We start from the raw sequence: 57,106 nt of genomic DNA, 5'->3' as shown, positions 1-57,106 counted from the left end.
GATGGCCGAAACCCAGCGGCCGCCCGGCGCGGCCGGCGCCCACCGCCATGCCATTGAGCAGTGGCGCCAGCAGCACGGTCAGCACCGCACCGGCGATAAAACCGCCCTGCACGCCACTGCCGTTGTTCATCACGCTGCGCACGGTGTCGCCGAACATCAGCGCATCGAAGTGCTGCGCCCAGGCCTCGGCATGCACGGAGTGATCCAGCAGTTGGCTGAGCGTGCGCAGCAGCGGCAGCGCTGCCACCACGGTGGGCAGCAACAGCAGCAGCGTCCATAGCAGCAACAGCCGCCACTGCAGCGCGGCCACGGGAGCGCCGAACAAGGCGCCCAGGGAAACCCGACGGGAGTTCTTGAAGGCCATCACAGCGTCACCAGGAAGGAGTAAAAAGCCTGCAGCAGCGCTGCCATGTCGGACGTCCAGCGGCGCGAGGCCGCGGCGTTCGCCTTGGTGGTGCGGCTGTCGTTCAATTTGTCGGCGTCGAGCAGGATCTTGTGCTCCGGATCGAGCTCGGCCGAGACCAGCTTCGACGGCTTGTCGAACACGAAGCGCGCCCAGCGGCGGTTGTCGTTCCAGCGCACGTCCTCGTGGCTGCCGTCGGCAAACGTCACCCGCAGCAGCTGCGGCACCGGCGCGCCCTCGCGCACCACCGTCACCGTGCCGCGCCAGGGGAACGGCCCCTCCCACGACTTGGCGTTCTTATGCGCCTTCTCCCAGCTCTCGCGCTGCTTGTCGAGCTGCTTTTCCAGGTCGTCCGCGACGACTTCGTCGCGCTTGCCGTCCTTGTCGAACACGCCGGCCTGCGGCAGCACTTCGTCGTTATCGATCGAGGCGATGCGGTCGTCGATGAACGAGGTGCCGTAGACGTACTGGTCGAAGATCTCGTTGACGTTCTTCGCGTCGCCGGACACATCGATCAGCACGGCACGCAGATCCGCCACCGACGGATGGCGGAAGTGCCAGCGCCGGTAATACTCGCGGAAGGCCTTCTCCATCACCGGCTTGCCCAGGCGCTCTTCCAGGTCGTGCATGGCCGTGGCGGTGCGCGAATAGACCGTGCCGTAGCTGCTGCTGGAGAAGCGGTTCCACGCGTTCTCCGACAGCGGGTCGTACGGCGACTTCAGCCCGGCACCGAGGCGCTCCTGCACGAACACGTCCATCGACGGATGGATGCCGATGCGCGCGGCGAACGAGCTGGGCACCAGGATCGGCTGGTTGCGCTCGCGCAGCATGCGCTCGTCCCAATACTCGTTGAGGCCTTCGTCGAGCATCGGCTCCTCGAATTCGTTCGAGGCGAGCAGGCCGTAGAAATAGCCGTGGCCGAATTCGTGGATGGTGACGAAGTCGATTTCCCACTGGTCCGAGGTCTGCGCGTCGATCTTGGAATAACCTTCCGCGGTGAAGAAGGTCGGGTATTCCATGCCACCCGCTTCGGCGCCGTTGTACGGCGGCACCACCGCGGTGACGGTGCGGTACGGATACGCGCCGAGCGTGCGCGAGAAGAACTCCAGCGAATCGGTGGTCGCCTTCAGCACCGGCTGCGCGCTGGCCTTGTATTCCGGCGGATAGATCACGCGCACGGCAACCTTGGGCACGCCCGGCCCGGTGAAGCTGCCGTCCAGCGTCTGATAGCCTTTGGCGGCGACCCAGGCGAAGTCGTGCACGTCGCCCTGCACGAAGTGATAGGTGCTCTTGCCATTGGCCTGGGTCGGCGCACCCTGCTGTTCGCCAACCGCGCCGACGGTGTAGTCGGAGGGCACGGTGAGGCGCACGTCGTAGCTGCCGAAGTCGGCGTAGAACTCGCTATTGAAATGGAATTCGTGGGCGTTCCAGCGCACTTCCCCGGCGCCGCGCTCGCCCGGCAGTTCCAGCACCGCGATCTTCGGGAACCACTGCGCAACCAGATTGAAATCGCCCCACCAGCCGGTGCGCTCGACCACGCGCGGCAACTGGCTGAGGAAGTCGATATCGAGGGTAAGCGTTTCGCCCGCGCCGACCGGCTGGGCCAGGTCCACGCGCACCACGGTCTGATCGGTCTTCGGGCCGCCGTCCGGCTGCACGAAGCTCCACTTCAGCGCCGCGCTGCCCTGCTGCACGCGCTTGAGATCGATATAGCCCCACTGCCCTTTCTTCAGCGTCGCCGCGCCGCGCGAGCGTCCGTGCGCGGTAAGCACGTGGCGTTCGGTGAAGAAGGTGCTGCCTTCGTTCTTGAAGGCGTTGAGGTACAGATGCAGGTAGACGCTGCGCACCGGACGGTCGCTGCGGTTGCGCCAGGTCATCTGCTCGCTGCCGGTGACGGCGTGCTTGGCGGCATCGAGCTCCGCGTCGATGCGGTAGCCGACCACGCGATCGGACAGCGTCGGCTCATTCCCGCTGCGTTCGCCGCCCCATGCATTCGGCGCGCTGGCCTGGCGCGCACCGGCGGCGTTGGCGCCGGCGAGCGGAATCTCGGCTGGCGCGGCGGGTGCCGGCGCCACTGCCGGCTGCGCTGGCGGGCTGCTGCTCGCCGGCGCCGGTGCGTCCTGTCCGAGCACTGCCCATGCGGCGGCCAGCGCCAGCAGCAGTCCTATGGTCCTGCCCCCTCGTCCCACCATCTTTGTCTCTCCCCAGGTGATACGGCAGGTTGCGCCATGGGCACGGGTCGAGGCATAGGCCAAAGGTCACGCTTAAGACACGCAGGTTGGGGTGAGCCACAGGCGAACCCCAACAGGCCCGCCCTTGGCGCATCGCATGGTTGGGGTTCGCCTGCGGCTCACCCCAACCTGCGCCTTCAGTAGACGTCTCTTCGGTAGCGTCCATCCATGCGCATCTGCTCGAGCCGCTCGTCGCCCAAGACCTCGCGCAGGGCTTCGTCCACGGCCGGCGCCATGCCGGCGAGGCTGCCGCATACGCGGATCGCTGCGCCTTGTTCGACCCAGCTCCGCAATAGCGCGGCGGACTCGCGCACGCGCTGCTGCACATAGGCCGGCGCCGCCGGTTCGCGCGACCAGGCCAGGTCCAGCCGTTCCAGCCAGCCTTCGCGCTGCCAGCGTTCGAGTTCGTCGCGGTGAAAGAAATCGCGATCGGGCTGGCGCTCGCCGAACAGCAGCCAGTGGCGGCGCGCGCCAGCGGCGATGCGCGCCTTCAGCAGTGCGCGCAGGCCGGCCAGGCCGGTGCCGTTGCCGATCAGGATGAGCGGCAACTCCGCGGCCGGTGGGCGGAACGAGGGGTTGGCGCGGATGCGCAGTGCGATGGGCGAAGCCAACTGCGCATGTTGCGTCAGCCAACCGGAGCCCAGGCCCGCGCGCCCGTCGCCGTGTTGCATCCGGCGCACCAGCAGGTGCAGCGCACCGTCGGCGGGAATCGAGGCGATGGAGTATTCGCGATGCGGCAATGCCTGCAGTTGCGCGGCGAGGCTTGCCGCGTCGAGGCCGGCGACGTCCGCGGGTTCGGGGAGATGGCTGCGCGCGAGGCGGTCCAGCAAGGTTTCGTTGCCGGCCACGGTCGTGCCATCGAATCCGGTGGCGGCCAGCCATCGACACACCGTATCCGCGGCATGGCGCGGTTCGATCTCCGCGATGTCGCCGGCTTCCCATGCCAGCGCGCCATCTTCCGGCCGCAAGGCGAGATGGAAGCAAGGGCCACCCAGGCTGCCCGGATTGAGCAACCGGCGCTCGGCCAGCCGCCAACTTCCATACGGCGCCCGTTGCCAATCGGGCATCTCGGTGGCGCCGCTGAGCATGGCCAGATGGTGTTGCCAATGGCGCAGCGCGCCGGCGTCGCCGTTGTCCACTTCCACCGGATCGAACAGCGGCTGCGCGCCGGATTGCGCCAGCCAATGGCGCAGGCGGTGGCCGAAGCCGCAGAAGTCGGCGTAGTCGCTGTCGCCCAGGGCGAGCAGGCCGTAGCGCAGGCCGGCAAGATTGCCGATATGGGAGAGGCAGCCTCGTTCGAAGGCGGCTGCTTCGTCCGGTGCGTCGCCCTCGCCCGTGGTGCTGACGATGAACAACACGCGGCCGGCGCTGCGCAATGCTGCTTCGTCGAGCGTGCCCAGTGGCACCAGACGCACCGGCATGCCGGCAGTGCGCAAGCTTTCCGCGGTCTGGCTCGCCAGCTGCGCGGCGAAGCCGGTCTGGCTGGCGCAGGCGATCAAAAGCGCGTCGGCGCTTGCCGCATCGTTGGCATCCGGCTTGCGGCGATGCCAATGCAGCGCAGCGATCAAAGCCAGCCATGCGAGCACGCTCGCCGATGCTTCCAGCCAGCGCAGCGCTCCGGGATCACGCCACTGCAACGCGCCGGCATGCAACGAAAACAACCACGCCGCCAGCGCGAGCAACGGCAGCAACACCAGCGCATAGCCAAGCGCCTCGCCCCGGCTGGCAGCGACCGGCTTCGTCACGCGCGCAGTGCCGCTTCGAAGGCCGGCGACATGCGCGTCTGCCAGCCGCGTTCGCCATGCAGCACGAACAGCACGGCCAGCTCGCGCTCGCGTGCGAATGCCAGGCCATCGTCCGGCCCCAGCAAGGTCATGGCGGTGCCGAGCGGATCGGCATCGATGGCGCATGCGGCGAGAATGCTCACCGACGCCACCGCGCTCGCCACCGGATAGCCGGTGCGCGGATCGATATGATGCGAGCGCAGCGCGCCGCCCTGCATGTAGCTGCGCCGATAGTTGCCGGATGTGGCGATGGCGCATCCACGCAAGGCAATCACGTGATCGTAGGCGCCGGAACCATCCGGACGCTCGATGCCGACACGCCAAGGCGATCCGTCAGGCTTTGTGCCGCGCGCCTTCATCTCGCCACCGACTTCCACCAGCCACGCCTGTGCGCCGGCCTGGTCGAGCCAGTCGCCGATGCGATCCACGCCATGGCCCTTGGCGATCGACGAGAGATCGATATAGACGCCGCCGGGCTGGAAGATCTGCCGCGCCGCTTCGTCGAGTTGCGGTTTCCACCAGCCGATGCGTTCGCGCGCGGCGGTGATGGCTGCGTCGGATGGCGTCTGCCCGGGCTGCGCGTCCGGACCGAAGCCCCAGAGATTGACCAGCGGTCCAACGGTCGGGTCGTAGGCGCCCCCCGTCGCCTGCGCCAGCCGCAAGGCATGCGCGATCACCGCAAAGCACTCCTCCGGCAAGGTCTGCCAGGTGCCGGCTGGCGCCGCGTTGTAGCGCGACAGCGCGGAGTCCGGCTTGTAGGTGCTCATCTGCGCATCGACGCCATCGAGGCAGCGCTGCACGCCGTCCTGCCACTCGCGCATGGGCAGACCGGCCGGCGCGACGACGCGCGCCGACCAGGTGGTGCCCATGGTGTGGCCGTGCAGCTCGTGCACGGCGTGCGCCGCTGCCGTCATCGCGCGGTTTACTGCGGCAGCACTTCCAGCGTCGCCGTATACGACAGGCGGCGCTGCTTGGCCTGCTTCACGCTGGTCTTGTCGTCCTGCGTGCTGGCGTTGATCCAGTACATGCCGGCCTTGGGCCAGGTCAGGGTGAACTTGCCGTCCTTGCCGGTGGTGGCGTCGAACTCGTCCTGCGCGTTGCGGTAGCGCGTGGCACCCGCGATGGCGGTGACCTTCACGTCGCCGGCCGGCTTGCCGTCCAGCAGCAGCTGGAAAGTGGCGCCTTCGCCCGCGACGAGGTCAGTGACGTGGGTGACCGGCACCAGCTCCAGGCCCTTGCCGCCGGGCTTGAGGGCGGCGTCGCTGGGCTTGCCGTTGGTGACGAAGGTTTCCACGCGGTTGACCGACTCGTTCACTTCCACGTTCTTCGCACCGGCGGGAAGCTCCTTCGCCAGGTTCGCCGCGTCGCCGCGCCAGCGCTTCTTCTCGCCGCCCAGCTCGTAGCTGGCGAACACGCCGGCATTCACCAGGGCCAGCTTGTAGGTGCCCTGCTGGGTCAGATGCACATCGAACACGCTGCGGTACTTGCCGGTGACGCTGTTCTCGGCCTTGGCCATCTGGCCGTCCGGCGCGGTGATGACCAGGCGCGACAGGTCGCCCGGCACGTGGTCGGGAAAGAACAGGTCGTTGGATACGGCGGCATCCACCGTCACCCACGGATCGGCGCCGGAGACATTGGTGGCCGAGGGCAGCATCCACATCTTGTGCGCCTGCGCAGCGAACGGCAGACAGAGAGCCAGGGCGAGCGCGGACAGGGAGAACGAACGAAGCGACATGAGTGACTCCTTGCAATGAAGAGGGAAACGCCGCGCTCAGGGCGCCAGATCGAGCTTGACCGCGCCCAGTTCGGCGCTGCCCCTGGCATCGAGGTGCTGCGGCGCGGCGGCCGGCCAGGTGAACGGCACGCGCACCACTTCGCGGCCACCGACTTCGCGCGCCGCTTCCACCACCAGCTCGTACTTGCCGGGCGCCAGCTCGCCCAGCGGCGCCTTGCCCTGCTTGAACTTCAGCTGCTGCGCGCCGGCCGGACGCGTGGCGCCGGAGACGCCGTCCACCGGCATCTGCAGCTCGCGGCCGCCGCGGCGCCACCACTGGCGCAGTTCTGGCAGCCACTTGGTGCCGGCGCCTTCCTTGCTTTCCTTCTGCGCGTACCACACGGCCAGCTGCGCGGCGACGCTGTGGTCCTCGCGCTCGATCCACACCGCGGTGTAAGGGCGGTGGTACTCGGCGACGTCCAGTTGCGGGATCTGCACGGTGACGTCGAGATCGGCCGCCGCCGCCGGCGCGGCGAGCAGCAGGACGGGCATGGTGTAGAGCAGGCGGCGCATCGGGCGCTCCTTCGGTGTCAGTGAATAAAGATGAGGGCCAGCACCAGCGGCAGCACCAGCCCGAACGCGATCAGCGGCCAGGTGGCGCCGCGCTGGGCGGCATGCATTTTCAGCAGGAGCAGGCCGGTGACGGAGAACACCACGCAGGCCAGCGCGAACAGGTCGATAAACCAGCCCCACACCGGGCCGGCGTTGCGGCCCTTGTGCAGGTCGTTGAGATAGGAGATCCAGCCGCGCGTGGTGCGCTCGTATTCCAGCTTGCCGCTGGCGCGGTCGATGCTGAGCCAGGCGTCGCCGCCGGGGCGCGGCATGGACAGGTAGATCTCGTCGGCGGACCAGTCGGCGGGGCGGCCGGCGACGTCGACATCCACCGCGCCACGGACCCAATCGGCCACGACGACGGGCAGCACGGCGCCCTTGCGTTCGTCCTCGCCGGCCAGCGCGCGCAGCAGCGGCGCGGGCAGTTGCGCCGCGCGATGTTCGGTGCGCGGCTTCGCCTCGATGCGGGCGGCGTGATTGAGGGTGATGCCGGTGACGGCGAACAGCAGCATGCCGACCAGGCACATGGCGGAACTGATCCAGTGCCAGCGATGCAGTTGCTTGAGCCAGAACGAACGTCCCGCCCGATCCTGTGAGACCCGGCTCCGCCCGTCGTGTGCCCCTGTTGCCGCCTGCCTGCCCATGCGTGTGCCCGTAAAGAAGTGCGGGTATCGCTGGCCGGCGATGAACGGCGCCGCGTGCGATCTGTCCCAGTGATCGGTCCGGGCGCTAAGCTGCCGGGCGATCGGGCCGCCGAGATGCGGCCGGGCACGGATACTGTCACAGATGAGAATGACTCGCAATTCACTCAAGCCCCCGCGCCGCCCGGCGCATGCCGACAGGAGCCCCGCATGCGCATCCTGATCGCCGAGGACGACCCTGCCATCGCCGCCGGCGTCTGCGCCTCGCTGCGCCAGAGCGGCCATGCGGTGGACCACGTCAACGACGGCGCGCGCGCCGACAGCGCCTTGCGCGACACCCCCTACGATCTGCTGATCCTGGACCTGGGCCTGCCCAACCTGGATGGCAGCGAAGTGCTGCAGCGCCTGCGCAAGCGCGGCGCCGGCCTGCCGGTGCTGGTGATCACCGCGCGCGAAGGCCTGCGCGAACGCGTGCGCGTGCTGGACCTGGGCGCCGACGATTACCTGGTCAAGCCCTTCGCCCTGGCCGAATTCGAAGCCCGCGTGCGCGCCCTGCTGCGCCGCTACACGGCGCAGGGCGCGCCGGAAATGAGCATCGGCCGGCTGCGCCTGGACCTGCCCGGCCATCGCGCCTGGGTGGACGACGCGCCGCTGGAGCTGACCGCGCGCGAATTCGGCCTGCTCGAAGCGCTGGCCGCGCGTCCGGACCGCGTCACCAGCCGCGCGCAATTGGTGGAAGCGCTGTGCAACTGGGACGAGGAATTGACTGACAACGGCCTGGACATCGCCATCTACCGCCTGCGCCGCAAGCTTTCCGGTTCCGGCACCCAGGTGCGCACCATCCGCGGCCTGGGCTATCTGCTGGAGGAATCGAAGGAAGGCGCCGAGTGAGCGAAGCGCCCGACGCGCAGCCCTGGCTGTACCGCCTGCTGGAGCCGGATGGCCGGCAGAGCCTGCGCCGGCGCCTGCTCGCGTTCCTGCTGGTGCCGCTGATGCTGATGCTGCTGCTGGAAAGCCTGGTCACCTACACCGGCGCCCTGGTCTATTCCAACCACGTGCACGACCGCGACCTGGCCGGCGGCGCCGAAACCGTGGCGCGCATGCTGCAGATGGGCATGGACGGGCCGATCTCGGAGCAGGCCAAGTTCCTGCTGCAGTACGACCCCGAGGGCCACAACAACATCAATTACTTCAGCATCGTCAGCGAGCATCACGGCCTGATCGCGGGTACCTCGACCCTGGTGCCGCCCTCGCGCCTGTCGCTGGCGGTGAACGGCGAGCCGAAGCTGTTCGATGCGGTGGTGGACCGCCGCAAGCTGCGCGCCGCCAGCGTGGTGATCGACAGCACGCACGAAGCCGGCGACACGCTCACCGTCACCCTGGCCGAGACGCTGCGCGATCGCCGCCAGAATGCGCGTGAGATCCTGCTGCTGAGCATTCCCGCGCAGGCGCTGCTGATCGCGTCGGTCTTCGTGCTGGTGTGGTTCGGCGTGCGCATCGGCCTGCGCCAGCTCGACCCGCTGACCGCGCGCCTCGCCGCGCGCGAGCACGATCTGGCGCCGATCGGCGATGCCGACGTGCCGGTGGAGATCCTGCCGCTGACCCGCACCATCGACGGCCTGTTCGCGCGCCTGCGCGCCATGCTCACGTTGCAGGAGCGCTTTATCGCCGACGCCGCGCATCAGCTGCGCACGCCGCTGGCGGGCCTGCGCGTGCATGTGGAACGCGCGCAGGCCGACCCGTCGCGGGAAACGGTGAACGATGCGCTGGACCACATCCTGCGCCTGACCCAGCGCGCCACGCGCACCTCGGGACAGCTGCTGGCACTCACCCGTGCGCAGTCGCCCGATCAGACCGGCGACCCGCACGGCTTGATCGATCTCTGCCGCCTGATGCCGGAACTGCTCGCCCTGCGCGTGCATGAAGCGCTGGCCGCCGGTGTGGACCTGGGCTACGACGGCCCGCAAGGTCCGGTGTGGATCGACGGCGACCGCATCACCCTGCAGGAGCTGCTCGACAACCTGCTCGACAACGCACTGCGCTATGCCGGCCGCGGCAGCATGGTGACGGTGGGCGTGGCCGACGACGAGGACAGCGCCTGCCTCAGCGTGGAGGACAACGGCCCCGGCGTACCGCCGGCCTTCCTCGCGCGGCTTGGCGAGCGTTTCTTCCGTGTGCCGGGCTGCAACGAGGAAGGCACCGGGCTCGGGCTGGCGATCGTGCAGCGCATCGCCCAGCGCCATCGCGCGCAGGTGCGCTACATGGCGGGCAACGAAGGCGGCCTGCGTGTGGAGGTGCGGTTTCCGCATGCACGCACCGCGAGGAAGGACGGCGACGCCTGAGGCCTCGCCGGATCGCTTCCGCGGCCTCGGGATCAACGCTTCAGCGGATTTCTGGAAGAATCGTTGCGCCTTCTTATTGAAGAATTTTCCGGTTTGATAAGCCTGATCGCCGCGCTAACGTTTCCATTCTCAAGAAAATCCCTACACGAATCTGGACGCGTGATCAGCCTGGTCACGACGAGCGTCCGTGCCTGCACTACAAACGGCTCAATCCATTCAGAGGGCCTCCACGTCCATGCGATCGGTCATAAAACAGCTCGTCATTGCCGCCTTGATCGGCGTGACTTCCCTGGCGCCAAAGTTCGCGCACGCAGCAACCTCGGATTGCAGGGGAACCGGCACACCGACGCTCGGATCGAGCGTAAGTCTTTCCAATTTGAACATTCCGCGGGACCTTCCACTGGGTGCGGCCATTCCCGGAGGAAAGCAGTCGATATCACTCTCCGTGAGCTGTCCCTCTACAACCATCACCGGCGGACAGTCGTGGGCCATGGGAGGCTACGAAGCCGTCACGGCCGTTCCAGGGTTGAGCAATGTCTACACCATCTCCGGCGGCCCCTCGGGTATCGGCTTTCGCATCCTGGACGCCTCGGGTAATGCAATGCCCATAGGCACGGTAGGCGGCACGGCGAACGCGGCAAACCTCGGAGCTGCACCGGCGGGGCAAACCAGTTTCAGTTGGCATGGGGCGCTCGAACTCGTCAAAGTAACCGAAAAGCCCGTCGCCGGATCGCAATCCATCAAGCTCTATACGCGCGTCTATAACCAAGCGTGGGCCAATCAGAACGCAGACACCAGCGCTATCACCATTAGCTACACCATCGCACAACCCACTCTCACGACTTGCACCGTGACCAATGCAACCCAAACGGTGACTCTTCCCAATATCTCGATAGCTACTGCAAACGCCAACAGCACCGATGAAAACGGGGGCTATGGCTCAGGGTTCGTGCCGTTCAGTATTTCACTGAGCTGTTCCGCTGGTGCGCAGTTGTTCATGACTTTCACCGATGCGAACAATCCAGCCAACACGGGCGAAATAGTCAGGGCCACAGGTGCACCCAATGCAGGCGATACCTACGGAGTGGGAATCCAGTACAGAAGCTCGGCTGATGAGCAGATACGAATAAAGCTGGGGCCGGATTCTCCAACTGCTGGCACCATCAATCAGATCAAGATCGGAAGTACACCAAATGGCGCAATGAGCCTGAATTTCAGGGCGTTCTATGCCCATAATCCCGGAGCTCAGTTTCCCGTTGGCGCGGTCAATGCCAGGACTACGTTCACCTTCTCTTACCAGTGAAGCAAAACCGCATCGATCGGGGAACGAGACACCATCGGGCAGATCCGATCACAAAATCGGATACTCATAACCTATCAACTATGGATTGAGGCCTTCGCCATGGAAGGCCTCAACGATTCATTGCACTCCGCATGAGACCGGACGCCGAGACGCCCGATCCAAGATAGCAAGCTTGAGGCAGGCCGGGACTACCAAACCATCGCCGCGCCCACCCCCATCCCCACATCACCTTGTGTATTGCCGGTGAGACTACCCTTGAGCACCCAGCGGCCGCCCGGCGTGATCGTCGACAGGCCTACCGCCAGTGCCGACTGTCCCTTGAAGCTGCCGATGCCCGCACCGAGCGCGCTTTGATCGGGCGCGTAGGCCTGCGGCACGTTGGTCGCCGCCAGCGCCGCTGCCGTACCGGCATTGGCCAGCCGGCTCGCCTGCCGGAAGCGGTCGCGCACCCAGTGCTGCACTTCACGCACGGCGTCCTGGACCTGGCCCCAGTTCGCCGCGTCGGTGCGCGCCGTGCCGGCGGCCACGTTGGCGATCTGGCGTTCGTTGCCGGCTGAGCCGACCGAGACGGTGTTGTCGCGGTCGGCCACCGAGTGAGCGCCTACCGCCACGGCACCGTTGCCGCTGGCGGTGCTGTTCGAGCCGAGCGCCGTGCTGTCGGTACCCGTCGCGCTTGCGCCCGTGCCCACCGCGGTGCTGCCGCTTCCGGTAGCGCCAGCGCCGGCACCGACGGCGGTACTGCCAAGTGCCGTGCCCGGCGCGATGGCGGGTTCGTTCCTGCCCCCGGGAACCGGGTCCTTAACCAGCACCGGATGGAGCGCGTCGACTTTCACGTTGAGCGTATCGACGCGGCCATTCAACACGCCGATCTGATCGCCCAACTCCACCCGCAGGTCGTAGAGCTGGCCGCCGTTGACGGCCTCCATGCTGCCCAGCGCCACCGTGCCGGCCGCGAGATTGCGGATCACCGTGCCATGCGTGCCGCCCAGGGTGGCGCTGCCCAGCGCGAGGTCGTCGTACACCAGTGCGGCCAGCGTGTTGCCCTCCGGGCCGACCAGGCCTACCGCCTTCAATTGAGCGATCGTCACCGCATCATGATCAGCTTTGCCGTCGGCGACGCCGCTGAGCACGCGCACGCCGTCGGTGCCGGTGAAGTCGACCGCGCCGCCATCGCTGGCGGCAGCCACGGTGACGGTTCGCGTGGCTGCGTCCTGCAGCACCAGGCCGGCGAGGCCGTTATCGATGCGGTTCTGCAGCAGGCTGATGTCGCTGCGGTTGCCGGCGACGTTCTGATTGGTGGCGTGGAGCTGGGCGCCGGTCACCGCATCCGTGCTGATGCTCGACAGGGCGCCTTCGGACAAGCCGGTCAACTGGCGTGTCTGCGTCCTGCCGCCGCTCTTGCTGGACAGGTCGACCGCGTTGCCGCCCAGCGTCCCGCCCAGGCGGATCGTCCCGCTGAGCGCATCCTGCGCGATCAGGCTCTGCAAGCCGGTGATGTTGTCCTTGTTGTCGGTGATGGCGCCATCGAGCCCGCTCAAGGCACCGCCTACCGTGGTGCGCGTGCCGCCATTGGCCAGCACATAGGCGGGACCGGACACGGCGCCGCTGGAGGTATCGAGCTTCGCTCCGCCGCCGAGCGCATCCACCATCGGCGACAACTGGCCGACATTGGTGGCGTCGGTGGCCAAGGTGCCGGCCTGCAGGGCGTGGATCTGGTTCGACCCCACATCGAACGCGCCGCCGATCGAAAGCCCGCCATTGACGAACGTACCCTTGCTGTTGACGACCATCGCCCCGACCACCACGCCCTGCGCGCGCAGCTCGGCAAGGCTGCCGATATTGCAGACCGCGCTGGCTATCTGGCTGCCGAGGGATTCGTTGAACACGCCGCAGCTGGTGTCGTCGTTGTCATTGATATAGAGCATTTCCCTCGCGCGGCCAGCGGGCGCATGCGCTGCCAGCGCGGCCCCGATGAGCCACAGGCCCGCCCCTGTCAAGGGAAGGCGCCGCCGCTGCCGAAAACCTCTTCGCCGGTCTCCCTGCCCTCGCTGTGCCGGCGCAAGCATGCTCCGTGTATTTCTTGTATATCGAAAAGCGCGATAAAACCCATTCATTCCAGATCTCCCGTTATTAGCGTGCACAACTCCACATCCGGCCTTTTTGATGGACCGGTGCAACCCCGCCGTGGAAACAGATATCGCGCCCCTCCGCGCATCCCGGCGCATGTGGAGACTTGATGCTAGGTGGGAAAGGAACGGGAAAAAATCAGATAACCGCTCACCGAATGCGAATTCGGATAATTAGTAAAAACGCGCCCATGCGATGGACGAATTCACATATCGCTCTCAGCGGGAAAACTCGCCATGGAAAATAAGGCGTCCACTCGCGCACAAAAAAAGGCGGCACCGAAGCGCCGCCTTGCTTGCCAGCTTCCCCTGCATGGGAAATATCGACAAAAAAACTTCTCACCCACCGCCGCGGACGCGCATGGCACATCCGCGGCGGCAAAGCCTTACATCGACTTCTTGGCCTTGGTCAGCAGCTGATCCAGCAGCGCGATGGCCAAGTCGATCTCTTCGTGCGTGATGTCCAGCGAGGGCGCGAAGGTGATCACGTTCTTGTACCAGCCGCCCACGTCGAGCACGAGGCCGATCTTCTTGCCGTTGTGCTCCAGGTCGCCGGCCAGGCCGATGTCGACCATCTTGTCCAGCAGCGCCTTGTTCGGGGTGAAGCCGTCGTCGGTGCAGATTTCCGCGCGCAGCGCCAGGCCAAGACCGTCGACGTCGCCGATTTCCTTGTGGCGCTTCTGCAGGTCCTTCAGCGCGTCCAGGAAGTGCGCGCCCTTCTTCGCCACGTTGGTCTCGTAGTCGAGCTCGTAGCCCATCTTGATGACTTCGAGGCCCAGCGACGTACCGAGCGGGTTGGAGTTGAAGGTGGAGTGGGTGGAGCCCGGCGGGAAGATCTCCGGATTGATCATCTCCTCGCGCGCCCACAGGCCGGACAGCGGATTCAGGCCGTTGGTCAGCGCCTTGCCGAACACGATCACGTCCGGCGTCACGCCGAAGTGCTCGATCGACCACAGCTTGCCGGTGCGCCAGAAACCCATCTGGATCTCGTCGACCACCATCAGGATGCCGTACTTGTCCAGCACCTTCTTCAGGTCCTTGAAGAAGTTCTTCGGCGGAATGACGTAGCCGCCGGTGCCCTGGATCGGTTCCACGTAGAAGGCGGCGTATTCGGCCTGGTTGACCTTGGGGTCCCACACGCCGTTGTACTCCGTCTCGAACAGGCGCTCGAACTGGCGCACGCAGGCGTCGGAGTATTCCTCCGGCGTCATGCCCTTCGGGCGGCGGAACGGATACGGGAACGGGATGAACATTGCGCGCTCGCCGAAGTGGCCGAAGCGGCGGCGGTAGCGGTAGCTGGAGGTGATCGACGACGCGCCGAGCGTGCGGCCGTGGTAGCCGCCCTCGAAGGCGAACATCAGGCTCTTGCCGTTCTTGTAGTTGCGCACCAGCTTGAGCGAATCCTCGACCGCCTGCGCGCCGCCCACGTTGAAGTGCACGCGGCCCTTCAGGCCGAACTTCTGCTGCGCATCGACGGCAATCGTCTTGGCCAGCTCGATGCGGGTCTGGTGCAGGTACTGGCTGGCCACCTGCGGCAGCGTGTCGATCTGCGCCTTCAAGGTGTCGTTGAGGCGCTTGTTGCCGTAGCCGAAGTTGACCGCGGAGTACCACATCTGCAGGTCGAGGAACGGCACGCCGGCGGTGTCGTACATCCAGCTGCCCTGGCCGTGGCGGAAGATCTTCGGCGGGTCCACATAGTGCACGGTGTCGCCGAAGGAGCTGTACTGCGCCTCGTCGGCCAGCAGCTGCGCGTCGGGAATCACACCGGTGGCGGCGTTGGGGTCGTAAGCGTTCATCGAGAAATCCGAAATGGGGAAAGGCAGGGTCTTGCTAAGTCAATGACGGGCGCAACCGCGGGCCACAGCCCGCGGCGACGGCCGGCGCCGGACGGGCATGCTCGGCGAGCAGGCTGCCATCGAGCAGGCGCGGCAGCAGTTCCAGCGCATCTTCGAAACCGGTGATCGGCACGTAGGGGATGCCGGCGGCGCGGCAATGCTCGATCAGGCGGTGCTTGGCGAACACGAAGTCGACGCGGTCGGCCGCGCAGAAGTCGGAGGCGCCGTCGCCGATCAGCAGGGTCTTGGCGCCGCCGCTGCGGGCCTGGGCCACGCAGGCGCACTTGCAGGTGCCGCTGCGGCAACCCTCGGCCTGGAACGGCGAGGTCAGCTGCCACTGGCGCGGCGGCTCGGCCGGGGCCAGGTGGTTGGCGGCCAGCGGCAGGTCGTCCAGGCCGTAGCGGCCGAGAATCTTGTGGATGGCGTAGTCGAGGCCGTCGCTGACCACGCGGATCGGCGTACCCAGCTCGCGCGTCCTGGCGACGAAGGCCGGAAAGGCGTGGTCGATCCACAGGCCTTCCAGGTGCTTGTCCAGCTGCGCGCGGCTCATGTCCAGCAGGTCGACCTGGCCGCTCATGCACTCGCGCGAACCGATGCGGCCCGCACGCCAGTCCTGCTCCAGCGCTTCCCAGCCGGGACGGCCGAAACGGTCCAGCAGCGAGTCGATCACGTCCTCGACGGAGATGGTGCCGTCGAAGTCGCAGAGGATGTTCCAAGCCGTCACGCGGTGACTCCAGGGTTCACGATACCTGAACCTTAGGCGTGCACCCCTTTCGGCCCCCTTTCCGGATTCACCCCGCCGGAAGTCATGTATCCGAAGCCCAACATAAGACACCGGACGTTATGCTCGCCGCTCATGCCATTGCTGTCTGTCACCATAGGCCGATACCCTGCACGGCTTGGCTCGCCGGCCCCACCCGGCCGGGCCGCCAGGCGCGGGTTCCCAGGCGGCCGCGACCAGGCAGCCACCCTCCGCCGATGACCGGGAAAGACGTGTTCTCAACCGCTATTCCACCGTCGAACGCGCGTATCGGACGCCTCGCGCCGGTGCTGCTTTGCGCGCTTCTCGGTACCTTGCTGGCCGGTTGCTCGGTCGCCCCCGTGCCGGCGCTGAAGCCGTCCCTGCCCGAGGCCTGGCGCAACGCCCCCGCCAACGTGGCGCCGCCCGCGGCCGACCTGCGCGGCTGGTGGCAGGCGCTGGGCGATCCGGCGCTGGACGGGCTGATCGACCGCGCGCTGGCCAACAACCTCGACGTGGCCCAGGCCGCCGAACGCCTGCAGGCGGCCCGCCAGCTCAACGGCCACTCGCGCGACGGCTACCTGCCCAATCTCCACGCACGCACCAACGACGTGGTGAATCCGGACACCAGCGCCTCCTATTTCATGGTCGGCTTCGACGCCAGCTGGGAATTCCCGCTGTTCGGCGCCTGGCAGAGCAGCAGGCGCGTCGCCGACGGCCAGCTCAACGGCACCCAGGCCGCGCTGCGCGGCGCCCAGGTCTCGCTGGTGGCCGAAGTCACCCGCCGCTGGGTGGAACTGCGCTCGGCGCAGCGCCAGGAAGCCCTGCTGCTGGGCATCCGCGACGCCCAGCGGGAAAAGGCCCGCCTGCTGCAGACCCGGGTCGACCTGAAGCTGGCGCCGCCCACGGAAGCGGCGCGCGCGTCGGCCGAGCTGGCCCGCGCCGAGGCCGCGCTGTCCGAGCCGCGCCAGGCGATCAACGCCAGCGCGCAGCAGCTGGCCGTGCTGCTGGGCCAGAACGAACCCGACCCGGCCTGGCTCGAAGCCGGCGCGCAGCCGCGCCTGGGCGCCTGGCAGCTCACCGCCGCGCCGGCCGACCTGCTGCGCGCGCGGCCGGAGATCGCCGGCGCCGAGGCCGAGGTACTGCGCGCCGCCGGCGAGCTGGGCCTGGCGCGCAAGGACATTTACCCGCACATCGGTTTCGGCTCGTCGATCCAGTGGTCGATCAACATCGCCACCAACCACCGCGCGCGCAACCACGAGGGCATCTTCTCGGCCGGCCCGGTCATCGACATTCCGCTGTTCGACTGGGGCCAGCGCGTGGCCTTGGCGCACGCCAAGGACCACGAACTCAACGCCGCCCTGCTGGCCTACCGCCAGGCCGTGCTGCAGGGCGTGGCCGAAACCGAAGTGGCGCTGGGCGACCTGGAGCAGCTGCGCGGCCGCGAACAGGCGCTGCAGCAGGCCGCCGACGCCTCGCGCGGCGGCGGCGACGCGGTGCGCAAGCGCGCCGAGCTCGGCCTGGGCAGCAAGCTGGAGGTGCAGGACAGCCTGATCGAAGGCCACCGCGCCGAGCTGGAACTGGCCAGCGCGATCGCCGCGCGCGACCTCGCCTACGTCTCGCTCTACAAGGCCCTGGGCGGCGCGCCGATGCCGCCGCCCCCGCCGCCGCGGAGCGCCAACTGATGGTGGCGCTGGCCCGCAAGACCCTGGTCTACGAATGGCGCCGCTTCCTGCCCGCCATCCTCGCGGTCGGCTTCGCCGGCCTGCTGCAGCTGCTGCAGGCGGCCCTGGTGCTGGGCATCTTCGGCAGCGCCAGCGTGTACATCACCGGCTCCTCCGCCGACCTGTGGGCCGGCTACCCGGGCACGCAGAGCGTGAACCTGGGACGGCCGATCGACGCCGGCGTGGAAATGCGCCTGCGCATGGATCCGGCGGTGACCCAGGTCGAGCCTTTCCACTGGGTCGACGCCGACTGGCGCGGCCCCAGCGACACCGGCGGCGTCTCGGTGTTCGTCTCCGGCATCGACACCCGCGCCGACGGCATGATGTTCGCGCACGCCCTGCCCGCCGCGCTGCGCGCGCGCCTCAACGAGCCCGGCGCGGTGATCGTCGATCGCGCCGACCTCGGCAGCCTCGGCGTGCAGGTGGGCGACAAGGCGGTGATCAACGGCCACCGCGTGCGCGTGGTCGGCGTCAGCAGCGGCCTGCGCGCGCTGGGCGGCGTCAACGTGGTGGCCTCGCTGGCCACCGCCGCCGAACTCGATACCGACCCGGCCAATGCCACCCGCATGACCTACTTCGTGGCCAAGGTGCACGACCCCGACCAGGCCGCCGCGGTGGCCGCGCGCCTGCGCGGCACCACCTCGTTCGGCAGCTACGACGTGTGGACCGCGCGCGATTTCGCCCGCCGCTCGCAGCTCTACTGGATGTTCGACACCGGCGCCGGCGCCGGCGTGCTGTTCCTGGCCGGCATCGTGTTCCTGGTCGGCGCGGTGATCACCAGCCAGACCCTGGTCGCGGCGGTGATCGGCTCGGTGCGCGAATACGCCACGCTCAATGCCTTGGGCGTGGGTGTCGGCGCGCTGCGCAAAGTGGTGATGGAGCAGGCGTTCTGGGTCGGCGCGATCGGCCTGGTCGGCAGCGCACTGCTGGGCGGCATCTTCTTCGCCTTCGCGCGCAGCCGCAGCGTGCCGGTGGCGCTGGACCCGATCACCGTGGCCGCCTGCCTGCTGCTGGGCATGGGCCTGGCCATCGTGTCGGGCCTCGCGGCGATGCGCAGCCTGCGCCGCGCCGATCCGGCGAGCCTGTTGCGATGAACGCGGGCATGCCTTCCTCCACCATCTCGCTGCAGGCGCGCGGCGTGGCCAAGTCGTTCGAGTCCGGCCGCGTGCGCAGCACCGTGCTGCACGACCTCACGCTGGACATGCGCTCCGGCGAACTCACGCTGATTTCCGGCCCCTCCGGCTGCGGCAAGAGCACTTTGCTGGCGATCCTCAGCGGCCTGCAGCGCCCGGATGCCGGCCAGGTCACCGCGCTGGGCCAGGACCTGGGCCAGCTCGACATCCGTGCACTGGAACGCTTCCGCCTGCTGCACACCGGCTTCGTGTTCCAGGGCTTCAATCTGTTTCCGGCTTTGAATGCGGTGGAACAGGTGGAACTGCCGCTGAGCTACCTGGGCCTGGCACCGCGCGAGGCGCGCCGCCGCGCGGTGGCCTCGCTGGAAGAAGTGGGCTTAGGTCCGCGCATGCGCCTGCGCCCGTCGGAACTCTCCGGCGGCGAGAAGCAGCGCGTGGCGATCGCCCGCGCGCTGGCCAAGGAACCGGAGCTGCTGTTCGCCGACGAGCCCACCAGCGCGCTCGACGCCGCCAACGGCCAGACCATCATCGACATCCTGCACCGCATCGCCCGCGCGCACGGCACCACCGTGCTGTGCGTCAGCCACGATCCGCGCCTGGTCGGCCATGCCGACCGCGTCCTCGCCATGGAGGACGGCCGCATCCTCAGCGACCGCAGCCAGCCCTCGCTGCCGGACGCCGTTCCGGGCCTCAAGGAATCCGCATCATGAGTTCGCGCCCGCTCTTTTCGAGCTCCCTCCCCCTGCTCGCCCTCGCCGCCGCGCTCGCGCTGGCCGGCTGCTCGCGCGACGACGTCGACACCGGCAAACCGGCGCCGGCCGTCTCGCCGTATGCCGCGGTGGCGCGCGGCAAGATCGATATCGAAGGCGGCCTGCTCAAGCTGAGCATGCCGCGCGACGGCGTGGTCGCCGAGATCAAGGTGCACGAAGGCGACCGTGTGAAGAAGGGCCAGCTGCTGGCCATGCTCGACACCGAACCGTCGAAGCTCGCCGTCACCTCGGCCGAGGCGGAACAGAAGCAGGCCCAGGCCCAGGCCGACCTGCTCGAATCGCGCATGAAGGCCGCCGACCAGCGCGCCGAGCGCCTGGAAGCCGCCGCCAAGGCCGGCGCCGGTGACGCGCAGAGCGCCGACGATGCGCGCGAGGCTTCGCGGCAATTGCAGGGCGAGCTGACCAATGCGCGCGCCAATGCCGCGCTGGCCGCGCAGAAGCTGGCCGGCGCGCGCTACGAGCTGGCCCAGCGCAGCCTGCTGGCGCCGGTGGACGGCGAGATCGTGCAGCGCCTGATCCAGCCCGGCGCCACCGCTTCGCCGCAGGGCGGTCCGGCCTTCGTGCTGCTGCCGGAGCAGCCGCGCCTGGTGCGCGCCGAGCTCAACGAATCCTTCGTGCGCGCGGTGAGCACCGGCATGCGCGCCGAGGTGGTGGACGACAGCGGCAGCGGCATGCCCAACCTCAGTGCGCACGTGCTGCGCATCGGCACCGTGTTCGGCGCCAGCGCGCTGGAAGACGACCCGCTGGTGCGCGCCAACACGCGCACGGTGGAATGCGTGCTCGCCTTCGACCAGCCGCCGCCGGCCTCGGCGCGCATCGGCCAGCGCGTGCTGGTGCGTTTCAGCGCGGGCGATGCGGGCGCGAAGAACGCGGAGCCGAAACAGCCGTGAGTGCGTTCGCCCGCTGGCTCGCGGCGTCCGCCTGCGCCGCCCTGCTCGGTATCGCCGCGCCCTGCCGCGCGGACGACACCGTCGCCTCGGCCAGCGACGCCGACCTGGTCGGCGCCGGCTTTATCCGCCTGCCGGCCTGGCAGGGTTCGCGCGCGCACCGCGACCAGCTCGCGCCCTACGTGCAGGCCAAGCTCGGCGACCGCATCACGCTGTCCACCGACGACGGCGCTACGCTCGACCTGATCATGGGCGAGCATCTGCACGGCGGCCTGTACGGCAACTACCAGTGGGGCCGCAGCCACGAGGATCTCGGCCGGCTCGGCGGCAAGGTCACCTCGCTGTCGCCGCGGCTCAACGCGGGCGGCTATGTGGAATACGACTTCAGCGAAGCGCAGAACGTGGGCATGAATGCCGCGCACGACACGCTGGGCGCCGGCGCTTATTTCAATCTGTACGCCTTTACCGCGCTGCCGCCGATCGGCCGCTACGAGCACGGCCTGCAGTTGCAATGGCAGTGGATGAACGGCCCGGCGATGCGCCGCTTCTTCGGCCTGTCGGCGGTGGAAGCCGCCGCGCTGGGCGTGGCGCCGTGGCAGCCGGGCGGCGGCAGCCAGCAGGTGGGGCTGGAATACGACGGCCTGATTCCGCTGGGCCGCCATCTGGCCACGGTGTTCTCGCTCTCTTATGCGCGCCTGCTCGGCAACGCGGAAGACAGCCCGCTGGTGCGCGGCTTCGGCACCGCCGACCAGTTCACCGGCTCGATGGCCCTGGTCTACCGCTTCGCGCCGTAGGTTCAGGCCGACGGCTGCCACAGGCGCGTCAGCGCGCCATCGCTTCCCTGCACCGGATCGGACGCGGGAAACGGCAAGGCCGCGATACGGTGCAGCATCACGTCCGTGGCCGCCTCGCGGCAGATATCCCAATCCTGCTGCGGCGGATACGCGCCGACCACCAGGAAATCCTCGCTGCCGGACATCTTGCAGTGCCCGGTGCCGGCGGGCAGCACCGCGACGTCGCCTGCCCCGACATCCACTTCGCGCGCACCCGGGCCGCCCAGCAGCAGCCGCGCGGAACCGCGGGCGAAACCCAGCACTTCGTGCGCGGTGGAGTGGTAGTGATGGAAACCGTATACGCCGTTGCGCCAGCGTGGCGGCCAGCCGTGGCGGCTGAACATCGCCTCGAACGCGGCGGCGGTGGCCTCGCCATCCATCGCTTCCAGCACACTGCGATAAATCAACACCGGCAGGCGCGGATGGTTGGGCACCCAGTCGTGCGGGTCGAGCATGAAGCTGTCGGGTTCGCGCATGGATCGCTGCTCCTGCTGCGGAGTGTCGGCCCATGCTAGGCAGCGCGCGGACAAGAGCGCATGAAAGAAACGCCAGCGCGGCGTGGACGCGCTTATCCGCGGTCGCCGTCCATGTTGTATTCACGCCGTAGGTTGGGGTGAGCGCAGCGAACCCCAACACCATGCCTGGCAGCGCCGCGCAACGTTGGGGTTCGCTGCGCTCACCCCAACCTACGCCAGCTTCGAAGCGTAAACCTCACTCGCGGTCGTCGCGCGTCCAGATCCCGCCGAGGGCTTCGCGTACCGGAAACTTCGCGATCGGCTCATAGGCCGGCGGGCACAATGCCGCGCCGGTACGCAGGTCGAAGCGTGCGCCGTGGCGCGGGCATTCCACTTCGAAGCCATGCACGTCGCCGCCGGCGAGGTCGCCGCCGTCGTGCGTGCACAGGTCCTGCACCGCGTAGAGTTCGCCATCGATGTTGTAGATGGCGATCGGTTCCTGGGTGACTTCGTCGTACACGACCTTGAACTCGCCGGGCAGCAGTTCCGCGCGCGTGCCGACGTAGGTCCAGCCGCTGACGTCCTCGCTCACGCCGTGCCTCCGGCGAGCGTCTTGACCAGCCATTCGAAGCGCAGGTCGTCGCGGCGCGGAATGCCGAAGCGCTCGTCGCCATAGGGGAACGGACGGTATTCGCCGGTGCGCTGGTAGCCGCGGCGCTCGTACCAGGCGATCAGTTCCGCGCGCTGCTCGATCACCGTCATGCGCATGGCCAGGCACTGCCAGCGCTCGCGCGCGTGGCGCTCGGCCTCGGCCAGCAGGGCCTTGCCGATGCCGCCGTTCTGCAGCAGCGGATTGACCGCGAACATGCCGAAATAGCCGGCCTCGCCCTGGCGCTCCACGTGGCAGCAGGCCAGCAGCTCGCCATCGCGCTCGGCCAGCAGCACCACGCTGTCGGCCTGCGCCAGCAGCTCGGCCACGCCTTCGACATTGGTGCGGCGGCCGTCGAGCAGGTCCGATTCGGTGGTCCAGCCGAGCCGGCCCGAATCGCCGCGGTAGGCGGATTCGACGAGGGCGACGATGGCGGGAACGTCGGCCGCGAGGGCCGGGCGGAACACGGGGGGAGAGGTCGTGGGCATGAGCGGAATCATAATGCCGCGGCGCCCTCTCCGGCCATGGCGCCGCGCTCAGTGCGGCGCGGCGACCAGCACCTGAAAACCCTCTACCGGCTTGCCCTTGCCGCTGGCTGCCGCCGCGGCGAGATAGACCTCGTGGGTGGACGGATCCAGCACCATGGTGCGCGCGCTCTTCTGCGTGGGCAGGTTGCCGAGCAGGCGGTAATGATCGGCATCGTCCTGCGCCACCACGCTGAGCACGCCGTCCTCGCCCGCCGAACCCAGCACGGTGTGGCGCGCGGCATCGTAGATCACCGCGTCGGGGCCCTTGCCCATCTCCACCTTCGCCACCTGGTGGCCGTCGTGCGCGTCGGTGACGATCAGCCAGCCGTTGTCGCATACCGAGAACAGACGGCCGTGCGCCGCATCGAGCGCAAGGCCGGTCGGCCCGTCGCACGGCGCCATCGCCCATACCGCGGTGACCTTGCCGGCCTTGAGGTCGACGCGCGCCAGCGCGTTCTTGTCTTCCAGATTCAGATACAGCAGGCCGTTACCGTCGGCCACCGCGAATTCCGGCCGGCCCGGCAGCGCGACGGTGGACAGCTCCTTGCCGGCCTGCGCGTCGATCACGCTGAGGTTGTTGCTGCGGCCGTTCATGGTCAGCAGATGGCCGGAAGCGCCGTCGAACAGGATCGCATCCGGGTTCTTGCCGCTGACCGCGATATGCCGGGTGACTTTGAGCGTCTGCGTATCGAACACGGTGACTTCGTCGCCGCGCCCGCTGCTGACGAAGGCCTCGTGCGTGGACGGCGACAAGGCCACGCCGTGCGCATGCTGCATGCCGGCTACTTCGCCGGCCAGCTTGCCGCTGGCGGTATCCATCACCATCACCCGGTCGTCGCGGGCGATATAGAGGCGATGCGCGGCGGCATCGAGGCTGAGGTAATCCCAGCCGCCCGGTCCGCCCAGCGCATGGCGCGCGGCGACGGCATACGGCGCTTCGGAAGGCGCGGCCAGCGCGGGCAGCACGGTGGCGGCGAGCAGCAGCGGCAGCAGGCGGATGGACGGCTTTTTCATGCGCAAAGTCCCGGCAAGGTGGCGGTCGACGCCTGAGCGTAGCGACCGCACCTTATGGTTCTTTTAGCGTGTGGTTTTCTTGGTGTGTAGTTTTCCCGGCGCGCCGCTCAGGCCAGGTTGTCGGCCGCGAACTCCCAGTGCACCAGCTGCCAGAACGCCTGCAGGTAGTTCGCGCGGGCGTTGCGGTAGTCGATGTAGTAGGCGTGTTCCCACACGTCGGCCACCAGCAGCGGGCGGTCGGCGCCGGTCAGCGGCGTATCGGCGTTGGCGGTGTTGACGATGGCCAGCTGGCCGTCCGGCCGCTGCACCAGCCAGGTCCAGCCCGAGCCGAACTGCGCGGCGCCCGATTTGGCGAACGCTTCCTTGAACGCGTCGAGCGAACCGAAGTCGCGCACGATCAGGTCGGCCAGCAGGCCTTGCGGCGCGCCGCCGCCGCGCGGGCTCATCGAGTTCCAGTAGAAGCTGTGGTTCCAGGCTTGCGCGGCGTTGTTGAAGATCGCGCCGGAGGCGCGGCGCACGATCTCCTCCAGCTCCAGATTTTCGAGTTCGCTGCCGGCGATCAGCATGTTGAGGTTGGTGACGTAGGCGCGGTGGTGCTTGCCGTAGTGGTATTCCAGCGTTTCCGCGGAAATATGCGGCGCCAAGCCGTTGAGCTCGTAAGGCAGCGGCAGCAGTTCGATAGCCATGCGTAGCGTTCCTTGGGGTGCTTTGTTGGGGGAGGAATTCAGGCGCGGGCCGGCGCCGCGCGCCGCGCGACCGGCAGGCCCAGCGCGACCAGCAGCGCGAAGCCGCCGAGCAGCCACAGCGCCGCGGCGCGCGCACCGGGCACGCCGCCCGGCTCGCTGAGGCCGGCGGCATTCGCCACCCAGCCGGCCACCGCCGCGCCGAGCGACATCGCATAGAGCTGCACCGTCGAGATCGACGAAGAAGCCAGCGCGCCCTCTTCCGCCGGTGCCGCTTCCAGCAGGCGCGTGAGCAGATGCGGCCAGGCCATGCCGATGCCGAGCCCGACGCAGGCGAGGAACACACAGAGCGCGCCGAAACCGATGCCTTGCGCCGCGGCGGCCGGCCGCTGCAACTGCCAGGCGAGCAAGGCCAGCGCCACGGCCATCAGCAGCGGCCCGAAGCGGATGCAGCGCGCGCCGAACGCACGGTCGCGGCCGGCGCTGAGCATGGAACCGAAGCTCCAGCCGGCCGCCATCACCGCGGTGAGATAGCCCGCTTCCAGCGGCTCGTGGCCGAGGATGGTCTGCAGGAAATACGGCACGAAGATCTCGACCGTGCTTCCGATCACCAGCAGCGCCATCACCAGATAGAGCGAGCGCAGACGCGAAGGCGCATACGAGCCGGTCGGCAGCAGGCGTACCTGCGCATGTCGATCCGCGCGCACGATCAAGGCCGCCAGCGCGAGGCTGATGCCGATACCCAGGCATTGCAGGGCGCGCGACGCGGCGAGGCTGGCCATCGACACCGCCAGCACCGACAAGGCGAGCAACGCCAGGCGCCCGCCCGGCACCGCCGCGCGCTCGCCGCCCGCCGGCGCGGAGGGCAGCCAGGCCAGCACGATAGCGCCCAGCACCGCCACCGCCGGCAGCAGGCTCCAGAACGCCCAGCGCCATTCGCCCAGCTGCGCGAACACGCCGCCGATCGCCGGCCCCGACAAGGTGGCGATGCCCCACATCGCCGAGACCAGCCCCATCGCACGCGACCACAAGGCCGGCTCGAACACCTGGCGGATCAGCACATAAGCCAGCGACACCAGCACGCCACCGCCCAGCCCCTGCAGGCTGCGGCCCGCCAGCAGCCACGGCATCGACGGTGCGGCTGCGCAGACCAGCGCGCCGACGGAGAACACCGCCAACCCGAGCAAGTACGCGCCCTTTCCGCCCAAGCGCCCCGCCAGCGCCGCCGCCAGCGTGGCGCCGATGATCGAAGCGACCACGAATACCATGGTGTTCCAGGCGTAGTACGCCAGCCCGCCGATATCTCGCACGATCGACGGCATGATCGTGGTCACCACGTAGATATTGACCGCATGCAGCGCCGTGCCACCCGCCAGCGCCACCGAACGGACGCCGTTGCGCCCCGAAAGAAGATCCGCCCAGGAGGCGGAAGCCATCGCCGTTGCCATGCTTTCCTCGACAATGCGCGCCGGGCGCGCCAATATCCAAGTTATGACTTGGGATATTAAACCCGACCACGGGAATTAAACAAGCATGAGCTTGGATAATATCGAAACCAGCGAACGCATCCTGCGCCAGCTCAAGACCTTCGGCCCGCAAGGCAGCACCGCCCTGGCCGAAGCCCTGGGCGTCAGCACCGAGGCGATCCGCCAGCAGGTGCAGAAGCTGCTGGACGAGCAACTGATCGCCGGCGAACAGGAACGCTCCACCGGTGCCGGCCGCCCCCGCCAGCTGTGGTCCCTCACCGCCACCGGCCACGCCCGCTTCCCCGACGCCCATGCACAACTGGCCGTCGACCTGATCGCCTCCGTCCGCGCCCTGTTCGGCGAAGCCGGCGTCGACCAACTGGTCGACGCCCGCCGCGAAGAAAACCGCCGCCAGTACCTGCAGACCACCGCAAGCGCACGCACCCTCGCCGACCGCATCCGCCGCCTCGCCGCCATCCGCGATCGCGAGGGCTACATGGCCCGCGCGGAAAAAGACGGCCGCGACTGGCTATTGATCGAAGACCACTGCCCGATCTGCTCCGCCGCGCGCGCCTGCCAGGGTTTCTGCCGCGCGGAGCTGGAGCTGTTCCAGGAAGTGCTCGGCGAAGAAGCAAGCGTGAAACGCGAACAGCACCTGCTCGCAGGGGCCCGCCGCTGCGTCTACCGCATCAGTCCGCGCAAGCCAGTGCTGACGCCAGTTAAACTCAGCTAATTCATCTGCAGCCGCTTGCCGCGACCTTCAGCGCACCACTCCGCCCCGCCCCTCACCCTGCCCTCTCCCCGGAGGGGAGAGGGGTGATGGCGTGAGGTGTGCAGGAACGAAGAGCAAAAGCTGGCCTAGGTCACTGAAAGTCCTCTCGGCCACGGCACGTTGAAGCAGCCGCTACGTAAACGCACTGATGTTTCGTGTAGACCCAGGTTAATCAAGTTACCGCAGCCGCCCACCGCTCCTTCTAGTCGCGTCGCGAGCCTTTGACTTGAGGCCATTTCTCTTTGGTTACTTTCTCTTTGGGCCAGCAAAGAGAAAGTGACTCGGGCGCCGGCAGGCGTCCGAAATGCCCGCTGCATAAGCGGCCAAGTCGCGACAACCGCACCTAGTCGCTACTGGATCCCGGCCTACACCGGGATGACGAGCAAAACGACCAGCGTGAATGACCTTCGACACTGTCGAACACTTCCCCAGGCTGCCTAGCCTGCGCGGCTAGCCGCGCCCTCCCGCCGCACCCGCCACCCAAGGGGACCCACCATGAAACACATCAAGCTGGCCCTGGCCATCTCCCTGGCGCTGTCCACCGTCGCCATCGCCGGCCCCGCCGGCAACCTCGACATCAAGGAACTGGACAAGAAAATCGCCCCCTGCGCCGACTTCAACGGCTTCGTCAACGCCAAGTGGGTCGCCGCCCACCCCATCCCGCCGGACCGCACCCGCTGGGGCTCCTTCGACGCCCTGCGCGAAGACAGCCTGAGTGCGCAGCGCACCATCGCCGAAGCCGCCGCCAGGCATCCGGCCCAAGCCCAGGCCGGTTCGATCGAACAGAAGATCGGCTACCTCTACGCCTCCGGCATGGACGAAGCGGCCATCGAGAAAGCCGGCTACGACCCGATCAAGCCGCAGCTCGCGCGCATCGATGCGCTGAAGAACGGCGCCGACGTCGCCGCCTATATCCGCGACAGCTACGCGCGCGGCGACGGTGTGGCGTTCCGCTTCTCCGGCAGCCCGGACTTCAAGGACTCCAGCCGCCAGATCGCCTACGCCGGCCAGGGCGGCCTGGGCCTGCCCACCGCCGAGTACTACAGCAAGCCGGACTTCGCCAGGATCCGCGAGGCCTATGTCGCCCACGTCGCGCGCACGCTGCAGCTGGTCGGCGTGAACGCCGCCGATGCGCAGGCGCAGGCCAAGGCGGTGATGGCGTTCGAGACGCGCCTGGCCGCGGCCTCGCTGCCGCCGGTGGAACTGCGCAAGCCGGAAAACCGCTATCACTACGTCAGCTTTGCCGACGCCGGCAAAGTCACGCCGCACTTCGACTGGGCCGCGTTCTTCCAGGCCCAGGGCGCGGACGTGAAGGACGGCTTCTCGCTGTCGCATCCGAAGTTCTTCGCCGAGTTCGACCAGATGCTGGCGCAAACGCCGGTAGCCGACTGGCAGGCCTACCTGCGCTTCCACGCGGTGGACAGCGCCGCGCCCTACCTGTCCACGGCCTTCCAGCAGGAAGACTTCGACTTCAACGCCAGGACGCTCAACGACCAGAAGGAAATGAAGGCGCGCTGGAAGCGCACGCTAGACGCGGTCAACGACAGCATGGGCATGGCGCTGGGCCAGCTCTACGTGGCGCGCTATTTCTCGGCCGAATCCAAGCAGCGCGCGCAGGGCCTGGTGGACAACCTGCGCGCCGCCTACAAGTCGCGCATCGAGAACCTGGAATGGATGAGCGCCGAGACCAAGCGCAAGGCGCTGGAGAAATGGGCCAGCTTCACGCCGAAGATCGGCTATCCGGACCAGTGGCGCGACTGGAGCGGCCTCACGCTGAAGCCCGGCGATTACTTCGGCAATGTGCAGGCGGCGGCCAAGTTCAACTACGACTACATGGTGGGCAAGATCGGCAAGCCGGTGGACCGCAGCGAATGGGGCATGACGCCGCAGACGGTGAACGCCTACTACAACGCGCAGAAGAACGAGATCGTGTTCCCCGCCGCCATCCTGCAGCCGCCGTTCTTCGACGCCAAGGTGGATGACGCGCTGAACTACGGCGGCATCGGCGCGGTGATCGGCCACGAGATGGGCCATGGCTACGACGACCAGGGCAGCAAGTTCGACGCCCAGGGCAACAACGTCAACTGGTGGACCGATGCCGACCGCAAGGCCTTCGACGAGCGCACCGCCAAGCTGGCCGCGCAGTTCAACGGCTACGAGGCGCTGCCCGGCAAGTTCGTCAACGGCCAGTTGACCATGGGCGAGAACATCGGCGACCTGGGCGGCCTCAACGCCGCCTACGATGCGCTGCAGATGGCACTGGCAAAGAACCCGGCCGAAGCGAAGCGGAGCATCGACGGCTACACCCAGGACCAGCGCTTCTTCCTCAACTGGGCGCGCGTGTGGCGCGGCACCATCCGCGATGCCGCGCAGCTGACCCTGCTCAACACCGATCCGCATGCGCCGGCGAAATTCCGCGCGATCGGCGCGCCGTCGAACATGGCGGCGTTCGCGCAGGCGTTCCAGTGCAAGCCGGGGGACAAGATGGTGCGCTCGGGCGAGCAGCAGGTGAAGATCTGGTAAGCACGAATGGCATGCATATGAAAACCCCGCGGGTGCGAGCCTGCGGGGTTCTCTTTATCGACTGGCGGAATCGCCCGAAGCGTCGTCATCCCGGCGCAGGCCGGACGAGCGTAGCGCGAAGAACACCCGAAGGGTGGCCCCGAAGGGGTGAGCGAAGCGAGTCATCCAGTAGCGAGGCGCTACAACGATGCGTGGCGCGAAAAGGCACTGCCTTGGAGCGTTGGCATATCACCGGGCACTTCCGCCACTGGATCCCGGCCTGCGCCGGGATGACGAGCGAAATGCGCAGCGCCATTTCTCCTCGCATTACAGCAGCAGCTTGCGCACCTTCAGCAGCGCGGTGATGAAGGCGTCGATCTCTTCGCGCGTGTTGTAGAAGGCCAGCGAGGCGCGCAGCGTGGCCGGCACGCCGTAGAACTGCATCAGCGGATGCGCGCAGTGGTGGCCGGAGCGCACGGCCACGCCCTGCAGGTCCAGCAGGGTGGCCAGGTCCGTCGCCTGCGCGCCGTCGATCAGGAACGAGATCACCGGCTCCTTCTCCCGGGCCTCGCCGAAGATGCGCAGGCCGGGAATCTCGCGCAGGCGCTCGGTGGCATAGGCCAGCAGTTGCTGTTCCCACGCGTGGATGGCTTCGAAGCCGACCGAGGCGTAGTAGTCGATCGCCGCCGACACGCCGGCGAAGCCCGCGATATTCGGCGTGCCCGCCTCGAAGCGGTGCGGCGGCTCGGCGAAGGTGGTGCCGCTGAAGCGCACCTCGCGGATCATCTCGCCGCCGCCGAAGAACGGCGGCATCGCCTGCAGCAGTTCCTTGCGCGCCCACAGCACGCCGGTGCCGGTGGGCGCCAGCATCTTGTGGCCGGTGATCGCATAGAAATCGCAGCCCAGCGCCTGCATGTCCACCGGGCGGTGCGGCACGGCCTGCGAGCCATCCACCAGCAGCGGGATGCCGCGCTTGCGGCATTCGCGCGCCAGCTCGCGCACCGGGTTGACCGTGCCCAGCACGTTGGAGACATGGCCCACGCAGGCCAGCTTCACTTCGGGCGTGAGCAGCTTGAGGTATTCCTCCACGATCAGCTCGCCGCGCTCGTCGATCGGCGCCGGCTTCACGGTGGCGCCGCTGCGCGCGGCCACGATCTGCCACGGCACGATATTGGCGTGGTGATCCATCACGGTGGTGACGATGGCGTCGCCCGGCTGCAGCTGCGGCAAGGCGTAGCTGTAAGCCACCAGGTTGATCGCCTGGGTGGTGCCCGAGGTCAGCACGATCTCGTTGCGCGAGCCGGCATTGAGGAACGCCGCCAGCTTGTCGCGCGCGCCCTCGTAGGCGGCGGTGGCTTCCTCGCCCAGCAGATGCACGGCGCGCGAGACATTGGCGTTGTGCAGACGGTAATGCTGGTCCACCGCCTCGATCACGCTGTGCGGCTTCTGGCTGGTGTTGGCGTTGTCGAAATACACCAGCGGCTTGCCGTGCACGCTGCGCGCCAGCAGCGGGAAGTCGGCGCGGATGCGCTGCACGTCGAAGGCGGTGGGAAGCTGGGCTTGGGCGTTCATCGGCTGGGGATCCGGTGGCGTGGGCTTCATTCGGCCGGCAGGTGGGCCAGCAGCAGCTGCGAGACGTGCTCGCGCAGCGCCTCGTTCGGCATCGCCTGCAGCACCGCGCGGCAGAACGCGGCGGTCAGCATGGCGCGCGCCTCGGCGTGCGGGATGCCGCGCGAGCGCAGGTAGAACAGCGCGCGCTCGTCGAGCTGACCGACCGTGGCGCCGTGCGCGGCCTTCACTTCGTCGGCGTAGATTTCCAGTTCCGGCTTGGTGTCGATCTCGGCCAGCGCGGACAGCAGCAGGTTCTTGCTGCTGAGCGAGGCATCACTGCCGTCGGCGCCTTCGGCCACCACGATGGCGCCGCGGAACACGCCGCGCGAACGCTGGTCGGCCACGCCGCGCCAGATCGATTCGGAAGCCGTGTTCAAGGCCGCGTGGCGCACCGCCAGCTGGGTGTCGACGTGCTGGCGGCCGTGCAGCGCGAACACGCCATGGGTGGCGAGGCGCGCTTCGTCGCCGGCCAGTTCCGCGCGCAGGTCGTGGCGCACCAGGGCGCCGCCGAGTTCCTGCACGTGCATGGCCGCCTGCGCACGCGCGCCGAGGCGGAGCTGGCTGCGCCGGATCAGGGTGGCGTCTTCGGCGGCATCCTGCACGATGGCATAGTCGAGCCGGGCACCGTCGCGCAGCACCACGTCGCTGACCACGGTGGCCAGCTGCTTCTGCGCGCCGAGGGAAACGTGGTGTTCGACCAGGGCCAGTTCGGCGCCCTCTTCCAGCTCGACGATGGTACGCAGGTGCCAGGCCAGGTCGCCCTCCGCCGGCGCGCCGGCGAACAGCAGATGCACCGGCCTGGCGATCGCTTTACCAGCGGCGACGCGCAACACCACGCCGTCGCCGGCCAGCGCCGCATTGAGCCGCGCGAACGCGTCGCCGGCTTCGCGGTAGCGATGCGACAGCGCGAAACGCAGGCCTTCGGCATCCTCGCCCAGCGCCTGCGACAGCGGACGCAGGCTCAGGCTCGCGGGCAGCGCGGCCAGCGAAGAGAGATCAGCACGGAACGCACCGTTGACGAACACCAGCCGCGGACCGTCGACACCCGGCAAGGCCAGCGCCGCGGCATCGACCGCACGCGTGGCCGCCTGCGCGTCGCGATGCGCGAAGCGGCGCTGCGCCAGCGCGCGCAGCGCGGTGTATTTCCAGGCTTCCACGCGGGTGTCGGGCAGGCCGGCAGCGGCGAAGGCGTCGAGGTTCTCGCGCCGCGCCGCGTCCAGCCAGGCGACGCCGCTGCCGGGCAGGCGCGCCAGCGCCTCCGCTTCGGGCAGCGAGGCGACGAACGGCGTGCGCGCCGGCTCGCTCATGCCTGCGCTCCGGCGGGGCTGCGCTCGTTGACCCAGGCGTAGCCGTGTTCTTCCAGCTTCAGCGCGAGCGACTTGTCGCCGCTCTCGACGATGCGGCCGTCGGCCAGCACGTGCACGAAGTCCGGTTCGATGTAATGCAGCAGGCGCTGGTAGTGGGTGATCATCAGGAAGGAGCGCTCGGCCGAACGCAGCGCGTTCACGCCCTGCGCCACCTGCTTGAGCGCGTCGATGTCCAGGCCGGAGTCGGTCTCGTCCAGGATCGCCAGCCTCGGTTCCAGCACGGCCATCTGGAAGATCTCGTTGCGCTTCTTCTCGCCGCCGGAGAACCCTTCGTTCACCGCGCGGTGCAGCAGCTCGTCGGAGATCTGCATGATCTTCAGCTTCTCGCGCACCAGCTTGAGGAACTGCATGGAATCGAGTTCCGCCTCGCCGCGCTGCTTGCGCTGCGCATTGAGCGCGGCGCGCAGGAAATAGGTGTTGTTCACGCCGGGGATTTCCACCGGATACTGCAGCGCCAGGAACACGCCGGCGGCGGCGCGCTCTTCCGGCTCCAGCGCCAGCAGGTCGCGGCCTTCGAAGCTCACCGAGCCTTCGGTCACCTCGTAGCCGTCGCGGCCGGAGAGCACATTGCCCAGGGTGGACTTGCCGGCGCCGTTCGGGCCCATGATGGCGTGCACCTCGCCGGGGTTCACGGTAAGCGTGAGGCCCTTGAGGATGGACTTGCCCTCGACGCGGGCGTGCAGGTTCTCGATCTTCAGCATGTCACTTCAAATCCGCGGAGTTCTTGATGGAGCCGGAGCAGGTGTCGCCTTCCTGGGCGCCGTCCAGCCAGACCTTGAGTTGTTCGGTGCGCTGGCGGGTGAGCTTCGCCTTGGCGCCGGTGTAGCAGGTGGGATACATGCTGCCGTACTGGACGCGCGCGTCCTGGCCCTTGGCCACCGGATAGAGCGCTTCCAGCTCGGCGTCGCGGAACTGCAGCCACAGGCGCTGCGAGGCCTTGAGCTTGTCCAGGAACTGCGGCTGGTCCTTGTACTTGGCCAGGATGCTTTTCCACACGCTGTTGAGTTCGGCGTCGGCCTTGCTGAAATCGGCGCCGGCGCAGGCGTCGATCTCCAGCTGCGTACCCGGCGCCTTGCAGTCGGGCTGCTGGGCCACGGCCGCCAGCGGCAGCGCGGCGCAAACAAGGAAAGCGAGCGCGCGCTTCATCCGACGGCTCCTTCCAGCGATACCTCCAGCAGCTTCTTCGCTTCCACCGCGAATTCCATCGGCAGCTCGCGGAACACCTGCTTGCAGAAACCGTCGACGATCATCGACACGGCGTCTTCCTCGCTGATGCCGCGGCTGCGGCAGTAGAACAGCTGGTCGTCGGAGATCTTCGAGGTGGTGGCCTCGTGCTCGACGATGGCGCTGGGGTTCTTCACTTCCATGTACGGGAAGGTGTGCGCGCCGCAGCGCTTGCCGATCAGCAGCGAATCGCACTGGGTGTAGTTGCGCGCGCCCTCGGCGCCCTTCTCCACCTTGACCAGGCCGCGGTAGGCATTGGAGCTGCGGCCGGCGCTGATGCCCTTGGAGACGATCTTCGACTTGGTGTGCTTGCCGATGTGGATCATCTTGGTGCCGGTGTCGGCCTGCTGGCGATGGTGGGTGAGCGCCACCGAATAGAACTCGCCCACCGAGCGGTCGCCGCGCAGCACGCAGCTGGGGTATTTCCAGGTGATCGCCGAACCGGTTTCCACCTGGGTCCAGGAGATCTTCGAATCCGCGCCGCGGCAGTCGCCGCGCTTGGTCACGAAGTTGTAGATGCCGCCGACGCCGTTCTCGTCGCCCGGGTACCAGTTCTGCACCGTGGAGTATTTGATCTGCGCGCGTTCCAGCGCCACCAGTTCCACCACCGCGGCGTGCAGCTGGTTCTCGTCGCGCATCGGCGCGGTGCAGCCTTCCAGGTACGACACGTAGGCGTCGTCCTCGCACACGATCAGGGTGCGCTCGAACTGCCCCGTGTTCATCGCATTGATGCGGAAGTAGGTGGACAGCTCCATCGGGCAGCGCACGCCCTTGGGCACGAATACGAAGGAGCCGTCGGAGAACACCGCGGAATTGAGCGCGGCGAAGTAGTTGTCGCCGGTGGGCACCACGCTGCCCAGGTATTGCTGCACCAGGTCGCCGTGCTCGCGGATCGCCTCGCTCATCGAGCAGAAGATCACGCCGGCCGCGGCCAGCTCCTTGCGGAAGGTGGTGCCGACGGAGACCGAGTCGAACACCGCGTCCACCGCCACGCCGGCCAGCTTGGCGCGCTCGTGCAGCGGCACGCCGAGCTTGTCGTAGGTTTCCAGTAGCTTCGGGTCGACTTCGTCCAGCGACTTGGGGCCGGCCTTGGGCGCGGCGTAGTAGCTGATCGCCTGGTAGTCGATCGGCGCGAGGTTCAGCTTGGCCCAGTCCGGCGACGGCATGGTCAGCCAGTGGCGATAGGCCTGCAGGCGCCACTCGGTCATCCATTCGGGCTCCTGCTTGATCGCGGAGAGCTGGCGGATGATGTCCTCGTCGAGGCCGGGCGGCAGGCTGGTGGTTTCGATGTCGGTGACGAAGCCGGCCTCGTAGCGGCGGCCTAGCGCTTCCGCTACTTCGGCGTTGTCGCGCAGCAGCGTGGCGGCGCTGGCTTCGACGGCCGTGTTGCTGGGTTCGTGAGTCATGCGGTGGTCCTGCTTTTCAGGGTGCTGAGTGCGACGGTCGCCACCGGCGGCGCGGGTTGCGGCTTGAGCATGTCGGCGAGGCTGACGGCGCGCAGGGCGTTGTCCACCACGTGGCTCACCAACCGCCAGCTGCCGCGCACGTTGCATTGCGATTCGCGCTCGCACTGCCCCGTGGCGACGCCGCATTCGGTCATGCCGATCGGTCCTTCCATCGCTTCCACAATCTGCGCCAGCGAGATGGCTTCGGCCGGACGCGCCAGCCGGTAGCCGCCGTTGACGCCGCGGAACGATTCGACCAGCCCCGCGTGGCTCAGCGACTTCAGCAGCTTGCTCACGGTGGGCAGCTCCAGCCGCGCCTCGTCGGCGATCTGCGCGGTGCTGAGCACGTCGTGCGGATGCACGGCGATGCAGGTCATCACCACCGTGGCGTAATCGGTAAGGCGGCTGACGCGGAGCATGGGGACGGAAGGCGGCGGGGATCGGGGAATCGGGACCAAAATGGTACGGATTAAGCGGGTTCGGGTCAATCGAGCGGCGTTGCACCAAACACGGGCAGCCGGCGCCGCGGACGCGCCAAGGCGGAGCTTGATCGGAGAAGCCGCTGCTCTAAGTCATTGAATCTGCGCATGCCGATATTGCTGATCCGGCTGGCACGCAACGTGCTGCGCTGCCACATATCAATCCGCCATGGGGAAAGCGCCGGATGAAGTGGCTTACCGCGATCATCAAACCCTTCACGCTGGACGACGTCCGGCAAGCCCTGTCCGAGGCCGGCGTCGCCGGCATGACAGTCACCGAGGTCAAGGGCTTCGGCCGCCAGCACGGCCACACCGAGCTGTACCGCGGCGCCGAGTACGTGGTGGATTTCCTGCCCAAGCTGAAGATCGAAGTGGCGGTGGCCGACGAGCAGCTGGAGCAGGCGATCGAGGCGATCAGCGGCGCGGCGCGCACCGGCAAGATCGGCGACGGCAAGATCTTCGTCAGCGAGCTGGAACAGGCGATCCGCATCCGCACCATGGAGGTCGACACCGATGCGCTTTGAGAGGCGGGTAACGGGGAATGGGGAACGGGGAGCGGGACGCCTCCTCGCGCTGGGAGCATTGCTCGCATCGGTCGCGCTGCCGGCATGGGGGCAGGCCGCCGCGCCTGCGCATATCGACAGCGGCGACACCGCCTGGATGCTCACCGCCACCGCCCTGGTGCTGCTGATGACCATTCCGGGCCTGGCGCTGTTCTACGGCGGCATGGTGCGCGCGAAGAACCTGCTGTCGGTGCTGATGCAGTGCTTCGCCATCACCGCGATGGTGACGGTGCTGTGGATCGTCTACGGCTATTCGCTGGCCTTCAGCACGGAGGGCATGCAGGCCGGCAGCATCGGTTGGCATTCCATCATCGGCGGACTCGATCGCGCGATGCTGGCCGGCCTCAAGCCCGACTCGCGCTACCAGACGGTGCCCGAGGCGGTGTTCGTGATGTTCCAGATGACCTTCGCCATCATCACGCCCGCGCTCATCGTCGGCGCCTATGCGGAGCGCATGAAGTTCAGCGCCATGCTGTGGTTCAGCGGGCTGTGGCTGACCTTCGTCTACCTGCCGGTGGCGCACATGGTATGGAGCGGCCCCGGCTCCCTGCTGGGCGACCTGGGCGTGCTGGATTTCGCCGGCGGCACGGTGGTGCACATCAATGCGGGTATCGCCGGCCTGGTCGCCTGCCTGGTGATCGGCAAGCGCCGAGGCTTTCCGCACGTGCCGATGCCGCCGCACAACCTCGGCTACACGGTGGTCGGCGCCAGCCTGCTGTGGCTGGGCTGGTTCGGCTTCAACGCGGGTTCCGCGGTGGCCGCCAACGGCAGTGCCGGCATGGCCATGCTGGTGACGCAGATCGCCACCGCCGCCGCCGCGCTGGGCTGGCTGGTGGCCGAGTGGGTGGTGCATGGGCGGCCCAGCGTGCTGGGCATCGTCTCCGGCGCGGTGGCGGGACTGGTGGCGGTGACGCCGGCGGCCGGCACCGCGGGGCCGGGCGGATCGCTGGTGCTGGGCTTTGCCGCCGGCGTGGTGTGTTTCTTCAGCGCCACGCGGCTGAAGCACAAGTTCGGCTACGACGACTCGCTCGACGTGTTCGGCGTGCACGCGGTGGCGGGCATTCTCGGCGGCCTGCTCACCGGCCCGCTGGCTTCGCCGGCGCTGGGCGGCTTCGGCACGGTCACCTCGCTGTGGGGCCAGCTGTGGATCCAGGCCAAGGGCGTGGGCTTCACCATCGCCTGGAGCGCCGTGCTGAGCTTCGTGCTGCTGAAGCTGATCGACAAGACGCTGGGCCTGCGCGTGGATGACGAGCAGGAAATGGTGGGGCTGGATATCGCGCTGCACGAAGAGAAGGCTTACAACCTCTCCTGATTAACCAACTGGCCTCGGTCTACAAACTGGAATCCTTCTCCCTCCGGCGACCCGAAGGTAGTCCCCGTGGGAGAGAAGGTGGCGGCAGCCGGATGAGGGTACGGGCGGAGCGATACACATCACTCCTACGCTCCGACCGCACCCTCACCCCAACCCCTCTCCCGAGGGGAGAGGGGCTTAATAGTTGCGATGCGTTGGGGTTCGCTGCGCTCACCCCAACCTACGCCGGCTTGTGGATTGGCGAGGTCTGGCGGCGGCCGCTAAGCTGCCCGCCATGACCGACCGCTCCGCCGCCCGCCTCGCCTGGGCCCGCTCCGTTCTCGACGATGCCACGCTCACGCTGGAATCGGCTTCCTCCGACGCCAGCTTCCGCAGCTACTGGCGCACGCACCATCAGGGCAGCAGCTGGATCGTGATGGACTCGCCGCCGGACCGCGAAGACCCGCGCCCCTGGCTGGCCATCGGCGAACGCCTCGCCGCCGCGGGACTGCATGTGCCGGCGGTGCGGGCGCAGGATCTGCAGCAGGGTTTCCTGCTGATCGAAGACCTCGGCCACCGGCTGTACCTGTCGGCCTTGAACGAGCGCAACGCCGACGCGCTGTACGGCGATGCGATGGATGCGCTGCTGCGGATGCAGACGCGCATGGACTACCGCGACCTGCCGCCGTTCGACCGCGAGGTGCTGGTGCGCGGCCTGGAAGTGATGCCGGAGTGGTTTCTCACCCGCCACCTGGGCCACACGCCCAGTGGCGAAGAGCGGAAGGTGTTGGAAGCGGCGTTCGAACTGATCGTCAGCAACGCGCTGGAGCAACCGCGCTGCTTCGTGCACCGCGATTACCATAGCCGCAACCTGCTCGTCGTCGAACGCAACAATCCCGGCGTGATCGACTTCCAGGGCGCACTCGCCGGCCCCGTCACCTACGACCTCGCCTCGCTGCTGCGCGACGCCTACATCGTGTGGCCGCGCGAACGCATCGAAGCCTGGGTGGAGTCGTACCGCCAGCGCCTGCTCGGCGCCGGGGTGATCGATGCGGGCGTGGACGCCGCGCGCTTCCTGCGCTGGTTCGACCTCACCGGCCTGCACCGCCACGTGCGCGTGCTCGGCCAGTTCTATCGGCTGTGGTATCGCGACGGCAAGCCGGGCTATCTCGCCGACGTGCCGACGGTCTATCGCTACGTCAGCACGGTGGCGCGCAGCTATCCGGAACTGGCGGACTTCGCCGCGCTGCTGGAACGCCACGCGGCCGGCCGCGACCTCACCCAGGTGGCCGCATGAGGCACGCGCTGATCTTTGCCGCCGGCCTGGGCGAGCGCATGCGCCCGCTTACCGACCGCACGCCCAAGCCCTTGCTCATGGCGGGTGGCAAGCCGCTGATCGTGTGGCACCTGGAAAAGCTCGCGGCGGTGGGCGTGCACTACGTGGTGATCAATACCTCGCATCTGGCGGACCAGTTCCCGGAGGCGCTGGGCGATGGTTCGCGCTGGGGCCTGCGCATCCGCTACGCCTACGAAGGCCCCACCCCGCTGGAAACCGGCGGCGGCATGCTCAATGCGCTGCCGCTGCTGGGGCCGGAACCGTTCATCGCGGTCAGCGCCGACATCTACTGCGATTACGACTACGCGAAGTTGCCATGGGAACCCGCCGGCCTCGCCCATCTGGTGATGGTGCCGAATCCGGATTGGCATGCCGCGGGCGACTTCGTGCTGCACGAAGGCCAGTTGCAGGAACAAGGCGCGGGCGAGCGGCTCACCTTCGGCAATATCGGCGTGTACCGGCCGCAATTCGTGCACGGCCATGCGCCCGGGCGCTTCAAGCTGCTGCCGCTGTACCAGCAGGCGATGCGCGATGGACAGCTCAGCGGCGAACGCTACGACGGTTTCTGGCGCAACCTGGGCAACCCGGCCCAGCTGGCGGAGCTGGACGCGCACTTGCGCCGCGGCTGAACCTGGCGTGCCCGCAAAATCCTGCCGAGCTTGGATGGCAGCGCCGCCCGGCGCTATTCTGTACTGACCGGTTCTGTAGCAAGTCCGCATTCCACCTGCAGGATCGTCCGTCTCTTCTTGCAAGGTTTCGCCGATGGCCGAACTCTGGTCCCGTCTCGTCGATTGGTTTGCCGGGCATGGCGTGCTCCCCGTGCTGCAGCTGCTGCATCTGCAGGGGCTGGCGGGCGACCCCAAGGACATCGCCGAATCGCTGCTGATCGCCACCTTGCAGCTGGGCATCATCGGCCTGATCTTCCGCCCGCTGGAAACCCTGCTGCCCGCCGAGCGCTGGGCCGACCGCAAGCTCACCCGCGTGGATTTCCAGTACACGCTGATGATGCTGGTCGGCATCTTCCCGGTCTTCAGCTTCCTGGTGCTGACGCCGATCGCCAATTACTTCGGCGGCCCGGACACCGGCCCCTCCGACGCCAGCGTCTCGCCACTCGCCATCACGCACTGGGTGCCGTGGCTGAAGCAGCATCCGTGGCTGCTATTCGGCTGCTATTACGTGGCCTACGACTTCGTCTATTACTGGATGCACCGCCTGCAGCACGCCCTGCCCTGGTGGTGGGCACTGCACAGCATGCATCACAGCCAGCGCCAGATGAGCTGCTGGACCAACGACCGCGGCAGCCTGGTCGACGGCTTCCTGCAGTCGATGGTGCTGGCCACGGTCGGCATCGTGATGGGCGTGGAGCCGGACCAGTTCGCATGGCTGGTGCTGCTGGGCGAACTGGTGCAGAACTTCTCGCACGCGAACGTGCGCATCGGCTTCGGACCGGTGCTCGGGCGCGTGTTCGTCGATCCGAAATTCCACCGCTTGCACCATATGCTGGTGGATCCGGAACGCCCGGGCCTGCACAACTGCAACTTCGGCCAGGTGCTGTCGGTGTGGGACGTGCTGTTCGGCACCTCGCTCTACGGCATGGCGCCGCGGCCGACGGGCGTGGGCGACCCCACCGTCGATGCCGATAACGAGCACGGCCTGATCGGGCTGCACTGGGCCGCGTTCAAGCGGTTCTGGGGTGCGGTGCGGCGGCCGGCGGGATGGAGGCTGGGCGAGGTGGCGTTCGGGCCGGGGTATGAGCCGATACCGGTGGAGCATCTGGATCTGCACCACATGGTGGCACCGCCCTCCCCGCCACCGATCGTCATCGACGACAGCGTGGTAGCCAGTTCGAGTACGCCGGCGGCATGAACCGTTTTATTCGGCAGGCCTGACGCCGACCGTTGCACCAAAACAAAAGAGCCGCCGGTTCCCCGGCGGCTCTTTCTTTTCTACTTGCCACGGAGCCGAAGCTCCGTGGCCATCAGCCTGCATCAGAAGTCGTACGTCACACCGAAGCGGACATAACGCGGGGTCTGCGAGCTGATCGGACGCAGGTAGCTCGAGCTGGTCGAGATCGCGTAGACCTGCGTGGTGGTCTGCTTGTTCAGCACGTTGTAGACCATCACGTTGAAGCCCAGCTTCTTGTCCGCCCATTCCGGACGGTACTCGGCGCTGACGCTCAGCAGGTAGGTCCACGGGTTGCGGGTGGTGCCAGGCGACCACGGCTTGCCGTCGCAGAAGTGGTAGTACGGACCGTAGCCGAGACCCGGATTGGTCTCGTCCGCGCCGTACAGGCCAAGGCAGGTGCGCGGCGTGCCGGACAGGATCGCGAGGTTACCGGAAACCATCCACTCCGGAGCGATCTGATACGAGCCGTAGGCCTTGATCTGGTGACGGCGGTCGTTCGAGAGCGAGCCGTTGGCGTAGTCCATGACCTGGGCGTAGTCCCAGTCCACCGTCGCCGAGACGTCGGTCTGGCCGATATCCGAACGCACCTGGCCTTCCGAGTTGCCGAAGCTATGCGACCACACGTAGTCCACGCGGCCGTACCACTTGCCGTCGAACGGATGCTCCAGGAACAGGTTCAGGCCGTAGTACTTGCGCTTCATCGTGGTGTTGAAGCCGAAGTCCTTCTGCCAGTCCATCGGGACGCTGTAATAGCCGCCGGCGAGCTTCGGAATCAGGAAGGTCGCGCTCTTGCCCGGATTGATCAGGATGCTGCCCGGCACCTGGGTGGCGTCGTAGGTGGCCGGATCGATGCCCAGCTCGTTCATCTTGCGGATGATCGAAACGTTGTCGCCGATATCGTCGATCGCGTTGCGCAGCTTGCGGTAGGTGGCCTTGGCGCCGTAGACCCACGAGTCGCCCAGCTTCTTGTCGAAGCCGAGGATGAACTCGTCCTGGTACTCGGACTTCAGGTCACGCGCGGAAGCGACGTTCGGATCGCGCGGCTGGCCGTACTCGCCGTTGGCGGAGAACGGAGCGCCCGCGCCGCGGCTGGTGTCGATCGGGGTCAGGCCGGTCGGCACGCCGTTGGCGTCGATACCCGTGTAGGTGAAGTACTCGCGGGTGTACAGCGAGGAACCCGCCGAACGCAGCGCCACGCTGGTCGGCATCGCCAGGTAGTAGCGGCCGGCGTTGCCGTAGACCTTGAAGCTGGAGTCGCCGTAGACGTCCCAGCTGAAGCCCACGCGCGGAGCCCACTGCGGCTTGGTCAGGCGCAGGTACGGCGCACCGGAAGCACCGAAGTTGGTGAACTGGTCGTTGCGCAGGCCGATCTTGACCAGCCAGCGGTCGTTGATCTGCCAGTCGTCCTGCAGGTACTGGGCGCGCTGCTGCACGCGGACCGAGGCGTTGTCGTGGTAGCGGTAGCGGGCCACGTAGTAGCCGGTCTCACCGCCCGGCTGCGAGCCGGTGTTGGCCACCCACGGCGAGTTGTGCCAGTCGGCACCCGGCTGAGCGGTACCCGGGCCACCGATGATGTAGGTGTCCGGATCGCCGTCCATGGTGTTGTATTCCCACGCATAGCCGAGGCCAGCGGCGGGGAATTCGGTACCGGCGTCGGTGTTGCGCACGTCCTGGTTGTCGATACCGCCGGTGATGGTGTGGTCACCGAGCTTGTAGGTCAGGTCGACGCGCAGGTTGGTGTTGGTGGTCTTGTGACCCGGCAGGTTGATCGTCGAAACCGTCTGGTTGTTCGTGATCGGATTGCCGCCGGTGATGTCCGGGTTCTGGTTTTCCGTGGTGAACAGGTACGGGTTGGTCGGATCGTAGCCCGGGGTGTTGGTGTAGTACTTGCCCTTCATCTTGCCGTACTGCACCGACAGGGTCAGGTCATCGGTGATGTAGCTGGTGAACTTGGTCGTGTACAGATCGAACGAGTTCTTGACCGACGTGTCGTAGCTGTTGAAGGAGCCTTCCTTCAGCGTGCCGTAGTCGAAGTTGTTCAGCGTGCCGTTGTACGACGTCTTGTTGGAGACGCCGGTCACTTCGAGGATGTTGCTGTCGGTGATGTTCCAGTCCAGCTTGCCGTACCACTTCGGGCTGTTGATCTTGCCGTGGTCGACGAACGGAGCGGTGTTCGGGCCGACGCCGGCAGCCGAGCTCAGGCTGGTGTTCTTGCCCTGCTCACGCTCGTATTCGGCGGCCAGGAAGAAGAACAGCTTGTCCTTGACCAGCGGACCGCCGACATAGGCGGAATACGTGGTGGTCCAGGACTTGTTGTCGTTGCGGTACTGGCGGAGCTTGCCGTTCGAACCGTCCTTGTTGACGTAGTAGTAGTTCTTCGGGTCGCTCTCGAGCGAGGTCGGGGTCCACAGGACCTGGCCGCCGAAATGCCACTCGTTGGTGCCGCGCTTGCCGACCTGGCTGATCACGCCGCCGTCCGAACGGCCGTAAGCCGCGCCGTAGCCGCCGGTGAGGATTTCCTGCTGGTCGATCGCGCCGTAGGGCAGGCTCAGGCCGCCCAGGCCGCTCAGCGGGTCGGTGGTGTTGAAGCCGTTGATGTAGTACGCGTTCTCCGTCACCGACGAACCGCCGAACGAAACCAGCGGGCCGCCCATGTTGCCGGAGAAGTAGCTGCTGCCCTGGACCACGCCCGGGGCCAGCAGCGCGATCGCTTCGGCGCTGCGCGCGAGCGGCAGGCGAGCCAGCTGCTGGGAGGTGATCACCGTGCGCGAGTCGACGCCGGAGACGTCGATGGCCGGCAGCGCGTTGGCCGTCACCGTCACGGCGGACAGCGACGAGGCGTTGTTGGCCGAGGCGAACGAGACTTCCGTGGTCGAACCGACGGTCAGGGTGACGTCCTTGCGGGTGTCGACCGTGGAGCCGCCCTTCTGCAGGGTGACGGTGTAGGAACCGACCGGCAGGTTGGTGGCGCTGTAGCGGCCGCTGGCGTCGACCGTCACCTGGCGGTTCAGGCCGGTGGCGCTGGTGATCGTCACGGTGTCGCCGGCTTCAGCCTGACCGGTGATGTTGCCGGTGGTGGCCTGGCCGAACGCAACGCCGGACACGCCGGCCATGGTCAGCGCAGCGGCAAGCGCCGTATGACGCAGATAGCCGCGATTCAAGGAACGAAAACTCATTTGGATCTCCCCGAAAACGCCCACGTGGGGTGTGGGCAAAATTGAGCAAAACCGCCCGCAATGCGGGCGATAGGCCAAAAGTTTGCAAAGACTGCGCCTGTAGGTAACTCCCCCTGCAGACTGCCCCTCTGCGTTCCCCTCTGCGGCGACGATTTCTTGCGGGCCTCCCGTGGCTGTAAGCAAGCTGTCGTCTGACTGTCGCATCAGGAACATACCGAAAATAACGTCGACCGTTACATCAAGTCAACATTTACTTAATGAATCGCACAGCGCTGCGGTTTTCAAGCCATCGCCATTCCCCTCTTCCGCGCCCGAATCTGCGAACGCCGGAAATAGCGCCCGCAATACATTGAGCCGCTTCGCAATATCTTGCGTGGCAATGCGGCAAGTAATCGCGACTCAGCGATTAATCTCAATTGGGAATAGGCAATCGGGGATTAAGCCGCTAATCGAATGGCCGCACTCAGCGCCAGTGCCGCGCATAAAAAAAGCCCGGCGCGAGGCCGGGCTTTCCGAGGATGCTGGCGCCATGCCTTACGGGCGCCGCGCCAGCTCCGGGTTCTCCCTGGTCTGCGGCATCAGGTCCTGCTTGGACACGCCCAGCCACAACAGGATCGGGCTGGCCACGAAGATGGACGAGAGCGTACCGACCAGGATGCCGATCAGCATGGTGATGGCGAAGCCCTGCACCACCGCGCCGCCGATGAAGTACAGCGCGGCCATGGTGATGGCGGTGAACAGCGAGGTGATGATGGTTCGCGACAGCGTGCTGTTGATCGAGCGGTTCAGCACCTCCACCGGCTCGGCCTTGCGCGCCAGGCGGAACAGCTCGCGGATACGGTCGAACACCACCACCTTGTCGTTGATGGAGTAGCCGATCACCGCCAGCACCGAGGCCAGCACGGTCAGGTCGAACTCGCGGCCGGTGATCACCAGCACGCCCAGGGTCACCAGCACGTCGTGCACCTCGGTGGCCAGCGCGGCGATGGCGAAGCGCCGCTCGAAGCGCACCCACAGGTACAGGCCGATGCCCAGGATGACCAGGCCCGCGGCCATGGTGCCGTCGCTGCGCAGTTCGTCGCCGACCTGCGAGCTGACCGAGGAGCGGCTCTTGAGCTGGGCATCGGGACGCGCGGCCTGCAGCGCCCCGCTGACGACGGCCGAGACCTTGTCCAGGTTCACCTTGCCCTGGTCCAGCATGGCCGCGGTGGGCTGCATGCGGATCGAGACTTCCTTGGTGCCGCCCAGGCTTTGCACCACGGCGTGCTCCATGCCCGCCTTGGCCAGCGCCTCGCGCACGTCGGCCACGGCCACCGGCTGCTGGTAGCTGATCTCGGCGGAAATGCCGCCGGTGAAGTCCAGGCCGTAGTTGAGGCCGCGGGAAGCCAGCAGGGCGATCGACACGAGCATGAGCAGCACGGCGATGCCGATGCTGACCTTGCGCATGCCCAGGAAGTTGACGTTCGCGTTGTGGTTGAAGATTTCCATGATTGCCAGTTCCTCTTCAGACCGACAGCGTCTTGAGTTTGCGGTGGCCGTGGATCAGCAACGTGATCGCATGGGTCAGGGTCACCGAGGTGAACATCGAGGTCAGGATGCCGATCAGCAGCGTCACGCCGAAGCCGCGGATCGGGCCGGAGCCCATCGTGGTCAGCGCCAGCGCGGCGATCAGGTGGGTGACGTTGGCGTCCAGGATGGTCGCCCAGGCCTTCTCGTAGCCGGCGCGGATCGCGGCGTGCGGCGAGGAACCGTTGCGCAGCTCTTCGCGCACGCGTTCGCAGATCAGCACGTTGGCGTCGATCGCCATGCCCAGCGTCAGCACGATGCCGGCGATGCCCGGCATGGTCAGGGTCACCCCGACCAGCGACATCACCGCCACCAGGATCACCAGGTTGAAGAACAGCGCGATGTCGGCCACCAGGCCGAACAGCTTGTAGTAGATGGCCGCGGCCAGCAGCACCAGGCCCAGGCCGATCAGCACGGCCTTCATGCCCTTGGCGATGTTGTCCTGGCCCAGGCTCGGGCCGATCACGCGCTCCTCGACGATGTCGATCGGCGCGGCCAGCGAACCGCCCTTCAGCAGCAGGGCCAGCTCGGAAGCTTCCTTGGCGCTGCGCAGGCCGGTGGTCTGGAAGTTCTTGCCGAACACGCCGTTGACGGTGGCGTAGTTGATCACTTCCTCGGTGATCTTCGGCGTGCGCACTTCCTTGCCGTCCACCACCTTGGTCTCGACCACGCGCTCGACGTACACCACGCCCATCGGCTTGCCGACGTTGCTGGTGGTGAAGTCGAGCATCTTCTTGGCGCCGGCGGCATTGAGCGTGACCGACACCATCGGCGAGCCGCTGGTCTGGTCACTGCCCGAGGACGCATCGACCAGCTGGTCGCCGGTGACGATGATCTTCTTGCTCAGCAGCACCGGGTTGCCGCGGGTGTCCTTGTACAGGCGCGCGTCCGGCGGCACGCTGCCGGTGTTCTTGGCATCCACCGCCTGCTGCGGGGTGCCGTAGCCGGCGCGGTATTCCAGGGTGGCGGTGGCGCCGATCAGCTTCTTGGCCTCGGCGGTGTCCTGCACGCCGGCCAGCTCGACGATGATGCGGCTGTCGCCCTGCTGCTGGATGATCGGCTCGGACACGCCCAGCGCATTGATGCGGTTGCGCAGGGTGCCCAGGTTCTGGCGCACGGCGTTGAGCGAGAGTTCGCGCAGCTTGTCCGGGCGCAGCACGGCGTTGAGCACGAAGCGGTCGCCGGTGACCTGGCCGTCCTGGGTGCTGAGGTCCGGGTATTCGGTGGCGATCGCATTGGCCGCCGCAGTGCGGTCGGCGGCGGAGCGCAGCACCACGGCCACGCCCTGGCCGCGCACGGCATTGCGGCTGACCGAGTCGTAGCGGATGTTCTTCTCGCGCAGCATGCTGCGGATGTCGTCGGCGTAGCGCGTTTCCTGCTTGTCGACCACGTCGTTCTGGTCCACTTCCATCAGGAAGTGCACGCCGCCCTGCAGGTCCAGGCCCAGCGGCATGGAGCGCGCATGGATCATGGACAGCCAGCCCGGCACGGTGGACTTGAGGTTGAAGGCCACGGTGTAGTCGTCGCCCAGCGCCGCCTTGATGGCGTCGCCGGCGCTCTTCTGCACGTCGGGGTTGCCGAAGCTCACCAGCAGGTGGTCGTTCTGCAGCTCCACGCTCTGGTAGGCGATGTTCTGCTGCTTCAGCGCGTACAGCGCCTTTTCCTGCAGCGCCTGGTTGACCACGCCGTTGCGGTTGGCCGTGACCTGCACCGCCGGCTGCGGCAGGAACGCGTTAGGCAACGCGTAGACGATGCCCAGCACCAAAACGATGGCGACCAGGAAAAATTTCCAGCGAGGAAAATCACTCATGCCTTGCATCCGTCAAAAGCCGCGGCACGGGGGCCGCGGCGGTAGCATCGTTCGCGTTGCGGCGAGGCCGTCCGCCCCCGCGGGACGGCCTGTGGCGGGGCATCCCGCCGGATGACCTCAGGACGACTTCAGCGAGCCCTTCGGCAGCACCTGGGACACGGCGCCCTTCTGCACCTTGATCTTCACGTTCGGCGCGATCTCGAGGGTGATGAAGGACTCGCCCACCTCGTCCACGCGGCCGGCCAGGCCACCGTTGGTCACCACTTCGTCGCCCTTGGCCAGGGCCGTGACCATGGCGCGGTGCTCCTTCTGCCGCTTCATCTGCGGGCGGATCATCAGGAAGTAGAACACCACGAACAGCAGGATCAGCGGACCGAAGGTCATCAGCGGGTTCGGCGCCTGGGCACCGGCGGCCGGTGCTGCCTGGGCGATCAGGAAAGTGCTGGGAAAGTTCATCTTCTTGTCTCGTAAGTAGCGGTCCCGGCTGAAATTTCTGCCAGAGGCCTGAAAAAGATCGTGGATTATGCCATGCGCCCCGGTGCTCACGCACACGGGCCGGATGGCCCTGGCTCGGACAGGAGCAGGGTTTATGGGGTTCCCCAGGGGCCGCTTGCAAGCGGGCCGGCGCGTTTTACCCCGCCCTCTTGTTCCAAATGAGATTCGCGCCACGGTGCCGCGTAGGTTGGGGTTCGCCTGCGGCTCACCCCAACCTACGCCGCCATCAGGTGCTGCCGTTCGGCCGCGCCCGCTTCGCGTAGAACTCCGCCACGAACTCCTCCAGCTTCCCGGCGGCGATCGCCTCGCGCAGTCCCGCCATCAGCCGCTGGTAATGCCGCAGGTTGTGCATGGTGGCGAGCTGGCTGGCCAGGATCTCGTTGCAGCGGTCCAGGTGGCGCAGGTAGGCGCGGCTGAAGCCGCCGGCGCAGGCGTAGCAGTCGCAGCCTTCCTCGATCACCCGCGTGTCCATCGCGTACTTGGCGTTGCGGATGCGCAGGGTGCCTTCGTCAGTGAACAGGAAGCCGTTGCGCGCGTTGCGGGTGGGCATCACGCAATCGAACATGTCGATGCCGCGGCGCACCGCCTCGACGATGTCCTCCGGCCGGCCCACGCCCATGAGATAGCGCGGCTTGTCCTGCGGCAGCAGCGGCACGGTGAAGTCCAGGGTGTGGTTGCGCTCGGCCTCCGGCTCGCCCACCGCCAGGCCGCCCACCGCGTAGCCGTCGAAGCCGATGCCGACCAGGCCCTCGGCGGAGCGGCGGCGCAGGTTCTCGTACACGCTGCCCTGCACGATGCCGAACAGCGAATTGGGGTTGCGCAGATCGTCGAAGGCGCGGCGCGAGCGCTCGGCCCAGCGCAGGCTCAGCTCCATCGAGGTGGACGCCACCTGCTCGGTGGCCGGGTACGGAGTGCACTCGTCGAAGATCATCACCACGTCCGAATCCAGCGTCTTCTGGATGCGCATGGATTCCTCGGGCGAGAGGAACACTTTGGAACCGTCCACCGGCGAGGCGAAGGTCACGCCCTCTTCGGTGATCTTGCGCTTGTGCGCCAGCGAGAACACCTGGAAGCCGCCGGAGTCGGTGAGGATGGGCTTGTCCCAGCCGATAAAGCGGTGCAGCCCGCCGAACTGCTCCACGATCTCCAGCCCCGGCCGCAGATACAGGTGGAAGGTGTTGCCCAGGATGATCTCGGCGCCGATCTCCACGATGTCGCGCGGCGTCATCGCCTTGACCGAGCCATAGGTGCCCACCGGCATGAAAGCCGGGGTTTCCACCGTGCCGCGGTCGAAAGTAAGCCGGCCACGCCGGGCCGCGCCGTCGGTGGCGGAGATGTCGAAACGGAGGGAAGTCATCGGGGGATTATGGCGGTTTTGGGCCTTGCACGCGCGAAATACCGCCCGGCGTAGGTTGGGGTGAGCCGAAGGCGAACCCCAACGGGATGTCACATCCAGCGCCCATGTTGGGGTTCGCCTTTGGCTCACCCCAACCTACGTCAGCTGCGGGGCAGGATCATCATGGCGTCCCCATACGAGAAGAACCGATACCGCTGCGCCACCGCATGCCGGTACGCCTGCAGCACGAACTCCCGCCCCGCCAGCGCGGACACCAGCATCAGCAGGGTCGACTGCGGCAGGTGGAAGTTGGTGATCAGGCCGTCGATGCTGCTGAACCTGTAGCCGGGGAAGATGAAGATCTGCGTCTCGCCCGCGAACGGGCGCAGCTCGCCGTCGCGGCAGGCGCTCTCCAGCGCGCGCACCACGGTGGTGCCCACCGCGATCACCCGCCCGCCGCGCGCCCTGGTGCGGCGCACCTGCTCCACCAGCCCCGCGCCGACGTTGAGCCATTCGCGGTGCATCTGGTGGTCCTTGATGTCGTCCGCGCGCACCGGCTGGAAGGTGCCGGCGCCGACATGCAGGGTCACATAGCCGAACTCCACGCCCAGCTCGCGCAGCTGCGCCAGCATGGCCTCGTCGAAATGCAGGCCGGCGGTGGGCGCGGCCACCGCGCCGGGCTCGCGCGCGAACACCGTCTGGTAGCGCTCCAGGTCGCTGGCATCGGCATGGCGCTCGATATACGGCGGCAGCGGCATCTCGCCCAGGCGGCGCAGCAGGCGTTCCAGCGGCTCGGGCGATTCGAAGCGCAGGCGGAAGAACTGGCCGTCGCGGCCCAGCACCACCGCGTGGCTGCCGTCGGCCAGCTCGATGCGGCCGCCCTCTTTCGGCTTCTTGCTCACGCCCAGCTGGGCGATCGCCTCGTGCGCGCCGGTGACGCGCTCCAGCAAAATCTCCACTGCGCCGCCGCTTTCCTTGCGCCCGTACAGCCGCGCCGGCAGCACGCGGGTGTCGTTGAGGATCAGCAGGTCGCCCGCGCGCAGCAGCCCGGGCAGGTCGCGGAACATGCGGTCCTGCAGCGACTGCGCCTGGGTGTCCAGCAGCAGCAGGCGGCTGGCCGTGCGCTCCGGCAGCGGGGCCTGGGCGATCAGTTCGGGCGGCAGCTCGAAATCGAAATCTGACTTCTTCAACGGTGGGCTCGGCAGGGGCCGCGGGCGGCGGGAAACGCCGCATTATCCCGCAGCCCGGCCGCGCCGGCACGCTTCACGCGGTTCGGGCCGCCTTTTTACGGCGGCGCACGATGGCAAAACTGGCGATGCCGATCAGCAGCACCAGGCCGCCGGCAAGCAACGGCACGTTATGCCGCAGCGCGCGCCTGGCCTTCATCACATAAAGATGCCGCTGCATCACCCGCGCGCTGGCGAAATCCGGCTCCGGGCAGCTTTCGCCGAAGTTCTCGGCCCAGGGCACGTACGGCCCCTGCTTCACGTAGCGGTCGTACAGCGCCTTGGCCTTGAGCAGCCGCTGCGGCACCACCGGCGGCGTGCCGTCGCCGTTGTCGCCGTAGTCCGGCGGGCCTTCCAGCATCCAGCCGCTGGCCTTGCACAGCACTGCGGCGAAGGCTTGCGAGCGCGGCGGCAGCAGGTCGGCTGCAGTAGCCGCGCGGTCGGCGGCCAGATAGCGGTAGTGGAAACGGCGGTCCGGCTTGGGCGCGGTGTCGGCGTAGCGCTGGCGCTCGCCGTCGGTGACGAAGGACTGCTTCAGATCGTCCGCGCTGTGCCCGCTGCCGCCCTGGAAGCCGCCGCCCATGTCGTTGTAGTCCGGCCCCTGCTCATAGCCGAACAGCTCCATGCCCAGCTCGCGCTGGATCGCCGCCGCGCGGTAGCGCGCCTCGGCCTTGCCGATATCGGTCCAGGCGTGCTCGGCGTCGTGCAGGTCCTGGGCGAACTCGCGCGCCTTGGCGCGCAGGTCGTCCTTGCCGAAGCGCTCGTCGCCGCTGGCCGGGAGATAGTTCTGCGCTTCGTCGTAGCGGCCCGCGCGCATCAGGCGCCGCGCCAGCGTCCAGCGCAGGGTGTCGCCGAACGGCGCCGAGCCGGGGTAGTAGCTGGGCGCGGCGGAGCCTGCCTTGGCCGGGGCCGGCGGCGCCGACGCCGGCACGCGCGCGTCGACGAAGCTCTTCAGCTCGTCGATGGTGAGCACGCGCTCGGCCAGGTAAGTCACGTCGTTGCCGAAACCGATGCCGCTGGTTTCGTCGTCGGGATAGAACACGTTGCCGCTGCCGCCCACCGCGATCGCCGCGTCGTACAGCCGCCCCATCGCCTCGACGTATTCGCCGCGCGCCAGCGCCAGCACGCCCTGCTCGCCGACCAGCAGATGGGTGTTGTCCGGGTCGATGCTGGCCTTCGGGTCGTTCGCCTTGGGGAAAGCCTTCACCGCTTCGGCATAGGCCGCCGTCGCCGCGGCCAGGTCGCCCTTCTGCAACGCCAGCTTGGCGCGCACCCAGCTCGACAGCGGGCCGGGCGCCTTGTCGACCAGCTTGGCGGCGAGGTCGTAGCGGCCCGCGCGATAAGCCAGCGCGGCCAGGCGGTCGGCGCCTTCCACATGCTCCAGCCCGCGCTGTTCGATCGCCGCCACCAGCGCCACCAGGTTCGGATTGGGCTTGGTGGTCATGCTCTTGCCGTCGGCCGCTTCGCTGACCACGTCGTCGACGCGCGCCAGCGCATAGATCACCAGCAGGCGCTGCGCGATCGGATGGTCGATCAGGGCGGCGGCGAGCGTGTCGTCGCGCAGCGCCGTATTGGCCAGGATCGACAGCGACTGCACCGCGCTGCCCGAGCCATGCCCGGCCTGCGCGGCATACAGCGTGATGGCGTGCTTCAGATCGTCCGGCGCAAGACGCACGCCGCAGTCGTTGTCCGGCCCCGCGATCTCGTTCCAGCCGCAGCGCTTGCCGTCGACGAACAGATGCAGGCGCGCTTCTTCGCCGAAGCTGGACAGCGCCAGCCCCTGCGTGTCGCTGCCGCCGTCCAGCGCACGCGCGCGCGCCTGCTGGAAGGCCTTGGCCGCGGCCTCGCGCTCGCGCTTGAACGCGGCGGCATCGCCGGCCTGGTCGAGCGCGCGCTCGGCATGGATGCGGCCGAGCATGTAGGCCGCCCACACCGAGCGCAGCTTCGCCTGCTCCGGCGGCAGGGCCAGCACTTTTTCGAAGCTGGCCACGGCCTGGTCCATCGCCGGGCCGCTGGACACCATGCAGTGCGCGGCGGCCGGCGGCGCGTCTTCGCTCGCCGCACCGTCGCCTTCGCAGGCGCTCTGCGCGATCTCGAAATCCGCGGCACCCGCGGCGTACAGACGCAAGTCCTCCGGCAAGCCCTTGCCCTTGTCGTAAACCTCGGCGCCGCTCTGCAGCTGGCGCAGCTCAGCCAGCTGCTGCCACTGCGCCGGCGCCAGGCCCAGCCACCTGGCCATGGCCGCCGCGTCGTCGGCCTTGGGCGCCTCGCCCGGCTCGTCGCCCGGCAGCTTGTCGGTGGCCGGCAACAGGCTGGCCGCCTCGAAGGCGAAGCTGTTCTGCGGCGTGGCCTTCAGGGTGAGCTCGCGATGGTCCAGCAGCTGGCTGGGGAAATCCGGGCCGCAGGCCCATACCGTGGCGGCAGCGATGCCGGCGAGCAGGCCGGCGGCAATCCATTGGCGCTTGTACATCGGAACTCCGTCCCCTCAAGTAGACGGTGAATGATGCGGGGAAAGACGCCGCAGCGGAATAGCCGGATCAGGGCGCCAGCGTGGGTTGTTCCGAAACGCCGCCGCAGCGCGCCCAGCCGGTCGCGCGCTGGTAATGCGCGCGCAGCCAGCCGTCGCGCTCGCGTCGCAAGAAAGGGCGGCCATCGCGGCGATCCAGCACGTAGCCGTTGACGCCGTCGGCGATGCTGCAGGCCGCCGGCAGCTCGATGCGCGCCGGCAGGCGCGCATCCACTTCGCCGTCGTTGCGCAGCACGACGTCGGCCGCGCCCGGCGCGGCACCCGGCTGGAAGAACACCGCCAGCATTTCCTTCAGCGGCGCGCCGGCCATCACCGCGCGCCAGGTGGGCAGGCTCCAGGCGCGCGCGTCCTGCACGGTGGGCAGGCGGAACCAGACGATGCCGGCCAGGCCCTTGGGCGGATCGCTGCGCAACCCCGCCAGCAGCTTCGCCACCTCCGCCGGCGCGGCGACCAGCTCGCTCGCTTCCATGCCGCCGGCGAGCAGCGGCGTTTCGCTTTCGATGGCGATGACGCGGCCGCTCTCGTCCCAGGCCACGCGCGAGCCGTAGGTGGGCAGCGCGACGCGGAACGGCTTGCGAGCGCGCGCGGCGTAGCGATCGATCCAGGCGCGGGCGAGCGCCGGATCGAACAGGCCGGCGCGGGGCGATTGCACGGCGTGCACTTGCAGCACCACTTCGTCGACTTGCGCCGTGACATGTTCCAGCTGATCGGAGGCGAGCCACGCAGGCAAGGCGGTGATCGACAGCGGCGTGATGCCAAGCGCGTGCTTCAGTCGAGCGAGAAATTCCGCGTATGCAGGAAGGCGCGCCGTGCCGCAGTCGTGGTCGATCTCGATGCCGGCCAGCGGCACGCCATTCCACGCAGCGCGCAGCGCCAGCGTCTGCGCCAGCAGCTTGTCCGCATCCCACTGCGGCAGCTGCCCATCGATACGCACCACCAGCACCACCGGCCGCTGCGTTGCCGCGAGCGCGGCGCGATCGATCGTCACCGGCTGCAGCTCGCCGCGCGCATCGGTCTGCGCCGCGAGCACGCGCCATTCGCGAATGACGTCGGCCGATTGCGCCAGCGCAGAAGTGACGGCGGGATTCCATTGGCGTTGCCAGACGTAGGCGTCGTGCTGCAGCGGCGTGGACGGTTGGCAGGCAGCAAGCGCGCCAGCAAGCAAGGCTGCCATCAGCCAATGCCCTGCCCTTGTCCAATTCAAATGCATCGAACGCTCCTCACCATCCCAAAGGCACCCCACGCAGCAAGTGTGCGCACACCTTCCTACTCCGTCATTCCGGCGCAGGCCGGAATCCAGTAGCAGGGCGCCACATCGAGCGCCATGTCCCAAGGCATATTCTTATGCGCTTTTGCGACAACCGGACGTTGTCGTCACTGGATGATTCGCCCTGCGCCGGAATGGTTGGGGTGAGCCAAAGGCGAACTCCAACACCAGCATATCGACGCGCCACGCATTGTTGGGGTTCGCCGATGGTTCACCCCAACCTACGCCACATGTTACCAAGCAGGACGAAAACCAAACGTAGGTTGGGTGAGCCGAAGGCGAACCCCAACACCGGCACATCGACACGCCACGCATTGTTGGGGTTCGCCGATGGCTCACCCCAACCTACCGGGCTGGCGATCGGCCCTACCCCTTCACACACAACACCTGCCGCAACGTATGCACCACCTCCACCAGGTCGACCTGCGCGGCCATCACCGCATCGATCGACTTGTACGCCGCCGGCGATTCGTCGAGCACACCCGAGTCCTTGCGGCATTCCACGTGCGCGGTGGCCTCGCGGTGCTGGGCCAGGGTGATGCTCTGCTTGGCCATGCCGCGGCTCATCACGCGGCCGGCGCCGTGGCTGCAGCTGTGGAAGCTGTCCGCGTTGCCCTTGCCGCGCACGATGTAGCTCTTGCTGCCCATGCTGCCGGGGATGATGCCCAGCTCGCCCGCGCGTGCGCTGACCGCGCCCTTGCGGGTGACCAGCAGCGATTCGCCGAAGTGCGTCTCGCGCTGCACATAGTTGTGGTGGCAGTTCACCGCCTGCTTGTCGAGCTGGAACTTCGGCAGGCGGTGGCGCAGTTCGTTCAGCACCCGCGCCATCATCGCTTCGCGGTTGTGGCGGGCGTAGTCCTGCGCCCAGGACACCGCTTCCACGTAATCGTCGAACAGCGGCTCGCCTTCCATGAAGAAGGCCAGGTCGCGGTCCGGCAGGTGGAAGCCCAGCACGCGATGCGCCAGCTGTTCGCGCGCCCGCTCGATAAAGTACGTACCGATCAGGTTGCCGGTGCCGCGCGAACCGGAGTGCAACATCACCCACACGCGCTCCTCTTCGTCCAGGCACAGCTCGATAAAGTGATTGCCGCCGCCCAGCGTACCCAGTTGCCGCTCGATCTTGTCGGTGCGGATCTTGCGGTGCTTCGCCTTGATCAGCTCCAGCCGCTGCGCCAGCCCCGACTGCACCAGCCGCGTGCCGATGCCGTCCGGGATCCTGCGGTGCTCGCCATTGCCCACCGGCACGCCGCGCTCGATGCTCGAACGCAACTGGGCCAGGCTCTCCGGCAAGTCCGCTGCGCGCAGCGTGGTCCGCACTGCGGCCATGCCGCAGCCGATGTCCACGCCGACCGCGGCCGGAATGATGGCGCCGCGCGTCGGCACCACCGAACCCACCGTGGCGCCCTTGCCCAGGTGCACGTCGGGCATCACCGCCACCCACGGGCCGACGAACGGCAGGGCCGCGATGTTGCGCAGCTGCGCATGCGCCTGCGCTTCCAGCGGCACGCCGTCGACCCAGCCCTTGATCGGCTTGGCGCCTTCGGCGTGCAGTAATTGATATGAAGTTCCGCTACTCATGCTTGTCGTTCCTTAAGGGCCGCTGCGGCGATTCCTTCCGCCGCAGCGACTGTTTTACTCCTTGAGGGTCACCAGCTGTTTCAGCACGCCATCCAGGCCGCCGAACACGGTCAGCTTGTCGATCTTCTCGGTGACCTTCTCCAGCGCCTCCAGTTCTTTCAGGCGCATCAACACCGGGCTTTCCTCGATCAGCCTGGCGGTATTGAGCAGGGAACGCGTGGCGTTCGCCTCCTCGCGGCGGCGGATCACATTGGCCTGGGCCGCCTTCTCCGCCTGCACCACGCTGTTGAGGATGTCCTTCATCTCGCCCGGCAGGATCACGTCCTTGATGCCGACGCCCAGCACTTCCACGCCCAGCTCGGCCACGCGGCTGTACACGTAGGCGAAGATATCGGCGTCGAGCGAGGCCTTGTCGCCGAGCAGCTCGTCCAGCGTCTTGGACGACACCGCCTTGCGCAGCCCGTACTGCAGCTCGCGATAGATGTAGTCGCCGTACTTGGCCACCTTGGTACGCGCGGCGACCGGGTCGGTCACGCGCAGGCTGGCGGCCAGGTTCACGCGCAGGCTCACCTTGTCGCGGGTCAGCAGTTCCTGGCCCGACACTTCCAACGATTGCACGCGCAGCTCGATCACCTCGGCGGCCACGTTCTTCCTGAACTGCCAGAACGCGTAGCTGCCCGGCGCCAGCGTGCGCACCAGCTTGCCGTCCAGGAACAACAGGCCCGCCGATTCCGCCGGCACCTCCACCACCAGGGCGATTTTCGACAGCACGCCGAGCTGGCGCAGACGGTTGGCCACGTCGGCTGGCACTTCCAGCGTCCCCGCCAGCGGCACCAGGCGCAGTTCCACCGGCACCAGCTCTTTCCAGTACAGCTTGCGGGTACCCGGCGCGAGTACGTCTTCCAGCTTGCCGTTCTTCAGCACCAGGCCGACCTGGTCCACGCCGACGTCGGCGATCAGGAAGCGCGGCGCCAGCCGCGTATCCATCCCCGCCATCAGCACCTCGGCGTCGCTGCCGGCGTATTCGGCCCGCGCCACGTTGTGCAGCACCACGGCTACACGGTTGAGCGGATCGAAACAGCGGTACAGGCCCGGGGCGAGCACGCGCTGCAGTCGACGGTTGCGGTACAGCAAACCGCGCTCGCCGTCGCCGACCACGATTTGCTTGATCCAGAACATGGGAATGACTCCTTTATCCCTTAATGCGGGCCGCCTTCGATTAATGCCTTTCGCACGGACGGACCGGGGCGCGCGAAAATCCTGTTTGATAATCCGCGGGGCGTAGAAAGCCCTCCCTCGCGGGATAATCGGCCATAAACCTTTTCATGGCCGATGTCATTAATAGGGTGGAAGCACCCCTGGCGCTGGCGACGCGGGACCGTCGCGCCTCCTTCGGGGCGACGGACACCGTCCGCGGCACGGCGAACCGGCCGCTTGCCGGCGGCCATCGGCCCGTTATCGGGACGACGGTCCGGCGTGGCTGGCGCTGCGGCGCCGATGGCTCATCGTCCTTGATGAAACCATCCGCGCCGCGCGGGGCGCTTCCTGGTGAGGGAGCTTGCGCTCCCGTGGTTTTGGAGCGGGATTCGAACCCGCGACTACCGACATCTGTTGTCAGTGCTCTATCCCGACTGAGCTATCCAAATCAGCGACGTACCGGATTCGAACCGGTGTCACATGGCAACCGAAGCCACTGCTCTACCCGACTGAGCTAACGTCTTTGCGAAACACCGAACGTGCAGGCCCGGCATACGCTGCC

At 67.6% G+C, this 57,106-nt stretch carries 47 protein-coding genes and 1 tRNA gene (1 of these 48 cut by a window edge); 15 read left to right on the top strand and 33 right to left on the bottom strand.

The window, feature by feature from the left end; genetic code table 11:
* The 7 genes from FHW85_RS17500 to FHW85_RS17470 all read right to left on the bottom strand — a co-directional run.
* A protein-coding gene (locus tag FHW85_RS17500) for a hypothetical protein (RefSeq protein WP_210427839.1) crosses the window boundary here: on the bottom strand, positions 1 to 364 show its 5' portion. It extends 539 nt beyond the left edge of the window; only the first 364 of its 903 coding nucleotides appear in the window; its start codon is at positions 362 to 364; its stop codon lies off the left edge, out of view.
* The gene (locus tag FHW85_RS17495) at positions 364 to 2,595 is read right to left on the bottom strand and encodes a M1 family metallopeptidase (protein ID WP_168649099.1); all 2,232 of its coding nucleotides are present in this window, start codon (positions 2,593 to 2,595) and stop codon (positions 364 to 366) included. Before FHW85_RS17495 ends, FHW85_RS17500 begins: the two co-directional genes overlap by 1 nt.
* 176 nt (positions 2,596 to 2,771) lie before the next feature.
* Positions 2,772 to 4,379, bottom strand: a complete 1,608-nt coding sequence (locus tag FHW85_RS17490; RefSeq protein ID WP_168649098.1) for a sulfite reductase subunit alpha — start codon at positions 4,377 to 4,379, stop codon at positions 2,772 to 2,774.
* Complete coding sequence (locus FHW85_RS17485; RefSeq protein ID WP_168649097.1) at positions 4,376 to 5,332, bottom strand: FAD:protein FMN transferase; 957 nt, start codon at positions 5,330 to 5,332, stop codon at positions 4,376 to 4,378. Before FHW85_RS17485 ends, FHW85_RS17490 begins: the two co-directional genes overlap by 4 nt.
* Positions 5,333 to 5,340: 8 nt before the next feature.
* Positions 5,341 to 6,153, bottom strand: a complete 813-nt coding sequence (locus tag FHW85_RS17480; protein ID WP_168649096.1) for a DUF4198 domain-containing protein — start codon at positions 6,151 to 6,153, stop codon at positions 5,341 to 5,343.
* Positions 6,154 to 6,189: 36 nt separating this feature from the next.
* On the bottom strand, positions 6,190 to 6,705 hold the full coding sequence (locus FHW85_RS17475; protein ID WP_168649095.1) for a DUF2271 domain-containing protein: 516 nt from the start codon (positions 6,703 to 6,705) through the stop codon (positions 6,190 to 6,192).
* A 17-nt stretch (positions 6,706 to 6,722) separates the two neighbouring features.
* On the bottom strand, positions 6,723 to 7,388 hold the full coding sequence (locus tag FHW85_RS17470; RefSeq protein ID WP_167252140.1) for a PepSY-associated TM helix domain-containing protein: 666 nt from the start codon (positions 7,386 to 7,388) through the stop codon (positions 6,723 to 6,725).
* A 207-nt stretch (positions 7,389 to 7,595) separates the two neighbouring features.
* Between FHW85_RS17470 and FHW85_RS17465 the strand changes: the two genes are divergently transcribed.
* From FHW85_RS17465 to FHW85_RS17450, 3 genes are all read left to right on the top strand, one after another.
* Complete coding sequence (locus FHW85_RS17465; RefSeq protein ID WP_168649094.1) at positions 7,596 to 8,276, top strand: response regulator transcription factor; 681 nt, start codon at positions 7,596 to 7,598, stop codon at positions 8,274 to 8,276.
* Positions 8,273 to 9,727 (top strand): ATP-binding protein, encoded by a 1,455-nt coding sequence (locus FHW85_RS17460; RefSeq protein ID WP_343203542.1) that lies wholly within the window; start codon positions 8,273 to 8,275, stop codon positions 9,725 to 9,727. The genes FHW85_RS17465 and FHW85_RS17460 overlap by 4 nt, the downstream gene beginning before the upstream one ends.
* A 235-nt stretch (positions 9,728 to 9,962) precedes the next feature.
* Positions 9,963 to 11,030: a fimbrial protein gene (locus tag FHW85_RS17450; protein WP_210427838.1), complete on the top strand. Its 1,068-nt coding sequence runs from the start codon at positions 9,963 to 9,965 to the stop codon at positions 11,028 to 11,030.
* 188 nt (positions 11,031 to 11,218) lie between these two features.
* On the opposite strand, the gene FHW85_RS17445 is transcribed toward FHW85_RS17450, so the two are convergent.
* From FHW85_RS17445 to FHW85_RS17435, 3 genes are all read right to left on the bottom strand, one after another.
* A complete protein-coding gene (locus FHW85_RS17445) occupies positions 11,219 to 12,955 on the bottom strand; it encodes a YadA-like family protein (RefSeq protein ID WP_168649091.1) in 1,737 nt (578 codons plus the stop codon).
* A 587-nt stretch (positions 12,956 to 13,542) separates the two neighbouring features.
* A complete protein-coding gene (locus FHW85_RS17440) occupies positions 13,543 to 14,952 on the bottom strand; it encodes an aminotransferase class III-fold pyridoxal phosphate-dependent enzyme (RefSeq protein ID WP_167252143.1) in 1,410 nt (469 codons plus the stop codon).
* 34 nt (positions 14,953 to 14,986) lie between these two features.
* Positions 14,987 to 15,715 carry an MtnX-like HAD-IB family phosphatase gene (locus FHW85_RS17435; RefSeq protein WP_168649090.1) on the bottom strand — a complete coding sequence of 243 codons (729 nt, stop codon included), beginning with the start codon at positions 15,713 to 15,715 and terminating at the stop codon, positions 14,987 to 14,989.
* 269 nt (positions 15,716 to 15,984) lie between these two features.
* On the opposite strand from FHW85_RS17435, the gene FHW85_RS17430 reads away from it, so the two are divergent.
* From FHW85_RS17430 to FHW85_RS17410, 5 genes are read left to right on the top strand one after another with little or no spacing between them, the layout of a single operon-like run.
* Positions 15,985 to 17,415, top strand: coding sequence for a TolC family protein (locus tag FHW85_RS17430; protein WP_343203712.1), 1,431 nt, complete (start codon positions 15,985 to 15,987; stop codon positions 17,413 to 17,415).
* The gene (locus FHW85_RS17425; RefSeq protein WP_167252146.1) at positions 17,415 to 18,548 is read left to right on the top strand and encodes an FtsX-like permease family protein; all 1,134 of its coding nucleotides are present in this window, start codon (positions 17,415 to 17,417) and stop codon (positions 18,546 to 18,548) included. Before FHW85_RS17430 ends, FHW85_RS17425 begins: the two co-directional genes overlap by 1 nt.
* The gene (locus FHW85_RS17420; RefSeq protein ID WP_168649088.1) at positions 18,545 to 19,297 is read left to right on the top strand and encodes an ABC transporter ATP-binding protein; all 753 of its coding nucleotides are present in this window, start codon (positions 18,545 to 18,547) and stop codon (positions 19,295 to 19,297) included. Before FHW85_RS17425 ends, FHW85_RS17420 begins: the two co-directional genes overlap by 4 nt.
* Entirely contained in the window at positions 19,294 to 20,247 is a 954-nt protein-coding gene (locus FHW85_RS17415) for an HlyD family efflux transporter periplasmic adaptor subunit (protein ID WP_168649087.1), read from the top strand. The genes FHW85_RS17420 and FHW85_RS17415 overlap by 4 nt, the downstream gene beginning before the upstream one ends.
* Complete coding sequence (locus FHW85_RS17410) at positions 20,244 to 21,038, top strand: MipA/OmpV family protein (RefSeq protein WP_168649086.1); 795 nt, start codon at positions 20,244 to 20,246, stop codon at positions 21,036 to 21,038. The genes FHW85_RS17415 and FHW85_RS17410 overlap by 4 nt, the downstream gene beginning before the upstream one ends.
* 2 nt (positions 21,039 to 21,040) lie before the next feature.
* Here the strand turns inward: FHW85_RS17410 and FHW85_RS17405 are convergent, their stop codons facing one another.
* The 6 genes from FHW85_RS17405 to FHW85_RS17380 all read right to left on the bottom strand — a co-directional run bounded on the left by FHW85_RS17405 (position 21,041) and on the right by FHW85_RS17380 (position 25,841).
* Positions 21,041 to 21,553, bottom strand: coding sequence for a cupin domain-containing protein (locus FHW85_RS17405; protein WP_168649085.1), 513 nt, complete (start codon positions 21,551 to 21,553; stop codon positions 21,041 to 21,043).
* 235 nt (positions 21,554 to 21,788) lie between these two features.
* Positions 21,789 to 22,157, bottom strand: coding sequence for a non-heme iron oxygenase ferredoxin subunit (locus FHW85_RS17400; protein ID WP_167252151.1), 369 nt, complete (start codon positions 22,155 to 22,157; stop codon positions 21,789 to 21,791).
* Positions 22,121 to 22,669, bottom strand: a complete 549-nt coding sequence (locus FHW85_RS17395; RefSeq protein ID WP_168649084.1) for an N-acetyltransferase — start codon at positions 22,667 to 22,669, stop codon at positions 22,121 to 22,123. The genes FHW85_RS17400 and FHW85_RS17395 overlap by 37 nt, the downstream gene beginning before the upstream one ends.
* Before the next feature lie 48 nt (positions 22,670 to 22,717).
* Positions 22,718 to 23,722: a YncE family protein gene (locus FHW85_RS17390; RefSeq protein WP_168649083.1), complete on the bottom strand. Its 1,005-nt coding sequence runs from the start codon at positions 23,720 to 23,722 to the stop codon at positions 22,718 to 22,720.
* A gap of 107 nt (positions 23,723 to 23,829) precedes the next feature.
* The gene (locus FHW85_RS17385) at positions 23,830 to 24,408 is read right to left on the bottom strand and encodes a Fe-Mn family superoxide dismutase (protein WP_168649082.1); all 579 of its coding nucleotides are present in this window, start codon (positions 24,406 to 24,408) and stop codon (positions 23,830 to 23,832) included.
* A 38-nt stretch (positions 24,409 to 24,446) separates the two neighbouring features.
* A complete protein-coding gene (locus tag FHW85_RS17380; protein ID WP_210427837.1) occupies positions 24,447 to 25,841 on the bottom strand; it encodes an MFS transporter in 1,395 nt (464 codons plus the stop codon).
* Positions 25,842 to 25,938: 97 nt separating this feature from the next.
* Between FHW85_RS17380 and FHW85_RS17375 the strand changes: the two genes are divergently transcribed.
* Together FHW85_RS17375 and FHW85_RS17370 are read left to right on the top strand one after the other, a co-directional pair.
* Positions 25,939 to 26,604 carry a transcriptional regulator gene (locus FHW85_RS17375; protein WP_168649080.1) on the top strand — a complete coding sequence of 222 codons (666 nt, stop codon included), beginning with the start codon at positions 25,939 to 25,941 and terminating at the stop codon, positions 26,602 to 26,604.
* Positions 26,605 to 27,138: 534 nt separating this feature from the next.
* The gene (locus FHW85_RS17370) at positions 27,139 to 29,166 is read left to right on the top strand and encodes a M13-type metalloendopeptidase (protein ID WP_168649079.1); all 2,028 of its coding nucleotides are present in this window, start codon (positions 27,139 to 27,141) and stop codon (positions 29,164 to 29,166) included.
* Positions 29,167 to 29,472: 306 nt separating this feature from the next.
* Here the strand turns inward: FHW85_RS17370 and FHW85_RS17365 are convergent, their stop codons facing one another.
* Genes FHW85_RS17365 through FHW85_RS17340 form a run of 6 tightly spaced genes read right to left on the bottom strand, consistent with a single transcriptional unit; the run spans position 29,473 to position 35,211 of the window.
* Complete coding sequence (locus FHW85_RS17365) at positions 29,473 to 30,717, bottom strand: cysteine desulfurase (RefSeq protein ID WP_168649078.1); 1,245 nt, start codon at positions 30,715 to 30,717, stop codon at positions 29,473 to 29,475.
* 26 nt (positions 30,718 to 30,743) lie between these two features.
* Positions 30,744 to 32,063 carry a Fe-S cluster assembly protein SufD gene (sufD, locus tag FHW85_RS17360; protein WP_168649077.1) on the bottom strand — a complete coding sequence of 440 codons (1,320 nt, stop codon included), beginning with the start codon at positions 32,061 to 32,063 and terminating at the stop codon, positions 30,744 to 30,746.
* The gene (gene sufC / locus FHW85_RS17355; RefSeq protein WP_168649076.1) at positions 32,060 to 32,824 is read right to left on the bottom strand and encodes a Fe-S cluster assembly ATPase SufC; all 765 of its coding nucleotides are present in this window, start codon (positions 32,822 to 32,824) and stop codon (positions 32,060 to 32,062) included. The genes sufD and sufC overlap by 4 nt, the downstream gene beginning before the upstream one ends.
* A gap of 1 nt (position 32,825) precedes the next feature.
* Complete coding sequence (locus tag FHW85_RS17350; RefSeq protein WP_168649075.1) at positions 32,826 to 33,269, bottom strand: lysozyme inhibitor LprI family protein; 444 nt, start codon at positions 33,267 to 33,269, stop codon at positions 32,826 to 32,828.
* On the bottom strand, positions 33,266 to 34,753 hold the full coding sequence (gene sufB / locus FHW85_RS17345; protein WP_167252162.1) for a Fe-S cluster assembly protein SufB: 1,488 nt from the start codon (positions 34,751 to 34,753) through the stop codon (positions 33,266 to 33,268). The genes FHW85_RS17350 and sufB overlap by 4 nt, the downstream gene beginning before the upstream one ends.
* Entirely contained in the window at positions 34,750 to 35,211 is a 462-nt protein-coding gene (locus FHW85_RS17340; RefSeq protein ID WP_167252163.1) for an SUF system Fe-S cluster assembly regulator, read from the bottom strand. The genes sufB and FHW85_RS17340 overlap by 4 nt, the downstream gene beginning before the upstream one ends.
* A gap of 245 nt (positions 35,212 to 35,456) precedes the next feature.
* Here FHW85_RS17340 and FHW85_RS17335 point away from each other — a divergent pair, with 245 nt between their 5' ends.
* From FHW85_RS17335 to FHW85_RS17315, 5 genes are all read left to right on the top strand, one after another.
* Positions 35,457 to 35,795, top strand: a complete 339-nt coding sequence (locus tag FHW85_RS17335) for a P-II family nitrogen regulator (RefSeq protein ID WP_167252164.1) — start codon at positions 35,457 to 35,459, stop codon at positions 35,793 to 35,795.
* Positions 35,785 to 37,146 carry an ammonium transporter gene (locus FHW85_RS17330; RefSeq protein WP_168649074.1) on the top strand — a complete coding sequence of 454 codons (1,362 nt, stop codon included), beginning with the start codon at positions 35,785 to 35,787 and terminating at the stop codon, positions 37,144 to 37,146. The genes FHW85_RS17335 and FHW85_RS17330 overlap by 11 nt, the downstream gene beginning before the upstream one ends.
* 265 nt (positions 37,147 to 37,411) lie before the next feature.
* Positions 37,412 to 38,422: a phosphotransferase gene (locus FHW85_RS17325; RefSeq protein WP_168649107.1), complete on the top strand. Its 1,011-nt coding sequence runs from the start codon at positions 37,412 to 37,414 to the stop codon at positions 38,420 to 38,422.
* Complete coding sequence (murU, locus tag FHW85_RS17320; protein ID WP_168649073.1) at positions 38,419 to 39,090, top strand: N-acetylmuramate alpha-1-phosphate uridylyltransferase MurU; 672 nt, start codon at positions 38,419 to 38,421, stop codon at positions 39,088 to 39,090. Before FHW85_RS17325 ends, murU begins: the two co-directional genes overlap by 4 nt.
* 133 nt (positions 39,091 to 39,223) lie before the next feature.
* Positions 39,224 to 40,327, top strand: a complete 1,104-nt coding sequence (locus FHW85_RS17315) for a sterol desaturase family protein (protein WP_168649072.1) — start codon at positions 39,224 to 39,226, stop codon at positions 40,325 to 40,327.
* Positions 40,328 to 40,449: 122 nt separating this feature from the next.
* Here FHW85_RS17315 and FHW85_RS17310 read toward each other — a convergent pair whose 3' ends face one another.
* From FHW85_RS17310 to FHW85_RS17260, 11 genes are all read right to left on the bottom strand, one after another.
* A complete protein-coding gene (locus FHW85_RS17310) occupies positions 40,450 to 43,542 on the bottom strand; it encodes a TonB-dependent receptor (protein ID WP_168649071.1) in 3,093 nt (1,030 codons plus the stop codon).
* Between the two features lie 534 nt (positions 43,543 to 44,076).
* Positions 44,077 to 45,030, bottom strand: a complete 954-nt coding sequence (secF, locus tag FHW85_RS17305; protein WP_167252170.1) for a protein translocase subunit SecF — start codon at positions 45,028 to 45,030, stop codon at positions 44,077 to 44,079.
* A gap of 16 nt (positions 45,031 to 45,046) precedes the next feature.
* On the bottom strand, positions 45,047 to 46,918 hold the full coding sequence (secD, locus tag FHW85_RS17300) for a protein translocase subunit SecD (protein WP_167252171.1): 1,872 nt from the start codon (positions 46,916 to 46,918) through the stop codon (positions 45,047 to 45,049).
* A 117-nt stretch (positions 46,919 to 47,035) separates the two neighbouring features.
* Positions 47,036 to 47,374: a preprotein translocase subunit YajC gene (gene yajC / locus FHW85_RS17295; protein WP_168649070.1), complete on the bottom strand. Its 339-nt coding sequence runs from the start codon at positions 47,372 to 47,374 to the stop codon at positions 47,036 to 47,038.
* Between the two features lie 265 nt (positions 47,375 to 47,639).
* The gene (tgt, locus tag FHW85_RS17290) at positions 47,640 to 48,770 is read right to left on the bottom strand and encodes a tRNA guanosine(34) transglycosylase Tgt (protein ID WP_168649069.1); all 1,131 of its coding nucleotides are present in this window, start codon (positions 48,768 to 48,770) and stop codon (positions 47,640 to 47,642) included.
* A 140-nt stretch (positions 48,771 to 48,910) separates the two neighbouring features.
* Positions 48,911 to 49,939, bottom strand: coding sequence for a tRNA preQ1(34) S-adenosylmethionine ribosyltransferase-isomerase QueA (gene queA, locus FHW85_RS17285; protein ID WP_168649068.1), 1,029 nt, complete (start codon positions 49,937 to 49,939; stop codon positions 48,911 to 48,913).
* Positions 49,940 to 50,012: 73 nt separating this feature from the next.
* Positions 50,013 to 52,445, bottom strand: a complete 2,433-nt coding sequence (locus FHW85_RS17280; protein ID WP_168649067.1) for a hypothetical protein — start codon at positions 52,443 to 52,445, stop codon at positions 50,013 to 50,015.
* 67 nt (positions 52,446 to 52,512) lie between these two features.
* Positions 52,513 to 53,676: a DUF3142 domain-containing protein gene (locus FHW85_RS17275; protein ID WP_168649066.1), complete on the bottom strand. Its 1,164-nt coding sequence runs from the start codon at positions 53,674 to 53,676 to the stop codon at positions 52,513 to 52,515.
* 459 nt (positions 53,677 to 54,135) lie between these two features.
* The gene (locus FHW85_RS17270) at positions 54,136 to 55,347 is read right to left on the bottom strand and encodes an RtcB family protein (protein ID WP_168649065.1); all 1,212 of its coding nucleotides are present in this window, start codon (positions 55,345 to 55,347) and stop codon (positions 54,136 to 54,138) included.
* A gap of 54 nt (positions 55,348 to 55,401) precedes the next feature.
* Positions 55,402 to 56,526, bottom strand: a complete 1,125-nt coding sequence (locus tag FHW85_RS17265) for a slipin family protein (RefSeq protein ID WP_168649064.1) — start codon at positions 56,524 to 56,526, stop codon at positions 55,402 to 55,404.
* 471 nt (positions 56,527 to 56,997) lie between these two features.
* Positions 56,998 to 57,068: transfer RNA gene (locus tag FHW85_RS17260), tRNA-Pro, on the bottom strand.
* Between the last annotated feature and the right edge of the window lie 38 nt (positions 57,069 to 57,106).

Source organism: Dyella sp. SG609, assembly GCF_012275375.1.
Taxonomy (GTDB): domain Bacteria; phylum Pseudomonadota; class Gammaproteobacteria; order Xanthomonadales; family Rhodanobacteraceae; genus Dyella_D; species Dyella_D marensis.
Note: the sequence above shows the minus strand (reverse complement) of the source record. Positions and strands in the feature narration are given on the sequence as shown.

What these genes read in the sequence shown, in the direction of transcription:
- FHW85_RS17485 (WP_168649097.1), bottom strand. Translation starts at nt 5,332, where the DNA reads ATGACGGCAGCGGCGCACGCCGTGCACGAGCTGCACGGCCACACCATG.
- FHW85_RS17420 (WP_168649088.1), top strand. Translation starts at nt 18,545, where the DNA reads ATGAACGCGGGCATGCCTTCCTCCACCATCTCGCTGCAGGCGCGCGGC.
- FHW85_RS17385 (WP_168649082.1), bottom strand. Translation starts at nt 24,408, where the DNA reads ATGGCTATCGAACTGCTGCCGCTGCCTTACGAGCTCAACGGCTTGGCG.
- murU (WP_168649073.1), top strand. Translation starts at nt 38,419, where the DNA reads ATGAGGCACGCGCTGATCTTTGCCGCCGGCCTGGGCGAGCGCATGCGC.
- FHW85_RS17270 (WP_168649065.1), bottom strand. Translation starts at nt 55,347, where the DNA reads ATGAGTAGCGGAACTTCATATCAATTACTGCACGCCGAAGGCGCCAAG.
- FHW85_RS17330 (WP_168649074.1), top strand. Translation starts at nt 35,785, where the DNA reads ATGCGCTTTGAGAGGCGGGTAACGGGGAATGGGGAACGGGGAGCGGGA.
- FHW85_RS17340 (WP_167252163.1), bottom strand. Translation starts at nt 35,211, where the DNA reads ATGCTCCGCGTCAGCCGCCTTACCGATTACGCCACGGTGGTGATGACC.
- FHW85_RS17390 (WP_168649083.1), bottom strand. Translation starts at nt 23,722, where the DNA reads ATGAAAAAGCCGTCCATCCGCCTGCTGCCGCTGCTGCTCGCCGCCACC.
- FHW85_RS17440 (WP_167252143.1), bottom strand. Translation starts at nt 14,952, where the DNA reads ATGAACGCTTACGACCCCAACGCCGCCACCGGTGTGATTCCCGACGCG.
- FHW85_RS17415 (WP_168649087.1), top strand. Translation starts at nt 19,294, where the DNA reads ATGAGTTCGCGCCCGCTCTTTTCGAGCTCCCTCCCCCTGCTCGCCCTC.
- FHW85_RS17425 (WP_167252146.1), top strand. Translation starts at nt 17,415, where the DNA reads ATGGTGGCGCTGGCCCGCAAGACCCTGGTCTACGAATGGCGCCGCTTC.
- FHW85_RS17365 (WP_168649078.1), bottom strand. Translation starts at nt 30,717, where the DNA reads ATGAACGCCCAAGCCCAGCTTCCCACCGCCTTCGACGTGCAGCGCATC.
- FHW85_RS17265 (WP_168649064.1), bottom strand. Translation starts at nt 56,526, where the DNA reads ATGTTCTGGATCAAGCAAATCGTGGTCGGCGACGGCGAGCGCGGTTTG.
- FHW85_RS17465 (WP_168649094.1), top strand. Translation starts at nt 7,596, where the DNA reads ATGCGCATCCTGATCGCCGAGGACGACCCTGCCATCGCCGCCGGCGTC.
- FHW85_RS17475 (WP_168649095.1), bottom strand. Translation starts at nt 6,705, where the DNA reads ATGCGCCGCCTGCTCTACACCATGCCCGTCCTGCTGCTCGCCGCGCCG.
- tgt (WP_168649069.1), bottom strand. Translation starts at nt 48,770, where the DNA reads ATGACTTCCCTCCGTTTCGACATCTCCGCCACCGACGGCGCGGCCCGG.
- FHW85_RS17350 (WP_168649075.1), bottom strand. Translation starts at nt 33,269, where the DNA reads ATGAAGCGCGCGCTCGCTTTCCTTGTTTGCGCCGCGCTGCCGCTGGCG.
- FHW85_RS17375 (WP_168649080.1), top strand. Translation starts at nt 25,939, where the DNA reads ATGAGCTTGGATAATATCGAAACCAGCGAACGCATCCTGCGCCAGCTC.
- sufC (WP_168649076.1), bottom strand. Translation starts at nt 32,824, where the DNA reads ATGCTGAAGATCGAGAACCTGCACGCCCGCGTCGAGGGCAAGTCCATC.
- FHW85_RS17495 (WP_168649099.1), bottom strand. Translation starts at nt 2,595, where the DNA reads ATGGTGGGACGAGGGGGCAGGACCATAGGACTGCTGCTGGCGCTGGCC.
- FHW85_RS17380 (WP_210427837.1), bottom strand. Translation starts at nt 25,841, where the DNA reads ATGGCTTCCGCCTCCTGGGCGGATCTTCTTTCGGGGCGCAACGGCGTC.
- sufB (WP_167252162.1), bottom strand. Translation starts at nt 34,753, where the DNA reads ATGACTCACGAACCCAGCAACACGGCCGTCGAAGCCAGCGCCGCCACG.
- FHW85_RS17405 (WP_168649085.1), bottom strand. Translation starts at nt 21,553, where the DNA reads ATGCGCGAACCCGACAGCTTCATGCTCGACCCGCACGACTGGGTGCCC.
- FHW85_RS17400 (WP_167252151.1), bottom strand. Translation starts at nt 22,157, where the DNA reads ATGGCTGGTCAAGACGCTCGCCGGAGGCACGGCGTGAGCGAGGACGTC.
- secF (WP_167252170.1), bottom strand. Translation starts at nt 45,030, where the DNA reads ATGGAAATCTTCAACCACAACGCGAACGTCAACTTCCTGGGCATGCGC.
- FHW85_RS17310 (WP_168649071.1), bottom strand. Translation starts at nt 43,542, where the DNA reads ATGAGTTTTCGTTCCTTGAATCGCGGCTATCTGCGTCATACGGCGCTT.
- FHW85_RS17315 (WP_168649072.1), top strand. Translation starts at nt 39,224, where the DNA reads ATGGCCGAACTCTGGTCCCGTCTCGTCGATTGGTTTGCCGGGCATGGC.
- FHW85_RS17450 (WP_210427838.1), top strand. Translation starts at nt 9,963, where the DNA reads ATGCGATCGGTCATAAAACAGCTCGTCATTGCCGCCTTGATCGGCGTG.
- FHW85_RS17335 (WP_167252164.1), top strand. Translation starts at nt 35,457, where the DNA reads ATGAAGTGGCTTACCGCGATCATCAAACCCTTCACGCTGGACGACGTC.
- FHW85_RS17480 (WP_168649096.1), bottom strand. Translation starts at nt 6,153, where the DNA reads ATGTCGCTTCGTTCGTTCTCCCTGTCCGCGCTCGCCCTGGCTCTCTGT.
- FHW85_RS17395 (WP_168649084.1), bottom strand. Translation starts at nt 22,669, where the DNA reads ATGCCCACGACCTCTCCCCCCGTGTTCCGCCCGGCCCTCGCGGCCGAC.
- FHW85_RS17275 (WP_168649066.1), bottom strand. Translation starts at nt 53,676, where the DNA reads ATGGCAGCCTTGCTTGCTGGCGCGCTTGCTGCCTGCCAACCGTCCACG.
- yajC (WP_168649070.1), bottom strand. Translation starts at nt 47,374, where the DNA reads ATGAACTTTCCCAGCACTTTCCTGATCGCCCAGGCAGCACCGGCCGCC.
- FHW85_RS17470 (WP_167252140.1), bottom strand. Translation starts at nt 7,388, where the DNA reads ATGGGCAGGCAGGCGGCAACAGGGGCACACGACGGGCGGAGCCGGGTC.
- FHW85_RS17445 (WP_168649091.1), bottom strand. Translation starts at nt 12,955, where the DNA reads ATGCTCTATATCAATGACAACGACGACACCAGCTGCGGCGTGTTCAAC.
- secD (WP_167252171.1), bottom strand. Translation starts at nt 46,918, where the DNA reads ATGAGTGATTTTCCTCGCTGGAAATTTTTCCTGGTCGCCATCGTTTTG.
- FHW85_RS17280 (WP_168649067.1), bottom strand. Translation starts at nt 52,445, where the DNA reads ATGTACAAGCGCCAATGGATTGCCGCCGGCCTGCTCGCCGGCATCGCT.
- FHW85_RS17370 (WP_168649079.1), top strand. Translation starts at nt 27,139, where the DNA reads ATGAAACACATCAAGCTGGCCCTGGCCATCTCCCTGGCGCTGTCCACC.
- sufD (WP_168649077.1), bottom strand. Translation starts at nt 32,063, where the DNA reads ATGAGCGAGCCGGCGCGCACGCCGTTCGTCGCCTCGCTGCCCGAAGCG.